Consider the following 43,853-nt stretch of genomic DNA (forward strand, 5'->3'; position numbering starts at 1 on the left):
CTCGCTCGTTAAGTACATCAGTAGCGTCAATCTTGCCCTTACCATCAGTTTCAGCAGATTCGTTGCTCGCTGACGATCTGCAACACACAACCACCGAACGATCTAAACCCCACTCTCAACTACCTCAGATTGCGAATATCGATGCTGATAAGGATGATGACAAACGACCGATTCAGCCAGTTAGAAGAAAAATGCTGCTAGGACAGGAGGAAAATGGCTAGTACTATAGAGCATTTATACGCAGTTGTAGATTACGGTAGCAGCTCGCTCAAGTTTGTCTATAGCCAAGAACTTAACGAAAATCCTCACTACTTCATGATGGAACCTGAAGCGATCGAGATCCCTGCTACTTCGATCGAGGAATGTAGGCAAAATTTTAATATCCATCCAGTCGGACATGCTTTTGTAGGAATCAGCGGTCGTTACTATGCTGTTGGCGAATTAGCTCGAACTAGATTCCATTCGACGATGGATTATCAAGAGCCAAAAACTAACAATGCTATTTGCCGCACCTTAGCAGCAATAGCAGTGGCGGTACGACTGTGTAGAATTAAGACTGGCAAAATCAGGTTATTCCTTTGCTGTGTGCTGCCTCCTGGCGAACTCCTAGACCGCGATATTCTGGAGGACGATCTCAGACAGGCGTTGACAAGCTTTGAAACGCCAATCGGCGAGCTTCGAGTCCAGCTCAAGTACTTTAACTGTCATCCTGAAGGCGGTGGATTATCGTTGTTTTACGAACACAAACGCGGCGATTTGGGAGATCGATCGCTGGGTGTAATCATGATGGGGCACAGAAATTCAAGCTGCTTTAAGCTTGCCAACAATACTTATAGCTCTTTTCGGTCTTGCGAACTAGGATTTATCTGGATGGTAAATTACATTCGATCGCGAACTTCAGGCTATAAAGATAACGATCTTACTGTTGCAGTTGCAACTTACTTACTCGGTAAAGAAGAGAATAAAGCACCTCTACTCAAACTCTTACTCAGAAATACAGAAACCGGACGGGAAAAGGAATTAGAGCGACTAATGGAAGCGATCGCCTCAGCTAAGATCGAATTTTGGCAGTCATTGAGCCAGTGGTTGCGGATTCAGCTTCCAAACATCGATGAAATTGTCTTCGGTGGCGGAGTCGGTCGAATATTTGCCCAAGAAATAGTCGCTCGCTTTGAAAATAAGTTATCTAACGTACCTGGAGAAAATCATCAGGCAATATATATCAATGGTGGATTGATTTATCCAGAAGGTACGTCGATCCCTGTAGAGCTACAAGATAGATTTGCTGACGTGCAATGCTTGTGGGAGAAAGATATATTGGTAATTGCTAATGAATACTGGAGCGACAGAGCGAGAAAAAAATAGACTCATCCAAACTGGATGAATCTTCTCAAAGCTAAGACAAATTAGCATGGCAATCCCTTCTGATTCGTACTAATATTCAGACAATAAAATTCGATCTGGCATTAGTTTTAGATAATCCTAGTCGATTGCATTTCCAGAACTCGATCTATGTGGAATTGTAATACTTCCCAATTTATTCCAATTGTAGCATCATGATTATCCATTGCCATTTGTAATACTAATCTAGCAAAATCTCGACTTAGCTGTGGATTAAGAGAAAGGACATCATCGGTATGCCAGATTTTGTAGAAAGTATCATTGCCACCTTCTAGCATTTGGATATGTTCGATTACTGTTTCGATACTAATATCTCCCCAGCATTCTCCGGCTTTGCCTTGTGTTACTTCTTGGATAACATAGCTATTATCTGCACTCGATTCAATTTGAACGAGTTTGAGATTTCTCAATTGAATCAACTTAGTGCTTCCCTCAGATCGGATGACAGCATAGTTAAGTCGATCTAGATATTCTTCAACAGTAAGTTGGTAAGTTTCAAGTTTCATGATTTTAGAAAATTTGGATGAGCTTTATAGTATTTTTTAGACTAACTTAGATAATTTTTCTTTAACTGATACGAGAGGCTGGATCTGACTGTCTAGATATTGACGATCGCCGTAGAGATGAAATAATTCATCATCAATGGATTGAATTAGACCTGCAATCTCTTTTTTATCAGAATCATTGAGATCCTGACAAAGCAGCGATAGATCGTCTAAGCTGATTTTCTTGCCTTCAATAATACATCCATGAGATTGAATGATGCGGACAATTTTCTCGACTTTTTTATTGTTTGATTCGTACATAATGCTTATTTCCTAGAGGTTGGTAATGTGATTAAGAATCCAAAAAAGCACCAGTCACATTTGAAGACTGGTGCTAAACGGATGAGAGATTGTGGTGGTAAAGCTATGGGCTAGCAGGGAAGTTCCAGAACATTTTGGCTGCGCCACCAAGAATGATGAGAACTAAACCACCAACAATAGTCCTCAATAAAATCTCTTGATTGCTAACTCTTGTTGACAGTCCATCAACTTTGGTATCGAGAGTATTGATTTTACCACTGAGTTTTTCATCAAGGTTCTTAACTTCACCTTTAAGTTCAGACACACTCAATTTCAGTTCATTCTGACCTTGCTCAATTCGATCGAGGCGTTGGTCGATCTTGATGAATATATCTTTGAGTTCTACTTCGATCGTTAGCGACATTATGTTATCCTAGTAGTGAATTTGAGCGATTTTGAGAAATCCCAGTAATCCTACTTACGGGGATTTCTCCATTTTAGCTAATTACTAGCAGTTGATATCGCGCGCCAGGTAGTTTGCGGCAAGTACAAAACGCTCGAACCCAACCGCTCGACTTCTGTTGCCCGATCGTAGCTCTGAATATCTTCAGCAGTCCGAGTAACCGCATTCAACATGCCAAAGCGAGACAAGTCACCAGAACGAATTAAGTGATTCAGAACTAAGCTGGATTCATCGCCACTCAGACCGATCGCTTTTGCCGTCACTTCGACGGCTTTGGCTGGATGACCTACGATCGTGTCATGCTTAGATGCTTGCAGATCGGCTACAGCATTGCGGAAGGTGGTGATGCTTATCGCATTTCGTACCAAGTCGCGAATCTTCAACTTGAAGGCGTTATCGATCGCTTGTACGGTATCAATCGCATACAAATCGGTGCTTTCATTCGCACGACCCGCATGATTCTTCCGCTGCTTCCCGTCCTTCAGGGCTAGACCATTGAGACAGACAAGGCGTAAGATCCAGGGTTCGACCGAGATCGCCCCATCGCCAAGCTCGGAATTGCTCAAAGTGAAACCAGCTTGCACTACATCCCCAAGTGCTATCGCAGCTTCAATTTTAGTGTTTATAACCTTGAGATACATTTTCGTATCCGTGACATTGCAGCTTACGATCCGAATCCCATCGCCCATCTCAGATAGCTCGGTCAGCACAATTGCTAGCAAATCCTGGTTGTCAACGATGCGATAGCGGCTGCTCAGGAAAGCGCGGACCTGACCTCGCAAAGTACGGATGAGCGAGGTTTCGCCTTGTTTCTCGCTCATCCAATGATTCACATTGGTAGACAACAGTGCGGGGCTGTGGGCGAGCATCCGATCGTAATAAGGTTTGGGAATCGACAACCGAGAAGCCACTTGTGCGTGAGCATAGTCCGTAGCTGGCATCTGTTCTTTTCCGCTGTTGGTATCGAGTTGAAACCGACCGTCAGTTTGCATTGACAGGCTAGAGGTAGGCGCGTGGAAGTCTCGCTTGGACTCTTGTTGAGCGGTGAGTTCTTCGGCGAGTTGAACGAGAGTCAGACCAGTCTTCATGATATAGTCCTCAAAAATAGTTATGGATACGAGAAAGCCGCCAAATCTATCTAGGTTTGGCGGCAAAATAGGTGAACTTCCAAATAACTGCGGCTATGCCGCGTCACGATTGCTGTCGCAGACGGCAAGCCGTTCGATCGATAAATCTACCTTGACTAACTCCAAAAGTTCTTTGCCTAAGTCATCTGGCGATCGTGTAGCATCCCGCAAAGCCGTCCAGTATTTGCCATTTTTGCAAGCGTACATTTGGAAGAGTGTCCCAGTCGTAGCTTCACCGACAAAGAAAGTCTCAAAGCCATTAATTTCCCGATACTTGAGCGGCGGCAGAATGTTTAGCATTTCGTCATAATCTGCTTCAGCGCATTCGATCCACTCGCCTTGTAGTTTGAGTTCGTGGGGTTTAATCCAGTTGTGGTAAAAATCATCCCATTCTAGAGCTTGAAGGTTGCCACCGTGAGCTGCGTTGTATTCATCCCAATTTAATTGGGTGTAAGCGATCTTGCCAGTGTTGGTGTCGATCGTGGTCAGGCAGGTGCCATCGAAATTATCTGGGTTGAAGATGTATCGTGTGGACATTTTTTGACCTCAAGAGTAGTTATAGATATGAGAAAGCCGCCAAACCCAGATGTATTTAGCGGCAAGGATTCGATCTGGCAGATATCAAGCAGCAATTGGGGTCTTTGCAGCTTTCTTAGTTCGAGAGGTCGTCGAGGTTTTGCGCTTGGACTTAGCTGGAGCATCATCAGGGAGGGTAACTAGCTCGACTGGGGGTGCGCTCTCACTGGAAGTTGCAACAGGTAGAGAGACAACAGCGATGACACTCTCGATCGAGATGCCCATAGTGCCAGCATCGCGACCGAGCCGAAACTTACCGCTGACGACGAGATTGGCTTCGGGTAAGAATAGCCGCTGGTTGATATCGATCGCTTCAACTGCAAACAGCACTTTGATAGCTCCATCGATCGCAGTACCAACGATCTTGTCTTCGATAACTTCAGCGGTCAGGATGATAAGGTTAGAAATAACAGAGTTCATAAGCAGCCTCCAGGATAGGATAAGTGGTGAGCAGAGAAATCGAATCGATAGCAGTAGCGGTGCTGGTTAGTAAGCAACTGGCAACTCACACAATTGCAAGTCCGAAACACAAACCACGGGCTTGAAGCGGTCGGGTTCTGACGCGATCGGCTCGAACCACAGCTCGCCAGTAACAGCAAGCGCATCGCCTTTACGCACTTGCTGAACCGATCGAATCAAAGCGGCATCTGCAAATTGCAGTGCAAACCAATCCTTACCCTCGACAGTCGGCACTGCTAGAGCAGCTTCGAGGACTGGTAAACCATCTGTGGTTTGGGATAAAGATTGAGGAGCGCGACCGATCGAGCCAGAAATTGTAATTAACACGAGCAAAATCCTCCAAAAGATGTGTGAGCAAAAAGCAATATTGCTTCAGCTAGATTCGGCTTTGCCGATGGTTCTCGTTGTCATTCCAGGACATCAAAGTCTGGCAATTGCTTCGATAACATCCTCACGATCTACAGGCAAGCCCGTACTAGTTCTCCCCCAGAGTGGCAGTCCCTTCCAGATAACAACCGATTCGTCTTGGCAGTCGAGTTTGTTATAGAGCCAGTCAGAAACCAGCCAGACTTCTAGCACTTCAATCGGATTGGGGTTGATGTTATTTGTCTGGGCACAATCGAACCAAGCCTGTCGAGCGGTTAAGAATACGGGATCTGATTCGTTGTTAAGATCTGCGGCTTTGACATCGGGTTTTAACAATACTTCGATTGAGATCGCTTCCCACCAGAAATAGTTGCCGATTGCTTCGTCGAGATCGACGTGAAATTCTCTGCCTTCTGCGCTCATGCAAGCCTCTTCATAATCGAATCGCGGTGAAAAGATTTCGGCGATTTCGGCGTTACTTAAATAGACTTGGCGGATTAGATGATTTTGGATTATTGCTTTAGGAGTCATGGCGATAAGACGGTTTTTACTTAGAGATCTATAGTTAATTGCTTGAGATCGCAGTCTTTACCAAATTGTTCTTTATGCCAGCGATTGGCACTTATTAAAGACATGATGATTTCGCTCCAAGCTGCTCGATCTCCTTCTTCAACTCCATGCTCGTCATAGTACTGGTTAAGCAGTTTGCCAGCATTAATAATCGATGTACCTGCATCAAAAACAATGCCTTCCATCTTTTTGTTGACTGCAAATTTGGTAGCACTATTGCTCCGTTTCCAAAAGATCGAACTCCAAATTCGCTGTAGAGCTTCTAGAAGTTCGTAAGCGATCGTCATTTCTAAACCCGCCAGAATTAACAACTGATTGTGTTGATAATCTGGAAATCTTCGCAATCTTTGTAAACTCGATCCGATTCCTGCTGTGGATGCGTACATAAAACCTCCAGTTAATAAAAAATACCTGCGAGCTATGGGAAGTTCGCAGGTAATCGGGGTCGATAGGAAGGTGGCTAGAACGGGATGTCCTCTGTCTCATCGTCATCGATCTGAGTGGCGACAGGTTCGGGAGCAGGCGCGATTTGGGCGACTGGCTTGGCTGCGGCGAAGACTGCGTTACTGACGGGGATATCCAGCAATTGCAGTGTTCGATTTGCTAGATCGTCATTGCGACCGAGAAAGAAGCTCTCCCAGTTATCGATCGTGGGCTTGGTATGACTGGCAACCTTACAAGCCCAGGCTTTCTGCCCGTTACCCGCTAGTTCGCGCACGACCTCGAACTCGAAGACACATAGAACGTTGAATTCCAGATTCTTCGGACGTGCCGAGATCCCGTTACTGTGAGCGTGGCACATAGTTATCTCTAGAAGAAACTGCTGATAGTGCGTTGCAAAGGTAGCCTGTGTAGAACCTTTGGCAATGTATTGGAGGGGGATTTCATGCAAGGGGCAATTATCGAGATCGAGTAGCAACACTTGAAAGATCTGGATATTGGTAATACCAGCTCGACCTTTGAAGTCGCGATAATTACCAAGCAGTTCCAGTTCCGAGTTGCCGTTTTCGGCTTTGACAGTTCGCGCCGCGAGTAGCCCCGATTTAGGTACTACCAACATTCGAGGCTGGCGGAAGATTAAGCCTCGCTCAATCGCCCCGCTAGAGAATGTATAGGTGTCCAAAATTTCAGGCATATTCAACCAGCTCGCTTTTCCCATCTGGTCGAGGCTGATAAAGAAACCACACTCGGCAGGATTTTCCCCACGGAGGCTTTGAATGAATGGCAGCTTGGCATCGGGATTGCAGTATTCGGGTGAGGCAAAGCGATCGCGGACGGGCTGAGGATTAGTCATGATAAAAATTCCTAAAGATAATGGATCGGTCGAATGGATACGGCTCTGCCGAAACCACAAAAAATAGCTCGCAGATTGAGGGATCTGCGAGCTGATAAAGGTCGATAAATTCAGGCAAAAAATTCGTAGTAGACCTCAATAATTGCTTCACTAACTGAAAATTGACGGGATTCAAACTCACCAGAACGAAGATAAATGAAGTGATGGTAGGCAGAAATTAAACGAGCGAACATGTTGGTTTCTCCTGGATGTCTAAAGATGGATACGAACGACTTAATGCTCATCTAAATTCGGCTTTGCCGATGACTTTCTCAAGATCGATCGACAATAAAAAGCTGACAGTTCCAAGTAATTACGCGGAAGTGCCAAAAACTAGAAGTATTCGGGGACGATCGAGCGATCGGCTACGATCTCATCAGGTACTTGGGACAAATAGTCAGGATGAACCAGATGCAATGCCAGCCAATAAGGATCGGGCGATCGCATACCAACTAGTCGAGCGCAATAATAGACATTCGGATCGCGCCGAAGATAGCCGATCCGTAAGTCTTGGTGGCAGACTTCGACCGCAATCTCACCGTCTTTTGCTCCTGGCGCGTCGTTACAGGCATCGAGCCAATTTAATGTCAAGTGGATACGATCGCAAACCCACTCTGGATCTAGTCCTTGGAGATCGGGCAGCGGTAGCGGCTGGAAATAACGATGAGGACGGTCGCTTAGTGCATCGTGACATTCTGCGGTGGCAGGGAAATGACCGCGAACTACTTTGGATAGGCTGTTGCCACAGGAGAATCGGTCTTCATTCAGCGGTCGTGCCATTGGGCATTCACAACAATTTTGAGGAGTAGGTAGTGCTATCATGAGATTTGTTTTTATTGAGATGTTTGAGTGCGAAGTAGCTGCCTCGCACTCAAGGTTTATTAAAATTAGTACTCGGACATCAGAGACAGAAAGACACGATCGGTAAACAGAGGAATAGGTGAACGAGCGGCAATTAATATTGAGGATCGGAGTGGTAATAGTCTTGGCGATCGTCATGAGATGACTCGCAAGTTTCGAGCATTAATTCCTCCAAGAATTGCAAGTATTCTGTGCATTCAAGCGGCTGTCCCGCGAGTAAATCGGCTTCGATGTGCATAATTCATCCAGATAAATAAACGAGGAAGCGCAAGTGAAATTGCGCTTCCTCGTTTAGATGCGGCTATGCCGCCCAATAAATTAGTTAACTCCTCTGGCAATCGGGGAGGTTCGAGCCTTAACAAACCTCGTTGGCGTAGCCGCGCCGCGATGTAATCGCCCGCTCTCAAGGCTTTGGGAAGCGAAGTCCGAGAGGAGCGACTTAAAAAAAGCAGGAACTCGGACGATCGTGTTAGACAAACTCGTAATTTTATCGTCGGTATCGTCGGTTGAGGGTCTGCTTTAGCCAGAAACTAGTCAGGGTAACGCTCTTAGGGCTGACGATATTACCGACGATATTGATACTACCGACGATATTGCCGACGATATTTCAATTGCTGACGTTCGACCAAAGGCTGACGATAAGAAGGAAAATATCGTCAGCCATCGAACGATAGAGCGGCACAGGATTTCGCGGTTGGCTGACGATAACGACGATAAAAATTCCCGCTCGACCTATTCGATCGTCCGCACTGATAAAAATTGGGGATTTAGTCAGGTATAGCGGCTCAAGTGACAATCTCCAGCAGCAACAAGCTGGAAACATTATGAGTTCGAGATTGTGGCGGTTTGAGACTGGCGATCGAAGAGCTATTTATTAGTGAAGCATCACATCGATCGACCGATATTTTCAGTTTGAGCTGGGTTTACTACGATAGAACTCTTTGTCTTACTAACGGGTACGATTACAGTCGATTCTCGCTCTGTCGATTTAGAGTGAGGTTCGGTTATTTCTCGTTCGGACACGGGAATGTCTACAGCCCAATGAGAAAAATCATCCGGTGCGCGATCGCCATCGGGGTAAATGTCATTAAGCAGCACTCCCAAGCTTTTTATCTCTGCCATCTTCGCAACATCTCCAGCCAACTCCGCAGCACCGTAGAGGTGCCGCAGCTCTCCGGCTGTTGGCAAGTAGCGTCGCTCTGATGAAGGGGCTGGAGTGTCAGACTTCAGAGGCATAGATTGCTGCGGCAGTGGGATGAGTTCCCCACGATCGATCCTAGCAACAGGCTGATGGTCGATGAGATGTTGGACTTGAATTTCAAGAATTTTCTCATTCGAGCCACGAGATAGAGTGCCTTTAAGTAAATTGCTGGCATTTTTGAGGTTGGCTTTTGAATCCTTGTTGATTAACTCTCGCCCCAGTATTCCGATCGGTATGCGCCGTCCCCCAGAACCAATGTAATCGACTGAAATCTCTTGGTTCCGACGCTCGAATGCAAACTTCCCTGCGAAGTCTTCGATCTGAATCTTGCTAATAGCGGGGGCGGGATTGACGACAAATTCGCCTAGCTCGGTGCGGATGTGAATTTTCGGGTCGAGGGGTCGAACGATTTTAGCAGCTACCACCGTGCCAGGGGTAAGCAGCGGTGAATCCCCGTAAGTACTCAAGCCCAGGTCGATCGTGCTGCCATCTGGGGCGATCGCACTAATCCGCAAGTCGCGCTCGAATCTAATTGCCAGTTCCGCGCCATCTCTTAACTCCAACGCGGCTGCCGTAGGACGATTGAGCGCGATTGGCGGTACATTATCTAGATGTTGGCTAATTTCATTAGCAAAGATTTTAGTCGCCATGCCCATACCTGCGCTGGAATGCCATGCAGCGGACGCATACTGCATCCGTTTGTCGTTAGGGATCGAGTTTTCCAATTCGCTAAGTACGCGATCGGCACTGGCAAATACGGCATCCACATCGTTTTCTAGGGCATAGGGCGGATGAAATTCGATTGTTGAGTTTGATATGAATAATTTTTTTGTACTCCCAATTTGCTCGATCGGATACTTGTCTAAGTTATGCTCTTGGGCTGACTTTGGTGAGACATATCCGATCGGGATTTTATCTGCTGCATTTACTAGATAGACCGCATAATTCTCTTTGCCATTATTCTCCCCATTGCGATAAATCTCGAATCTTGCATTACTCTCACCATCACCTAAATCCCAGACTGGTGAATTTCCGTTCGCATCTGCATCGCATAGTCGTTGAACTACAAGGCTTTTACCGTTACTGGAGAGAATTGTAAGCGTCGGTTGCTGGTCTTCCGAGAACTCTTGGTATAGCCGCTCTTTCACCTGCCCGATCGCCTGAGTACAATTACGATATCGACGAGCGAAATCATCTACAACTGCTTTTTGAGCGTCATTGTGAGTAATCGGCACCAGCGAACGAAACCGCTTGTTTAAATTATCTGACTCGATTTCCTGTAATTCTTGCTGCTGTTGCCCACCACTATAAAATCGATTTGCAGTTTCCACCGCCCAGCCGATCGGTTCTTGAGTATTAGTGGGGAGGTCGCGAGTAAGGTAAATATCGGGCTTTTTGACATTCTGGCGAAGCTGATGAGACTTGTACTGAAGGCGTTCGCCGAATTCGTGAATAGTGTCATCGATCCCAACGCTGCTTTTGGCTGTATCGACGGCAGTTTGCAGATTTTTTGCTACTGCACTGTCACAGTAGTTTTTGAGAAGCCGATTGACATTACCTAAATTCATCTCGGCAAACGCCAATCGCTCTGCTGCTGGTAATTTATCGAGCTGTTTACTCGCCTGGACGATATTCTCGATCTTCGCGGCTAACTGCATCGGCGGCAACCCACGATCGATTAAATACTCATTGTTGGGAATCTCTTCGATTGGAATCTCACTGTATGCTGTGCCTATTTGCTTGAGCAAACCGATCTTCCGCTGCTGTTCGATGTAAACTGTCTCGGATGCGAGGGATTGCAAGATTATCGACTGGTTGGCAACTTTTCCAGTCGGATTGTTGGCAGTAATATCCCAGGCTCGCCAAATAGCTTGAGTTAGTGACTCGCCTTCATGCCAGGGGTGGTCGGCTTTTTTAGCTTTAGCAATCGGTAACGGCTTACGATCGGGGGCATTAGCTTTGATAAATTCTCTGACTGCCAGCGGGAATTTCCCGCGTTCTAAATCTGGCTGAAGGATTATTTGGGCGATAACTTCCCTACCCGCTTCATACCGCTCGCCACCCACAAGGGGTAAATGGCTCAGTTGCTCGCGCAGTTGGTGAGGAAGATTGTCGTTTGCTAGATAACCAACGAAGAAGCCATTGCGATCGCCATCGAAATCGGTAATGGCGATATGTTTTGCCGTCCAGGGATTTAGATAGACTACGCCCTGTTTGGTGAATGCTTCGCGGTCGAGATCGCGTAATACTTCTAAATTATTAATTGCGATTGCCGCAGCACCGACGTTGGGAAAGGGCGATCGATAGTAAGCGACGATCGCCCCGTGCGGTAGGTCGCGGTTACAGATCTCCCACTGCTCTAATTTACTATGGTGCTGGGCGATCGCAGCGGGGACGACGATCCCACTGGTAGCTACATCTAACCTGTCGCGTCTGAGCGATTTGTTAAGCTGGCGGCTGATATTGGGCAGTTGGGTAAGCTGTCCGTACTTGTCGGCTTTAAGAAGTTCGGAAAGTGTTGCTCGATTGTTACGTGGTTCGTCATCGTCCACACCATCAATGTCTTCGGGTGTATCGATAACTAGCTCACGCTCTCGCCTTGCTTCTTCTTTGGCTACGAAGTTAGCTGCTACCTGCCAATTGTCGATCGCCACATCGGCAAGTTCGGCGGCTTTGGCTGCCATCATTGGATTGAGTTCGTTGAGAGTTGCCGCTGGGATCGTGCCCTTAACTTGGGCACCCACTGATTGATTGGAATATTCGGCTTTAATCTTCCGGTTGACCCACCAAAAACTCTCTAGTTCTAAGATCCCTGCTTCATTGAGTCTGCCATCGTCGCCCTTAAAGTCATTTGTAGAGACGATCGCATCTACTCCCAATCGCTCGCACCATGAACTGGTAGCTACCGTCCCTTTAGCGATTCCAGGAAAATCCGGCGTGGCTGCACGGAACTGTAAGACAGCACTCCGCGCAAGCTTGTCGATCTTTTTCTCGATCGCTTGGGCGGTTTGGAGGTCAACAGAATAATTAGAGATCCTTCCGGTACACTTGAATTCCTCCAACAACTTTCCGGCTAAGTCTGGAGCGTAACTCTCGCCAAATGCTGTATCGATCCACTCGCCTAAGTTACCTAACTCCTCATCGACATTATCTTCACTGTGTTGCAAGCCGCGATCTATGGCGAGTAGCACTTCCTTATCCAACAACAGTCCGCGTAAGAGTTTGGGCGATGCCAACATCGTGCCATCGCCCATCTTGTCGTAAAGGTGGGCTAATTCTTTGATTGGTACTTTCCGTCCTTCTCGGTCTATGAGTGGAACTGCACCACTCGACCTTTGCTCATCATCGATAATTAAGATCTTTGAATTACCCGATTTTGTCTGTGTGGTTGACTTACCATCGCTGACAACCAGTGAGCCATAAGCAACCGCATTATGGGCACTGCGCTTACCATCTGCGTAAATCGCTTGGATGTTACGGCTCTTGTCCCCTTTGGCAATCAGATCCGCAGTCGTCCGATCTGTAAAGTACCCAGATTTACCACTGGTACAGATGAGATATCTCCCTTGAGCTTCCAACCGTAGGCGATCCGAGTCATTTACTCCGTTGTAGAAGCTAGCTACGTGCAAACTCTGTGGCTCGATCCGATGTGTCTGGAGCCACTTTTCTAAGTAACAATTCTCCACCAATTTTACCCTTGGCGTTCGATTGCCTTCTGGTGCAAAATCGGTGAGGTCTTTACCAGTCTTTAAATCAAATTCTTGAAACTGGAGCATGACGAGCGTGGAAAATTACCAGCGGATGATGTCTTCTTCTACATCAGGGAAGGTTTGAGTAAATATAGTAAGCGGTTTAAAATCTCGTTTGGGTTTATTCCCCTTTGTATAGTAGGACTCAGGAATATCGTCAATGTCGATGCCGTCAGCGAGCATATCGCCCAAATCGTTATAATCTTCAGAGCGATAAGAACGCTCGTATGCCCATCCTTCCATGTCAACTTCAGCCATTAGTTTCTCATCCTCAATATTTTGGGCTTCTTCTTCCTCGGTGTAGGTGCGCGGCGGCGGGGGGATGATATCGCCTTCCTTATAGAAAATGTCTTCGATGGAATTTATTTTAACCACGATCTATTCATAATCTAAGATTGATGCTCTTAGGATAACAAACTTCTTAATTGTTTCATGTGCAGCGGAGCTAGCTGGTGACGTTGCCAAGATCGAACAGGTTAAAAACTTAGGAACTCTGCTCGACGAAGTTTACTCCGATGGGTCGAAAGCACCGGATGATTTCTCTCATTGGGTTGTGGAATTGCAACGCCCAGAAGTACAAGTTTCAGTTGAAATTTCGATATCCAAAGATCTCTATTACCTAAGTGCGGGAGAATTGCGATCGGCTTATGCCGTCAAATCTATCTCAGGGAAAACGAAAGATCTAGACAGAATTATCGAGCTGGGAAATGTGTTAAATCGCGCTTATCCTGATTGAGATCGCGCACCGGATGACTTTATAACTTTAGGGGTGAGTATGAGTATGATTGAGATGAAGGACTTGGGGATCGATGCGACAGAACCTACAGTAATTATACGTGCTCCCAAATCTAAGAATCCGACATCTCTAGATCGATTGCAAGTTGACGATCTTGACATATTACTGTGACAAGTTTGGCATCACCGTCGCTTCCAGATTTTAAAGCAATCGAACGATATATCGATGGATTCGATCGCGATCTAGACTAGTCGTCGATAATGTTTACAGTCTCGCTGGATATCGACTGCCGTTCGCGAAGCGTCTCGTAGCATTGCCTTTGTCATTGCAATTGCAAATACCGCGAATCAGTATTTCCGTAAATACTTAGAAAATGCTAGTTGGTTCTCGATTCTCTTACACAGAGGCTATTGCAAAGGCAAACACTCCGCTACCGCCAACGAGACGAGTGTTGACAGGAAGTTAACGATTTAGATCCGTCAGAAACTCAGAAGCTGGGTCGATGCCGCTAATGAGTAAGAAATCCCGCGCGCGAGTGCAAGCTACATAGAGTAAGTGCCGTTCGGTATTATAGACTTCCTCCAGATCTGATTCGTCGGCAATATCTTCGATTCGCGATTGGAGGGGTAAAACCTCATCGTCACAAGCCATTACCACCACAGCCCGAAACTCTAGTCCTTTAGCTAAGTGCATCGTACTGACGGCAATACAACCTCGCGTGAAAACAATTTGGGAGTTTAATTCGACTGGAGTTGCTCCAGATTTGGTAATAGCCGCGATCGCGCGATCCAATTGAGCGGGATCGCGCACGAACACACCGATTTCATCGGGTTGGAGTCCGGCTTGCAATCGCTCGACAATCCATTGACTGACTAGCTGGATTTCTCGCTCCACATCAGCACAAATCTCGATTGTCGGCGATAGTCCATTGAACACCGATACTGTATTGCGTCGATCCTCGACATTCCCATCGACATCGGCTAGAGATGAGGGTAGAAGTCGATCGGCTGCGGTGCGAATTTGATGGGATGTCCGGTAGTTGATGGTCAGATTTTGCGATCGCCCGCGCAGATCTACACCGACAGCTTTCCAGGAGAAGGGTTGTTGGAAGATGCGTTGTCCCAAATCGCCTGTGAAAAACAGGCAATCTGGCTGCTGAGTGTTGACGATCTCCGTTAGCATCAGCAGTTCGGCGATGCCCATGTCTTGCGCTTCATCTACTACAGCAAAGTCAAAGGGGCGATTTTGAGTAAGTGCTAAAGATTGGGCGACGCGGCGCAACAGCCCCGACTCAGTAATCAGCTCTCGCCGCTCTAGCTCTTGCCAAACTCGCTCGAAAATCGACCACAGCATTTCTCGTTGCGCTCCACCGATGCGGGTTTTGCGTCCCAACCGTTGTACGTCACGATATGTTTCCCAGGTGTCTAAGTCCCAAGCATCGACCACATCGCGCCATTCTCCCAGGAGGAAAGATAAGCTAAAGCGAGCGGGTACCGTGGCTGCGACCGATCGGACGATCGATCTCAAATCCTCCGGTGTAGCTAGTTTGGGCGGTGCAAATGCCTGGGTATAGAGTTCGCTGGCAATAGTACCGATCGCACAAACGCGAATTCGCGCCATTAGAGCGGGTTCGTTCCCGATTAAGCGATCGAGCTTGAGCGATAGCGCGTTAGCTAAAGCATCGGAAAAGGTGGTCAGTAGCAGCCGCGCCTGGGGCTGTTGGCGGGCGAGAAATACGGCTCGATGGAGGGCGACGATGGTTTTGCCCGTACCAGCAGAGCCAGAAATCCGCGCTGGCCCTGTATATTGACGTTCGACGAGGGCGCGTTGGGCGGGATGGAGGAAGACCGTCCATTTTTCCCAAGGGAAATCTAGGGCTTTTTCTAGTGCCGCTCGATCGGTCATCACGCGGAAGCGACGTTGAGCGTCGGGATGGCTGAAGGGATCGGGGAGGGTCGGGAGAGCTTTTGGTAGCGATGGTTTGCCGCCTGTGGCTAGTTCTAGGAGGACTTCGATCGCTTCTTGAGGTAGATGGTCGGCTAGGTCGAATAGCGAGTCCTCGGTGGCTTGGCGCACGTCTGGGAGCCATTCGCGGGGAATACCGTAGCTCAAGAGATCGTCTTCGGCATATGCGGCAAATAGGAGCGGTTTGTGCTGGGTGGGCCGTGTTGTGGGTAGGGGTTGATAGGTGGCTTCCTCGACTCGCTCGCGTACTTCGACTAATTGGGCGGCACCCGTTTTGGGATGTTGCTCGATTTTGCGGCGATTTGCCCAGGCATAGGCATCGTCATGATGGGCGACATAGCACAAGAGCAAACTGCGATCGGTTTTGTGGATAATCAAGCGCAGATCCATATTGATGCTAACCGAACAGAAGTTCGGGTCTTTGCCGCGATCGAGTTTATGAAACCGCATCCCTGGTGTGGCGGGGTTGAGTTGGAGGTCGAATGCGGTGGTTTTGACGGCTTTTTGCTCTTGCCCAGTGAGTTTGCTCAGGCTGTCGGCAAAGGTATCGGCGATGCGAAATTCCACAGTTTTGGCTTACTCCACTCTAAATAGCGTCAGTTTGGGATAAGAACAGCTCTGAGACTGGAAGTCTCGGCTAATGATGCAAAGTCCGCCTACGCGGACTGATTAACTAGTCCGCGTAGGCGGACTTCGTATTATTAGCCCCGATTTCAATCGGCGGCTAGAGCGAAGCCAATATTCTTAACTCGAACTCACGCTAAACACTTTCATCACTTCATCGCCCAGGTGATTGATGACCTTGACGGCGATCCGTCCCGACTTGGGTTTGGTAAAGGGGCGAGAAGTGTCACTATATAAGCTTTCCCAAGCAGCTTCATCGATCTCTGCTTTGAGGGTAGTTTTTAATGATTTGTAAGGGTCGCTGGCTCCGAGGAAGTAGGCATGACGGACGAAGAAGCTTTCTTCGTTGTAGTCGGTATCGATGAACCAACAGGCGATGCCGTCGGCTCCGCTGGATTCGACTTCGCCGGATTGAGGACGGAATACGTCTACACCGTTGATTTTGACTTGAATTTGACGATCGCCCACATCGGTGATATCGATATCGGGTTCGCCGAAGATGACGAAGAGGTTGCCCGCACCAGTATTTTTGAGATCGTCAGCCATGTGTAAATCAGCGTTCATCCGGGCTTTGAGGACGGGAATGCGTCCGAGCTTGGTAAAGTCGGCGGAGTGGGCATCAAAGCTAAATGCACAGGCAATTAGGACATCAAATCCGGCATCGCCAGCTTCGCGGGTGGCGGCGACGAGATCGGGGCGGGAGACGGTACCAAATTCGGGGCCGATGAAGATGCCCGCGCGTTTTTCTGTTTCGCCTTCGAGATAGCGTCCTTCGGCACAGATGTACTGTCCTGGCCAGCAGGTGAGGGTGGTAAAGACGATTTTGTCTTCCTTGTGGGCTTGTTGCACGCCTGCGGTGCGGAGGTTTTCGAGGATGACGGTGGCGAAGTCGGCTGCGGCGGAACTGGTGGGGTTTTTACTGGGGTCGATCAGTTCGTCATTTTCGTCTACGGCGAGAACGCGATGGGGGGAGAGGCTTTCGACGGTGAAGGGGCCAGCCACACGGACGATCGATTTATTCTCGTAGGGTTTATCGTAGAGAAATTCTTGGTCGGCTTTAGCAGCTATGGAAGCATCGATTTCTTTTTGTCTGGCGATCCGGTGTCGCCACCACTGGGTATGCAGTTCTGTCACCGATTTCGACCAGTTTAGATCGGCTTCGCGCGGGATTTCCCATTCTTCCCAAGTAGTGCCGAGTTCAGCGTTGATGGCTTGGCGCAGGGGTTCGAGAGTGGTTTGAAATTTCTCCCAAATGACATCGATTTCGGCGTTATTAGCGATCGATTTGAGGGTGATGTGGGGGACGCGATCGTACACGAAGCCCTGGCGAATGTTGCCGTAGGTGGTGTGGGTGGCGGGAATAGTGCGGGTAATTTCGGCTTCTTTTTGCTGTCCGGCGTGGCTATCGGCGAGGAGGTAGTAGGGGTAGCGGGCACCCATAATGCGGGCGCGAGCGAGGGCGAGGGCGACGCGGGAGGTGTCGATGGTAATCCAGCGGCGACCCCATTGTTCGGCGACGTAGGCGGTAGTACCGGAGCCACAGGTGGGATCTAAGACTAGATCGCCTGGATCTGTGGTCATGAGGATGCAGCGTTGAACAACCCCTGAATTAGTTTCAACAACATAATTTTTGTCTTGTGCGGGTGCTGTATCACGCCAGGGATGAGTCAGCTTTCTATAGCAAAAGTCTTGGTGAAAACTGACAAATCTAGGAAAAGTTCCCTCCACAAATAGTCGTCTTGCTCTTGTTAACCTTTCCATTTTGTCTTCAGAAGTTATCCAACAACGTCCGGCAGTTGGATTGTATATAGTACCTTCAAAAGTAAAAGGGAAAACTGCCTTTTCTGAAAATGATGGTGCCCACTGAGATACAGTCCCAAATATTTTGGCATCTTCAGGAATTTTATTGAAATCTGTCCGCTCATCCTTTCCCAGTCGCCGAAGATGTCCTGCAAAATCTTGAACCCCAGTCCAACGACCAGAAGGATCTGGGTCAGTCCCAACATAAAGTTGTCGATATTTTATATTTGAAATATTACGGCTATACCAGATAAGATAATCTGCCATACCTTCTAGAGTTTTCCCTCCAAGAGGCATTAATTTTTTGCGGAATGAAATAAGCGCAACGAAATTATCCTCGCCAAAAACTTCATCCATCAATGTTCTAATGCGATGAACATTCTCTTCTCCAATCTGCAAAAAGATCGATCCACTATCAGTTAATAAATCTCGCGCCACTGTTAATCGATCGCGTAAATAGGTCAAATATGAATGAATCCCATCTCGCCAAGTATCCCGAAACGCCTTTACCTGCTCCGGTTCGCGGGTAATCTGATCCACCTTGCCATCCTTCACATCCCGACTCGTCGTTGACCACTGAAAATTAGAATTGAACTTAATCCCATAAGGCGGATCGAGGTAGATACACTGTACCTTCCCCCGCAAACCTTCTCGCTCTGCCAAACTTGCCATCACTTGCAGACTATCGCCTAAGATCATCCGGTTCGTCCAGTTGGCATCGTGGTGATAAAACTCCGTCCCCGTCGCATCTTTTGGTAAGCCATTAAAATCCGCAAACAAGTCGAGTTGACGTTCGTTACTCGGTACTTGGAGATCGTCCGTTTGTCGCCGCAAATCTTCGATAATCGCCTGCGGTTGGATCTTCTCCTGGATATACAACGGCGGCGCACTCACTACCAAATCCGACCAATCTTGCTCGTCTTTCCCCCGCCATACCAATTGCGGATCGAGATCCCGATTGCGGAGTTGGTAGGCAATCCGAATCGGGCTTTTTTCATCCTCCGCCATCACCGATTGAAATTCAGCCGTGGGGATGTGTTTGCGTTGTTCTTCATTGTGTTTGAAGGACTCGATCTTCTGGGAAGTTTGGGGTTTTGGTTGACGGGGTGGCATAGAGCGTACTGTGATGGCTAGGACAAAGGATGAGGAGATCGGGGAATCGGTGCGTTATGCTTTGCAGTAAAACTACGGTCTATTTCATTAAATGAGAATCAAGTTCGGGATAGCGAGCAAATAAACTATCTACACTTGCTAGCTTTGCGCCATATTCTAGGGCTGTCGCGATTATCAATCGATCGAATGGATCTTTATGAACTGGGGATAAATTGACAGCGTGGTAAGCAATATCGGGCGTTATCGGCAAAATCGTAATTCCGGCTGGCTCCAATGCCTCTTGAAACCATTCATTTGCCGAGCAAGGTAACTCCAATCGCCCTCGCTGTTGCGCCAGAGCGATTTCAAAACAAGAGATTGCCGACACGCCAACTCGCTCTGCTGTGGCGATCGTATCCTGCCAATGTGATGGAAATCGATCGAATTCAGATGTCATCAACCAGAACCAAATATGGGTATCGAGCACAATCACTTGAGACATTCCCAATCCCCTTCATCGACGATCGGACTGACAATATCACCTAATGTTTTACCCTTGCCAGCGATCGATGCTGGTGGAGATCGGCGTTTTACTGGTGGAACTGTTTCTTCTAGAACTGTTACGATCAATCGAGCAGATTGTACGGTAGGCTGTTCTCCTAGCCACTTAACTTGTCCATTTTCATAAATTGCTTCATAACTTTTTAGCATCATATTAATCTCCTAAAACTCAATATTTTTATAAAGTTCTGAGCTGACTATTACAGTAAATTTTATTGAGATCGCGCTCCATTAAATAGCTTGGATCGAACGTTCGATCGTATCTTTAAATTCAGCCTCGATTTCAAATACCCTGGTAAACTCCACAAACGCCCACCTTCCCATGCTACCCAAATTATTTACCCCTGGAATCCAATAAGTCTTCATCGTACTGGCTTTATCCTTGGCATCTTCGCCCCGATAGCCTTTAATTTCGACAATTAAATTGAGCAAATCCGATTTGCCATCATCGATTTTGACGATAAAATCTGGCAGATATTTCCGTTGAATCGAGCCAGATAAATAGGGCACTTCCAACCCCAAGTTATGATTTTTCACATACGCCCGCACGCGGGGATGTGCCTCCGCCACCCGACAAAATTCCGCTTCCCAATCGCTATCGCAGACTACCCAGTTAATCTGACAGCGACGAGGATCGGTTTGCCAGCGGGTTTCCTTCGAGGTGGTAAAACTGACATTTACCGTCGAACCAGTGGGGTTATAAGCATCCAAGATGGCTTTAATCGGACGTTCGCCGACGTTCGCTTCGGTAATTGCGGTCTTAATTCGATCGCACGCCATCTCTTTGATCTCTTGATACTGTAACTGCGCTGGTGAGGTACCACCAGTACAACGTAGATACCCACCATCTAGCCACTGGCGGACGATTCGCTTCAGTTGTCCAAACAAATATAGTTTCGGCTCTTCATTGGGATCGCGGTAGTAATTGTACAAAAGATGCTTAGTCAGATCGAACATAATCGTCGATTGACGAATATCATTCATGTGCAGCATATTCAATTCGACACTTTCGCCCAAAATCCCCTGATTTTGCGTCACCGATGGCCCGACTAGCTCCGGGGTTAGCTCCAATACCGAATCTTTAGTAAAAACAGCCGCCAGCTTATCTTCCGGCAGTTCTACTCGATACCCCTCGACGCGCGGAAACGTAATTTCCAAGGCATCGCGATCGGGTTTAATTGCTTTAACTTGTACCGTCTCCCTGGGCGGCTTGGGCGGTGCGACGACAGGTTTGGAAGTAAAGTCAAACGGAATCCCCAGGACATCGGCATACTCGACATCAAAAAGCCCTTCCTCATTCAAATCGTAGGAATATCGCCGCAACGCTCGCCCGATCACCTGTTCGCACAGTAACTGCGTGCCAAATGCCCGCACCCCTAAAATATGCGTCACCGAGTTTACGTCCCAGCCTTCGGTCAGCATCGAAACCGATACCACACACCGGATCGACTCACCCAGCTTGCCTTCTTTCCCGACCGTATTCATCACCTCGCGCAGCAAATCCTGGTCGGCGATCGCTTGTCCCGCTGCATTATCGCCGCTGCGTTGGACTAAATCGCGCCGAAACCGTTCGATCTCGTCTGCCGCCAGCTCCCGAAAACTGCCATCCAACGCCTCACCCGACTCTAACTGTTCGCTATCGATTAACAAAGTACGCGGACGCGCCAAGCGATTACCGTGTTCGTCATAGTTGCGAAATAGCTTCAGTCTGCCCGCATGGGGCGTAATACTGCCATCCTCCTGCACGCGATCGAACCCCGAAATAAAGTCGTACACTAGCTTAGAAGTAGAAGTATTGTTACACACCACGATAAACACTGGCGGCACCCGAATCCCCACACCTTCCCACAGCTCGTAAGTTTTCTCATAGTGACCGTAGAGAGCTTCTAGTGCCGTTTGCAGTTCCGCTGGTAAACTCAAAGGATCGAGCATTTGACCGGATTTACCCCGCCCCTTTTTCGGCATTTTCGTCCCAATGTGTTCCCATAAGTTACGGAACTTAGGCATCTCGCCCCCAGGGACATTATCCGCGACAGGGACGCGCGGTAATTTGACAATGCCACACTCGATCGCATCTATCAACGAGAAATCACACACCGTCCAAGGAAACAGCGTTCCTTCGACATAGCCCGAACCCCGCAAGAAAAATGGCGTTGCCGATAGGTCGTATACCGTCTCCACACCGAGTTTCCGCTTGACGATCTCCAACCCAGAGATCCACAACCGCGCCGCTTCGTTATTTTTCTTGGCTTCCTCCTTTTCCTCGCCCTTCAAGTCCACCAGCTCTTCATGCTGCGGCTTCTCCCGATAGCAATGGTGCGCCTCATCATTAATTACCATCACATTCTTCATCCCCATCAACTCCGGCATCACCCGTTGGAGCATTTGCCCCTCGGTTTCCAGGGTTTGCAACTCCTCCCCCCGCCCTTGCAGCAGCAACCGTCCGACTTTAGAAATCTCTAGCCGCTCGCGCAGCTTGAAGGCATGATAGTTGACGATCTTAATCTTGGCGCGATCGATATCGCCCAACATATCGTTAGGCACCAATTCACGACTGGCATAGTAGCTATCGGGGTCATTCGGTTGGAGTACCCGCAACCTGTCGCGAATCGTAATCCCTGGGGTCACGATCAAAAATCCACGGGTAAACCGTTTACTCTGAGGATGACGCACCGCATTGACCGTTTGCCAAGCGATGAGCATGGCCATCACGGTGGTTTTCCCTGCTCCTGTTGCCAGTTTCAGAGCTACACGCAGTAAGTCGGGATTCGCCGCCTCATTCGCATTATCGATATGGTCGAGGAATCTCTTCCCCACTTTGCCAAGATTCGGTGCGACTTCCGCCAACCAAATCGCCGTCTCTACAGCTTCCACCTGGCAAAAGAACGGCCGAATCGCTTGAAACGAATGATGTCGCCAGTGTTGCAACAATCTAGCTGTTTCCGGCGTAACTCTCCACGAATCTGGATTTGGCAACTGTCGCCAAGCCGCCACCTGATCGCGAATACTATTAATAATCGACGTTGGATCGTACTGTTGTGCTGCTGTAGACAAGCCATCGGCACCAAACAAGATCAGTTCCTTCTGAATGTCCCCCTGTCGCCGTTTTTTCGGTTTGGGAATCGGCGTGATAAATTCCGCACGCCGCCGAGTAGAGAGAATCTGGTTAGTAGGTAGCCCGTCCGCATCTAATTCCCAATGTTGCGCTGGATATTCATAGGGCGAGTTGAGAATCGGTCGCTCGAAGAATCGATCGGACATGAGATCTATTGCTGTTCGATATTCAATGCCCCTCATCATAACAGTTGAGTACCTGTCCAACCCAGGGAAATCCGCATCATTTGGTGATGTTCGATCGATTATCAAGCGACAGATGTATGGGCGTGCCGGACTAGAGTTACTCACCAAACGTTTTATTCTGACTCTGTAGCCGATCTTATCCCGCAGATCGTTGGCGCAGCCTCGCCTCTGGCGAATCGTCCACTTTCACCAAAAGCTCGGAAAAACACAATGTCGCTGTTGTCTGATAAGTGTGTAACGATCGAGCAAAAATTCCAGTTCCACATCGCACTTTTCCTCTTTATCAAGGCATAATAGCGATGCCGATCGCATCAACCCATCATCGATCTGATATCTTTGAGCAACTTATACATAGTCAGTGGCGATGCTGGAAATGGCTCGAACCCAAAATGACCATAAAACTTGCCCGCAGTCTCATCTTTAGCATGAACGAGAATCGCCCTAATTCCAGCAATGTCAGCGGCATTTACGGTTCGTCGCAAAGCATCCAACAATAAACCCTGTCCGAGCTTCTGCCCTTGAAAACGATTATCTACAGCCAACCGCGCCAAAATCATCACTGGGATCGGGTAACGTGCCAACCCTTTACTCAACCCTTCCGGTGACTCAGAATGCGTAACTTCTCCCACCGTGAGGGTGTAATAACCAACCACCCGTTCGCCAATTAATGCCAGCCAAGTTTGGGCACTATCTTTCTTTTGATTTTGGGATGCGTATCGGTGCAAAAACTGATTTAGTGCCTCTACTCCACAATCAAATTCGGCGATCGGTTGCCCAGATGTAAGTTTTTCAATCCTTGGCTGAGAATCGTCTGTGGCTATGGACATCGATCGAACACACTGGGCGTATTTAGCAGTTGTAAAAGACGAGGATGAGTGCTCGGCGGAGCATCAAGAGCTGCCTGGAAAGCATCCCATTCTTCATCGTTGAGGCTAAATTGCCGCCGTTCGGCTAGGGTACTTTCTGCCTCTGTCAGAGCTGTATCCAGTACGAACTCACTGAGGGTTTTATGACGAGATTGTGCCGCAGCCTGCAACAACCTCTTCGCAGTTGGGGAAAGGCGAATATCTAGCCTTTCTGCCCGTAAGTTAGAAGACATACTCAATACCTTGGCAATTTAATCTTATTTTACCATAACGTGTGTACGTTGGCGACACAAGCACGATCGGTGTGCAAGCTTACAACTATGCCCTCACGAGCATAAAAGCGATTCGACAGCGGATGGAATCGCGCTGAGGCTCCCTCAGCGTGCGTTCCACCAAGCAGAGCCGACGCTACGCGAACGAAATAACGAAGCTTAATAATGAAAACAAGGGTGAAGTTGACTGAGTGCTAATAAAAGATCGGCAACTTTAGCATTTGTATATCGATCGGAACGGGGATAAATCAGACAACTGCGTATCTGTCGATTACGATCCGTATAATTGAGTTTTTGAAGATCGATATTGGGTAGGCTAAATAGGATATTTTTTTGTCCAATCGTTTTTAGCGTCAAAGAATCGACCCTAGTAAAAATCGTCTTCCATACATCTGCTTCATAAGCTTGACTCAGTAAAAAACTATATTTTAAGTGCCGATATTTAGTAGTAAATCCTGCTACTAAAGAAACAATCTTTTGTAACTCCCGATGATATGGTGGTAAAATCTGCCACCAGTGAGCGCGAGTATCGATCTGGAGAGGAAGACGATCGAGATAGAGACTAAATTGTAGAGGATCGCACTCAGACACGATCGCGTGAACTCGATCGTCGCACAACAGCTCGTCTAGTTGCCAATCTGGGAGCGAGGGAAACATGTGCCGTTGATAAGAGGCTCCATAACACGTCAACAAAGTTTGCAGAGCGCGATTCGGCAGAGCCGACGCTTCGCGAACGACTAACTCTCCCCCCGATGAAACATAATTAATCAAGGCAAATACCCCGTATTCCTAAACGATTGCCAATTAGCCTCCAACCATTTATCTATTTTCAGTTTCACGATCGGATTGAGTTGTTTTTGGTGATATCCATTTTTGACAATTTCATATAACGGAGTACCGAGATCTACTGCTTCAAGAATTGCCGGATCTGCGAGCCAAGGGAGGATATTTGCAATCTTAACTTTTCCATCTTGAGAGAGTTTGTCTAGTGTTGGCAGCGGATCGAATCTATCCCAGTTAGGAACTGCGCTAGTTATGCCTAAATTAAATACGCAAACATGATACAGATTGGGATATTTGGTAACAAAATCGACGAACATCTGCTGCGATGTGCCGCTCCCAAAGCTACACCACCAGTTTACAACTTTGAATGGTGGCGATCCGTTCTCCATCAGTCCATTGATATTATTACTGTCGAGCCAAAGATCGATGCCATCGTTTGCAGGAAGTGAAACAATCAGATCCCGCTTGACACTGTAGATAATATCTAATAAGCGATCGCCTAAATAGCTAAACTTAACATCCTTAGAGAAGATAATTTGTTCGCTCAACAGGTTTGACTCTACTTTAGGGTCAGTGTCCACTTTATCTGCTAACGATCGACCGAATCGACTGCCAATAGAGCTGACGGAAGACTTAACATCCTTGTGCTGCCAAAGAGCCACGGTTTCTCGATCGTAAGCACGAGCCACATTATAATTAGGATCGGCATCAACTAAGGTAAACGATCGATCGAGCTTAATAAATCTTTCGCAGAATAGACGTGCCAAAGTAGATTTGCCTACTCCTCCTAAAAATCCATTGCAAAGATGTAGCATCGGGATATTTGAATTTTCATCCGTTAATCGATCGGAATGCTCTTCTTTTTGGGTACTCCCCATATTACTTAATCTCCAGCATACAAACAGTTTTACCAGTCTTTTTCAGCCCTTTGCGGATACACTCTTCTACCGATCTATTGCCAGACACAAACGCACGACGAAGAATCTTGCCGTCAGTTGTACTCAACCATTCCAGCATCGCACCATCAGAACCTCTGGCTAATCTTAATTGTTGAGGAAAGACTACAAAATATGCCAGCAATGACGTAGCTACCATGCCGAGCGAGAATCCACCCAGACTCCAACATAAACTCAGGAGTCTAGTGTTAATATTCCTGCCGCTACGATCGATTGCTTGTTTGGTTAAGTCTCGATAAGTTTCGCGATCTCGATCGAGTTTTGCAAATAGTTGTTCTTGCCGAACATCAATTTCTGAAGATTCGAGCTGACGTTGTTGCCGTTCCTCCTCAAGTAACACCTGAATTGCTTGAGGCACTGCCGAAGTAACCACATGTAGATACTCGCTAATTTTCTCGATTTGGGCAATCGTCCCTGTGATGTGATAGATCTCATCATCGGTAGATAATTCGCGACTATTAACGAGCTTGTCGATATTAGCTAATGCTTCTTTTCGATCGATCGCATCGAGATAACTAGTAAATGGAGATTTGCTAGAATCGCCACCATTTTTATTTTTAACTGTAACCATTTTATTATTAATATATTAGATCGTTTTTTAATTTGATGATGTTACTTTTGCAGGTCGGTAAGGATCGAAATTCCGAGGTGCTAGAATACTTTGTTTTTTTGAATGAGAAGGCTTGGCTAATTCGCGGATTGAGTTTCTGATCGTGACAATTTGTTTGGAGTTACGCTCGAACATGCAACTAAACTGCATTGCTTCTTCGAGTAAATCTCTTGCTGTGACCTCATCACTAGGATTAGACTCTTTAATTCTGGCAATTGTATCGATGACAATTTGTTCGATTTCTGCACCGACGAACTCAATCGTCTCATCGAGAATGCCTTGCCATTCATATTTATCAAAAACTAGATCGTCTTTGAATCTAGGGTCGAATCGCTTCAGAAACAGTAAGAATAAATTCAGTCGAGATTCGGCATCGGGAGAATCGACCTCCCATACAGCATCAAATCTGCCAGCACGAGTAGCTTCAATGGGCAAGTCTTCAATCCGATTGAGAGTACCGATGACAAAAACTGGAAAGGTTTTATCTTGAAGCCAAGTCAATAGTAGAGATAGGAGGGGTTTATCATCCCTGGTGAATAGTTTCTCGATTTCATCCATGTAAAATATACAGGGAGCGCAAACACGAGCGATTTCTAGTACTCTTGCCATTGCTGTGAGTCCGCCAACCTTAATTTTGTCGATCTCTAGAGATAACATCGGGAAGCCCAAGGCGGAAGCAATCGATCTAGCTGAGTAAGTCTTACCCGTCCCTGGGATGCCAACTAAGAGCCAACCCTTTGGGTAGGGCAGCCCAAGATCGATCGCCTGTTGACTGAATCTAAATTTCAGCTTATCGATCGCCAGAACCAATTCATCCAATCCAGCAATTTCTTTGTATGCTGGAGGCGGATCGTACTTAACCCCCATCAGCGATAGACGAGCGTTGCGATATGTTTCTAAATATAGTTCTGGTTCTGGATGGTCGATCGATTGTTGCAGTGCGAGCTTGAGATCTTGGTAAGATAGCCCCGATGCTAGTCGGAGATTGCGATCGGTTGGCTCAAAGTTGTATTCACCAAATAACTCAGTAATTTCCGCAGCAGTCGGCAGTTTCCAAGTATATTCATAGATAAATCGTGCCAATTCGATCGGCAACTCTGTATCGTCTGTTTGTAATAGCACCAGCCGATACCGATCCTGGCACAGGGAGTAAAGATCGGCGAACTGCTCGTAGATGAGTTGCCGCTCCCACGACGCGAGCGTAGCGACGAAGGTTAAGTAATTATCGAAGATGAAGTTGCCCTCGCTCACGTTACGGATGGCATCGAGTAGCAGCCCAAATGGGGACGCGATCGCATCATTACCGACTGCCACATTCAATCGCCACCGCTGGCAGTCGCTCAAGTGAGTGCTGACAATCCATTCGCGATCGAGTGGATTGCAGCGCACCAAGACGATCCGGTGCTGGGTCATTAGTTGGGTAAGATCTTGTGACATTATCGGCTTTGGGATACTTCGGGTTCTGGGCGCGAGCGTTCGGGAGTGCCGCTACTAGTCGGCACTCGCACGGCTTCTTTCTCGCCACGAGTCGGAACGCTAACGCCTAGAGAGTTAGCAGGGTCAGAAGCTAATTCAGGCGAATCGTTACCGATATTCGGAGTGGAGTTGGACTTGTTAACACTTAGAGCGTTACCCGCAGTAGCAGCTAATTCAGGTGTGTTAACTTTGGTCTTCGACTTGGGCTTGGGTGTACTAACACCTGGAGCGTTACCAGCAGGGGCAGCTAATTCAGGGGAGTTGCCAATATTCGGCATGGGGTTGGGCGCGTTTTCCTGGGTGAGTGGGAGGTATTGAGGATCTTGCGATCGAGCTGCTACTTCAAGTTGTTGGGCTTCTTTAACTAATTGAGAATCGATTCCTCGTGCCGCTAGGACTCGATCGAGTGCTTTAGTCACATTCGGATCGTTAAGTTTGGGATCTGGCATAAAGTTACCGTCTTTATCGAGTTCGCCAACCCGAATGGGTTTGCCACCTTCACTTGGGGTAACAGAGATAGAGCGGGTTCCTTTAGTCGTTTGACGGTTGAGTTTGAATGTTGTCCCCTCAATAGCGATGCTTTTGGAGCTTTTTGGTTTGACTTTCGCAAATTCCGACTTTAACACTCGATCGTAAGTAACACTGGCTATCTGACTGGAATCTACTTCTGTTGTCGGCTCGGCACGATCGAGGGTTTTGGCGATTGCTGACGCAGACGGCAAGCCGTTCGAGGATTGGGGTGAGACTGTAGTAGCCGACCGAGGTGGCTGTGGTACTAATTCAGGTTTGGGATCGGTTCTGGAAACTTTAGCCTCAACATCTGGACTTGCCGCCATGCGTTTAGCATAATTTGTGAGGTCAGTCAGTCCCTTCTCGTCCTTGAGTTTAATACTGCTGAGGAGTTCAGGATCGCGGTCGTAAGCACTGTAAGTTACCACCCCTCGCTCGTCGGTTTCAAAGAGCTTTTTCCCGTCATATTCAATTAGTAGACTCTCTCCTCCTGCAATAGTCGTGCCCTCTTTACCCTCCATCAAATTTAGGATAGCTTGAGCATCTTTTTGGGAGAGAGTCTTTTCAATGAAATTATTATTTGAGTCGTAACCGTATAAAACCTCAGTGCGATTATTTATCTGCTTTGGTCGTTCTAAATCCAATTCGCGCTCCATCCGCGCCACGATATCTGGGAGATCTTTAATTAATCTCGATTCATCTCCTGCAAATCTAATCTTTTCCTGTTTGGCGTACAGTTTAGAATCTTGGGATTGAATACTTATCGCACCGCCTCGATATTTCTCGAAATTATATTTAGTTCCATTTACATCTAGATCGCGCTGCAAGTATTTTCGATCTGGCAGGAGGCTATTTAACCGCTCGATCGATTGTTCTGCCTGTTGCTTAGGGCTGAGATCGGGATTATTAGAATCTTTTCGGGTAACTTTAAATCCAGAATCCATAGTTGCTTCGGGTGAATTTGTACGAGATACTGTAACCGATCCGACAGAAGGGTTTTCGCGAGTTACTTGTAGCGATTTAGCTTTGTTCTTCTCCCGATTAGATAATCGAACTAATGCTGCCATCATATTAGCGAGTGCGCTAGCTCCTACCTGGTTGAGCTGCTGAGATAATCGTTCTGACTGACTATAAATTTCCTGCATCTATTTTCGTGATTTAGAAAGGAGCTTGATGGGGAGTATTTGTCTTGTTATATGCAACCAGAGCGCAAATATCATCAGTTTTAAATGCTCTCGATCGTCCGTCGAGCATTAAATTCGTGGGAATATAATATTTTTTATTGCCTTCAATATCGAAATCGATACTAAAACCTGCTGCATCTAAAGACTGCTCGATATCGCTACCAAAAACACAAAGACGATCGGCACCAGTTATCGGATCTGGTTCGATAAATATATTGCCAATATCTACACTACTATTCCAATCGACAATAGCCTGAACTACTGACGGTGACAAATCGACAAGTTCATCTTTGACAAAATGTGGTGGGATAAAATATAGCTTCTCTGGATCGAACGGCAGACATAAATATTCAGCTAGAGGGTAGTCATAAAAGTAAGAATATCCAGCTCGTTCGACAATATCGATCGCGTATTGTCCCTTTACATACAAAGGTTGTCCGTCATACTTGCCATCATGTACGATCTCTTGTCCGTCGCCATCGCACAGCCAGCCAAAAAATACCTCACATCGCTCGTTAAACTCACTTAGTTCGTTCGTATCCTCAAGTTGTTTGATGTGACTATTGTAAATAGCCATACCGATCGGACATTCTATTAAAGTGCGACTGGCAACTAAATCATGAAAATAGATAGGTCGATCGTTCAAATGGATCGAGATATATGTTTGTGACAATAGCGGATCGCGATCGATATAAAAAGTACTGCCACAATCGAGGGCAAATAGACATTGCTTGTCGGTTCTAACGTAAATTCGATCGTAAGTTGATGCAGCAGTTAGCATAAATTTAAGGTAAGTAAAAATCAGACAGCCGTAAGCCTAATCCCCGCCAACAGCTAAAAATAGTATCTAGAAATTCGCGCCCGTAGCGGCGGGGATGGGCGGCGGCGGTTTCTCGTGCGACGCTTTGTTGTAATCTAAGAGTCTACCGAGATCGGCATAAGTTAGTGTTTTGAGTTCGTCTTTGAGCATTAAATCTGCGGGGATAAGGTATTTTTTCTCCTCTTTAATTTCATACTCAGTTATATCGAAACCAGAAGCTTGAAAACAATTGATGAGATCGCTACCAACAACATGTAATGGATCGAGGTTAGATATCGAATCTTCTGTTAATGCTTCGTTACTTAATGGCAATAGCCGCTCTAAAATTTGCGTGTACCGTAGCAATTCTTGCCTAAAATCGACCTGCGAAGAACAATTGCGTTCGTTAATTATGAATTCTCTAATAGAGTTATAATCTTCGAGCGATCTGTCTTTAAAAGCTTTGCTCTGCTTTGGATCGTAACTAAACTGATGGACAAAAGGGACGCTGACGTTATCTTTGTCTCCCGTCCCTGGAGATTGAATGATACATTTACCTTTTGGAAATTGACCGATAACGTGAGCTTCGATCAGTGGCTTTTTATGTAACTGCTCGTTCTCCGACCGACTGTTACCGCTATTTTTACCAAAGTTATAAGACTTTGAATTCGATTTTAACTCCAGTTCTTCCTCGCCAAAGGCTTGAGAGAGAGCGCGTTCGGTATCGGGGTCGCCTGGGTTAAACCATGCTTTAGTATTGCAATTAGTTAAAAAGCCTCTAGCTCGATCTTTACCGTAGATTGCATCTAATTGACTGAGATATTGTGTCCCGATAATAATCGAAGATCCGTTGTAACGATCGACAGCCAACCATTTTAGAACGATGGGTAAATTCAGTAAATGGAATTCATCAAAACTGATTACCATTGGTTCTTCCCTTCCAGCTCTGAGGTTGTAAGAGACGACTTGGTGAATTGCCATTGCAATCAATGGCACTGTGCTAGCTACATTGTCGGGATCGAGCATAAAGACGACCATCTGCTTGCCATCAACCTTGAGCGGATCTAGAGGATCGAAGCCTGGAAAGGTGGTTTTACCGCAAAATGTCGAGAGATAATTCGGTATCACCAGTGGAGCTAGCATTTTAATGGCTGTGGCTAAAATACTGCCTTCAGGACTATTTTGGCCGTCTTTTTTACCAGTTGCAGTTAAGATTCCAAATTCAGAGTAGATCCAGGGATCGATGGTGTCGCGACCAGCTATCAATCGCTTGGATAGGTTTGATAATTTGAGGATCTGGTTCACCATTAAGATATTGGCAAGCAGCGGATCTCCTTCAATTTTGGCGACCCATTTAGCCAGTAAAAAGGCACCAGATAAAACCGAAGCTCCCGCAGGATCGAAGAATGAGTCCTTCTTCGCGTCTTTTTCGCTGGTATTGTCGATTAGTACTGCTACTCGCTCCCGCGCCCCAGCAACATCTCGCTCGTCTTTAATCGAATCAAAAGTATTGAAAGTGTTGGAAATTCTATCGCCTGGAGCTAGCACCCTGACTTCGTAACCATGTCTGAGAGCCAGCGGAATTAACGTCTCAGATTGACCGCCACGACCTTTGCCATCGAATAGCGCGATCGACATTCCTTGAGCGATTGCCGAATGTAGGCAAGGATTGATGATATTGTCAGTCTTGCCACAACCAGTACCTCCGCAAGTAAATAGCCCGCGATTGATTTCTGGAAACATGATATTCGTACCAGACTTTCGCCCCAAAACCCGATCTGGGGGGCTTACTGGGGCACCAATCGGTTCGGTAATATAGTAAGCAGCATTATCGAACTTCCGTTTGCGGATTGCGCTTTTCGCCAGCTTGCGGCACCGTTGGATCTCGCCTGGGGTCGCCCACCTTGCGGTAGCAGTTTTGCCTTTTTTCCCGTTTCTGCTCTGAATTATACTGAGGATAATAAATAGCAATCCCAGACCAAAAATAGCCAATGTTGAGGGGTCTAACTTCGTCTCCTTGGGCAGTGGCGGGGGAATGAAACTAACTTGGCTTGCAGATTTCATAATCATCGATCGAGTCGTTCAATGGTTGTCGGACATTAAAGCAGCCTTTCTTATTAACAGATGAAAATGGGAACGATTTGTCTGGTAGGTCGATTAACTGCAAAGAATTGGCATATCGATCGCGCTCGTCTACCACCACATGCAGGCAACCCGCTTTCCCACAAGTTTGCGGAAAATTAAACCGATAAATCGTGAACGTGGTTCCGCCGCTTTCGATCTGCGCTGCGAGAATCTTCTTAGCTATTTGTGAGGCAACAAAGCTTTTAGAAGTGTAAACACTGCGATCGATAACTCTCTCTATCTCTTGGGTAGAAGAAATATCCGTTGCGATCGAATAAACACCCTTGGGGGCATGAATTTTATCGCCGATCCAATTTGCTGTGCGAATTGCGATAAAAGACCCACTTATGGCCAGCAGAGACGCTAGTATAAATGTCGATCTGACTCTAACCGAACTTTTCATGAATATCGATCGCAGGTAGTTTTGCTGATGCTCCCCCGTCAGAATATACGTTCAAAGTCGGACTATAGGAGTTCTTAGTAGCACTTCCAAATAGGGCTACTTTGTCAATTCCAACAGCGGATGGAATGGTGGGCGAAATCCTTGGTGATGGTGAAACTGAAGCTATTGAGGGAGTCGAAGGAATTGATGGAACTGATGGAATTGTTGGCGATGGAAACAATTTATTTGCAACGGGCTTAACCTTCATTGGCAGTAGCAGATTAGCTTGCTTCTCATTAGCTGGGAGTGGTAGCGGCAGAGCGAGAAAATAGGGGGTGGCTTGGAATCCGAGAAATGGTAGGGTATAACAATAGCGAAAACTAAGTGTTTGTTGAAACGTCCCAGCTTGGACATTAGGCGATCTAGCAGACCATTTCGAGCCGCAGTCTCCAAAACCGATATATGGGACTTCAAACCCTGAATCCTCTCGAACCCCAGCAGCAGTAAACAAATCTCCGAGCAATCCTTCGCCACCTTTTAGCCGCAATCCAATCGGCGAGATCGTCCCGTTGTAAGGGTTTAAATTGCTATTGGCGGCTACGGCACTTAGCAGTTCGACTGCATCGCAATTTTTACAGGGAGCATTCGGCTCTTTATTACTTCCTGCGGCAACTTTATCGCTATTAGCAACGCTCAATTCTTTTTGCCCAGAGTGAAGGAGATCGAATTTTAATAGCGTTAATCCTGAAGGAATAGCACCAATTTTCACGAATTTATCCCAGGATAATTTAGAAACACCAGGCATATCGGCAACATAGACCGTCTCACCTGGATTGGTGGGATCGAGCGGTGGTTTGCCGATACCAGGATAGTCGCCGTATGGAGTATCGGTAACGCCAAGAAGGTTTGATGTTGGGGTAGAGGCTAGAACTTCAGGGGGTAATGGAGTTTTCCCCAGAGGGCTATTAGCTACATCCGCGACCGATTTGGATGGATCGGCTGCACCCCAACTTGGAAAAACATCACCAACCTTTAACTCAGCGAGCTGGGGATTTGCCGCAACAACTGAGGCAAAGGGCAATTTGCCAAAAAAGGGTAAGGACGTTAATTTTGTGTTGGCAAAGGCATTGGGATCGCCACCTGCATCGGTAGTTGCCGATTGTGGCGAATACTTACTCGCCCCCATCATCGATGCCATCGCACCAGGAACGGCTTTAGGCAACGGCGTACCCTCAGCATACGAAAAGCTAGGAATTTGCGGTATGCGGGGATCGGCAACATAAGTCGCGGCTGTAGTCGTCGGCGGACTATTCGCAAATGTAGCTGTAGACAGAGCCTTTTTAACTGTGCCTAGTTGTTCTTGGCTAAGTTGAGGTACTGTTGTGTCGGCGCGAACTGGCAGCGATAGATAACCGATACTAAATAAAACAGATAGAAAGACATTGCGATAAATCATGTTATATTACCTCCTGAAAAACAGGGAAAATATTGTTTTCTAAAAACAGGTAAACACTCCAACTGCCAGTAATAACGTTGTAAGCAGCCATCAAAATAGTTGAATAAACCGCTACTCTCATCGTGGCTTTGAAAATGGTTTTACGATTTTTGTAAAACCATTGCCCGAAAGATTCCGAGCGATGTTGTCTAAAAGTACGACTTAGCATTTATTTAACTTGTTGTTGATAATTAGGTTTGAAGTAACGCAGCCCCCCGTACAGCCCAGTCATAACTCCAAACAAGGCACCTAAGAAGGTAATTATTACGATCGCTCTCAGAGTGAAGAGTTGGATCTCTTGCCAATTTCTTCGGTTCATTTGGATGAGAATTTATTACTACTTTTACGCTCGGAGATGGGATAGAAAACTCGATTGCCGTTATAAAATTCTGTCATTGGCGCAGCCCCTCCAACGGAGGATCGATAGTTTGGTCGGCTGAGTATCGCGACCGGAGAAAACGTCATCACGCTATCGTCAACCTGTTTGACTTTGACCACATTCACTGTCAGAACGCGCTTTCTGCCCGACCGATCGTTAAGGATGACTTTCAGGGAACCTTCAGGGTAACGACCGCCAGAACGGGCACTAATATTTAGTAGAGAAGCATTGACACATTTATTGTTAGTGCAACCATCTGTAGTAATTACAAATGAATCGCGGAAACGTTCGGGATTGTCAAAAAATATCCGCTCGATTCGGCGATCGGTTGCCGACCAATCGAGTAGCTGTCCGGTGTTTTCCGATACATTGGCAATTACACTTTCTCTTTGTAGCGACACCGTACCAGCCCTAGCCGGAAGACTAGAAAGTAGAAATGAAAGTAGTACTAAAAGTGGAATTTTATTTAATAACATAATCACCTTGGGTAGTCTGTACTGTCATGGGTTGAGCTGGCGCGGACGGATAATTGGGGTTGAGAATTGGGGGTTGTGAAATTACTGCCTGACTTGGAGTTCCTGGGGGTTGAGTTGGAGTAGTCGTAAAATCGGGACTAGTGCTTGGAGGTTGAACTGGAGCGGTGGTGTAATTAAGGTTGGTGAGGGCTGGAGGCTGAGGGGTTGCTGGCTGAGTCGGAGCAGAATAGAAAGGATTGGGCGGAATGACATCCAATCCGCTGGAATTAATGACAGATTGAGTAGACATCGGATTTGGTGGTGTTTCTACAATTAATGAAGTAGCTGAAGCGTCCAAACGAGCGACTTTTGGTGCTGGGGTGGGTGGATAATTTTGGGTCGAACTCGAAGTTTGAGGCGTGTTGTTGTTATCGATTGGGATTTGGAATGTCGCAGCCTGAGCGACATATACACGCATTGGCGTACCAGGCAGCAAGTAGCCGACTTTGCTCATTTTCTGTAATTTGCTAGCGAGACTGTTAGCACGACTGACTTCAGCTTGAGCTTGCGGACTAAAAGCACCCTTAAATACAGCACCTAAAATATTGGGACTGCCGTTATTTTGGGTGGCAATCGTCGTGCCAACTCCGACGCTCACAGAACTGCTATTGCCGCTGTTAATTAGGACATTACCAATTTCAGCCGCGCCACCGAAGATTGCAGCGCGGGTATCCGCTGCCGCAAGTTGCGAACCATTAACTTCTTTGATTTGAGCGAATAGAGGCTGGTTGTCGTTGCCAGTAATGGCAAAGGCTCCAGCGGGAATATCGATCTGAGTATTGCCATAAGTAACTTTTTTCGATACTGCCTGAATCATTCCGTTATCGGCAATCTGCAACTCAAATTCGATCGCGGTGCCGACGGGTAGATGCCAGCCACTACCGACCTCGATCGCTTTGTCGATCGTCACTGTTGCTAAAGCTTTGGAACTTTGAGATATCCCTTCCCCATTGCCGATCGATGTGTAAAACGGTGTTACCAGCTTGCCAGAAACTACCTGACCGACTGGTAAGCGCAGAATGGGTGACATTGCGTTGCCTCCAGCAAGAGTGAGTAGTCGATCGGTGGGCTTGGTCGGAGTTGTATCGTTAGGAATACCACCATAATTAGCTAGGGCTGATGCTTGTTCCCAATCTAGTCTTGGTTGTTGGGCGATTGGCTGGGTGGAAGCGATTGCAGGTTTTGGTTGGGCAATCGGCTGGGTTGAAGCGTTGGCGAAGCCTCTCCGGTGGAGAATCGCAGATTTTGGTTGGGTGACTCGTGCGGGTTGCGGGATAACAGTCCGCGTGGAATTAGCGTTGCTTTGACTGCGAAGCGATGCAAGTCTTTGTTGCTCTTTGACTACTCCATTGCGAGCTTCGAGTAGTTCTGAATTCTCCCGTTGGCGAGACTGTCGCAGTGATGCTAGTTGAGTTGTTTCCTGTTGTCGCGACTGGCGTAGGGATGCTAGTTGAGTTAATTCCTGCTGTTTCTGTTGTTGCAGAGAAGCTAATAGAACCTTATCTCGGTCTGAAGACTGCATTTTGTCGATCGGTTTAGTTGCTGTGGTCGCAGCCGGAGGAGTTGCCGATGGAGGAGAGCTGGGGGTTGGGGTTGGACTTGGGGATGAAGCCTTCGCTCGCTCTCCAGCAACTCGTGCTGCATCGGCTTTTTGCTGTTCCATCACCAGCTTAGTTTTCAAATCGGCAACTTCTTTTTGCTGTTCGAGAGTAGATTTAACAGCTTGTTCGCTACTATCTAGAGAATCCGGTTTTTTAGTGACTTGCTGATTTGTGGCACTGCCCAGACCCCATAGCAAGAGCATGGTTCCAACACCTAGAGTACTGAATAGTGCCAATCCTATTAATAAAATCTGAAGTTTTGGATTTTTTTCTGGCGGCTGCGAGTCTTCTTCTAGATCTGCCGCACTAGCAGGTTTAGGTTGCGATTCTTGGGATAAATCGCCAACTTTCGGCAGCTCGATTCCCATTCTTTGAGATACTTCTTCAAGTACTAACTTTTGGTTTGACATATAAATATTCCTGGATTTTGTGAGATTAATCTTATTTAATATTTGTAATTGAGATAACTTCTAGCCCCTCAGCACGAGCGATTTGAGCGGCTTTCGCAATTCCGATATCTTCATATTTGCGAGTGACTTCCGATAATAGTGGTGGTGGTATAGCCCTAACGGTCATCTCGACGTTAATGTTTAATTTTGTCGGCTGCTCGTTGCTACTATTGACAATTAGTTGAGTGCCAGCAACTTTGACCTTCCATTTCCCAGAGCCTAAAGATTCTGGTTCGCTAACTTGCTCGATAATGTATGCAGTTTGCACCGAACTATTACCACTTCCTCGCACGATCGATTGGAGTTCTCCCAATTGTTTGCGATAACTATTCGCAAATTCTGGTTCTAAGGCGAGAGTATAGCGATATGCAGTAGTTGGAATTTTTCTTCCGCCTTCGACAGATATACCAGGATCGGGAATATTCCCTTTTTCTGGTAACGTGTTTCGCCAAGTGTAAATACCGCTCATGGTTTTTTGAGCGAAGAACTTAATCAGCGTTGGCGATCGATCGATTCCTGTAAAAAATTCAAGTGTTTCTGTCTCTCCATTACCACGAGTAATGAAAGTTGGCATCGATCGCGAGATGGCCGCAAATAACATGCCGACAATAGCTACTCCGAAAAAAATATTGACAAAGAGTAAGCCGATTGTGGCAATCTTCCACCCAGTAATAATATTTTTTGAGCGGATTGTTTCCGAGTTATCTACAATATATTCCTCTTGCGTATCATCTCTCGAATCGTGGAGAACTAGCACCGATGAAGATTCATCTTTTTGTGGAGTAAAATTTGATATTTGTCTGACTTTCATTGTTTTACAATAGAGTGACAATCCGACGGCAGAAACTATAATTATTTTTTAGGAATCATCTTGGATGGTGCTACAAGTCCGATGAGATCGGTTGTAAGTTGAGCCATTAGCGCGTAGATACCCGCGCCTCCACCCTTGGCAATTACTCCAGCAATTATCGGTGCGCCGATCGCATAGCCAAGTTGCAAGCTATAGGCTGGCTGGCTTCCTGATGTATTTGCATTGATAAAACCCATCATTGCACCCAAGATAGTTAATGAGAACTTGAAAATACCTAATCCCCACAATGAAGCAAACCAAATTTCAAGTGGTTTGGTATTCATAAAAGAGAATGCAAGTGGAATCGGCAAAGCCAAAATTGACAGGATGAAACCTTCATCAGCTATTTCACCAATCATCACAGACCAGCCATCTAAGATTGCCCCAACCAACCAATCGCGCAACCATTTATCTGGATCATTTGCAAATTTAACAAATTGATTCCAGACGCTGTTATAGTCATACGAATCGACGAGACTATTCATTTTGGCTTCTGTATCGGCTAATTCTGTGACAAGTTCGGGATTCGCTACCGATAGTTTAGCTGCGACAACCATCGTCTTTACATCTTTAGTACACTGGACGTATGCTGGATTTGGAATTACATTTCCTGGCTTGGCGGGATCTGGATCGGCGATAGTCTTGGGTAACTTGATGCAGACTTGCATTTGATTACTGATCGCCTTAACAGTTTCATTATCGGTTTTGATCCCCGCAAGTTCGGCATTGACACTACCTAGCAATTTTGTATTGGTGGCGATCGAACTATCGATACCTCTAATCAGGGCATAGTTACCGATCGCAAATACACGCGCTCCATAAGCATTTCCTACGAACATAAATGTGATGAGCAGGAGCGTTAAAATCCTCAGTAGATGATTTTTAAGGTTGTCGAAAGATAAATCGGGGATAATTGGCACTAGCCAAAACAAGACCCCAACTCCGGCAATAACTTTGCATGGTTCTACTATTGCCATCCAGAAAGTATCGGTGAAAGATGCTGCATTACCAGTAATGAGAATGCTAATTATTTTAAATAGTGCCTGTTCGTACTCACTCGCAATTACAGCAGGATCGGTTGAGGCTAGGATTGTAGTGTGAAGAATATCGGCAAACAAAATAGCTCTGCTCCCTGTAATAAAAGACTGTCTATCGATTTAAGATATTTGCATTTGCTACGTGCAAATATCTCAAAAATCGAACACTATGAATTAGATCCAACAAATATTACTTGAAGCGCACAACCGAGCGCGAGCTTTGATTTTGTTAGCTTCAAGATAAGTCGCTCTCAGCGAATCCATGTCTGCTTCAACTCGTTTTTGCTCGTCCTCAGCAATACTCCGTTGTTGTACCAGAGCGTTGTGCTTGGCTTGATTTTCTCCTTGGGATAGGCTGGCAAGCCCAAGGGTGTTAGCTGTGGCACCCATGATTAGACTTTGGGAGAGCATATTGTTCATCGCGCCCATCCGGTTAAAACTGCTTCCTGCTTTAGCACTAAGATCGGCTTGAGCGGCACCTGTCGCCAATGTTGAATTATTGGCATCGCCAGTCGCACTCATAATCGAGGAAACTGCTTTGTTGGTGTTTTGGCGATTAGCTTCGGCAACACTAGCTCCAGATTTAGATTTAGCTAAATCCAATTGAGCGATAACGGCTTTGGTGTCGAGTCCTTTTCCGTTGAGGATGTTACTCGCCTGATAAGCAATCATTTTGCCTGTGGGATCGTCGGTTTTGACGCTGCCATCGGGATTTAATGGTTGGATTTGACCTGCGGAATCTAGTCCCCAAGCACCAAAATTAATCCCGATCCCAGTACCACCATTCATCCCCGTTGCAACTTGTCCGATTTGTGCCAAGGTAGGTTGCTGACCTGCTAGTACGCTTTGAGCGATCGGTGCGTATTTCGACGCAGTTGTTAGAGCTGAGGCGATATTTGGATCTAGCCCTGGAAAGGCACTAACGATCCCACTAAAGACGTTAGAAAGATTGCCAGGATTGGATAAGATCGACTGAATACCTTGGGGATTGAATGTGGGATTTGCTGTTGGGTCGGTGGGATTTGCCGTGGGTGTATCGCCTGGAGCGACCGAGGATGGAAGTGGATTGGCTGTTCCACCAAGAGTTGCTGCCTCAGCTCCGAGTGGGAGTAAGCTCATCAGAAAGCCGGACATGAATGCGATCGTCAGTAATAAGGGATATTTTTTCATAATCTTCCTCTCAATGAGTAATAAGGGTTAGTTCGTCGATCCGACCGTTAGTGGCTGCGGCGCGAGCTTTGCGCTCTTGCTGCTCGTCGATATTGTTGGCTGTCAGAGCCACCAACGAGGGCGGGAGGTAAATCCGCGCGGGAGTAAACAGATCGTCTATTTTGAGCAGCCACTGGCTTGAGCAAGTGGCTTTATCAGGCTCAAAATCTTTTCTGGCATTATTCGATGCCAATGCTTCGGGGACTCCGAGCAAGTCGGGATTGCAATATTCAGAGAGACTGTCACCAATTCTGCCGATGAGATGGTATGAAAGTGCGTCCTTAATTTTCTTCCCACCCGCGCTATTAAAGACGCTACTTGGCTCCTGTGCGGCAATCATCAAGCGCATTCCGGCTTTGAGTCCGTTTGCTGCTACCCGCCCGACGCAGAGTGAGAGCGGAGCGAGATCGAAGGTAATCGAGGCTTCGTCGATGAATAACAGAGAACCTTTGGCACTTGCAGCAGCAATCGCTCGCCGCATCGCTGCTGCGTACATAATCGTGCCGAAGACAGCAGCATCATCGTTGTTACTAACCCCACGCATAGCGATCGTCATTAACGGACTATCGAGCTTGACGGAACTGGGTGAATCGATCGTTTTGCCATAAGAGCCATCGATCCAGCGTTGTAATTGCAATTGGATCGTGCCGAGGGTCTGAATGTCATCGGCTGTTGCCTCCTTGGGATTTATCCGCTCGATCGTGCAAAACCTCTTGAAGTCTGAGAGGATGGGATAATCTTGCCAAGCTGTAGAGCCAATCCCCCCGTTGATAGCTCGTTCGTACCGGATTAAGATCCGCTCGTCTTTGAAGAAGTTTTTCAGAGCGGTTGTCAGCATCGAAATTACCTTACTGCTACTTACGCCCTTTAGTTCGCCCTTCCATCCCAAAACCATTGAAGTCAGAATTTGGAGAATGAACTCTTCATTCTGCCTTTTCATGTCCTCGCGAGTCTCTGGATCGATATCTTCAGCGATGAGAGGAGTCTCGAAGAAATTAATGGAGTCGTTAAAGACATCGATATACGCCCCGTTCATGTGTTCGGTAAAAGCCTTGAACGAACTCGCCTCTTTTGTCGGCGGTTGGTCTAAGATCGTGACTGGAATTTCTTGACTCAGTGCTTTGTGAATGTTAAACGCTGCGAGTAAGGTTTTACCAGATCGCGTTTTACCCCAAATGGCGGTGTGTCCCATGTGGGTGAAGGGATCGAAATAGACGGGCGAACCTCCTTTGTTAGCAATAAATTCAATGCCAGATTTATGAGCGTTAACTGTCGTTACCAATGGAAAATAGGCAGCCACGATTTCGGGGCGTTCGCGATCGCGCCTGTCGCGGACATCCACCAGCATCGACTTGGCATAAAATGGAAGTGACGATACCCACAGCGAATCAGCAGTATCTACTTCGAGTAATACAATTGCTGGCGATCGAAAATGCGAGCAAAAGTCACGGGCGGCAAAGTGCATCTGCTCTAAAGTTTCTCTGTAAACAAACATACAGAGCGAAAATTCGACACTCGTATCGCCACCGATTAACATCCGCTCGGTTTCAAGGGCTTCTTTCAGCTCCTCGTCTGCCAAAACGTCAACTTGTCCTTTTTCCTCTGTTTCTCTCTTGCGGTAGTGATTCTGGCGGATGAGTTGTTGGTTGTTGTAGCGAACGCCGAACTCTTCGGGACGCGATAGCTCTAGCACGATTCGATAATCGTAAGCCGAGCTAACTGCCATTAAATTTGATAGATAATGCAGTTGAACTTCTTGATACGACTCATTACCCGCTTCTTCAAAGACTTTGGGTTGGAGTTTCAGCAGCAGACTACCGACGTATCGACGATCGACTTTGATGTGGTCGCGATTGGAAGATGGTACCGCAGAGGGATAGCGCATCATTACGGTAGTTGGATGCAGTTGCGTCCGCACGTTTTCGCCAATCGTGCCTTTTTGGAGATTGAATTCGATTAGTTGTGGTGCTGGTTCTGGTTTGAGTCCTTCTACCCGATCGTTAAACCGATTTAGTTCCTTCCAGCAATGCTGCCAAACTTCCTCACCAGACAGGGGAGTGGCTTTTAGTTGAAGTTTATCTCTAAATAAATTAGACCACTCAAAAAAGCCCTGATCGTAAGCATTTAGGAGAATCGCATCGATCGTTTGTTGGCGAACTTCCTCGATCGAACCCGATAGTCTTTGATACCAAAGAGTGCTAAATTTGATAACTTTCTCGATAAGCTTTTGCTCTCGCGCTCCTAAGTTCGGGGTAAAAGTGCCCATCAAAAATACTTTGTGGGGGCGACGTTGACCGCTAGTGTCGAGATTTTGTAAAATTAGCATTTCCTCAGCGATTAAGGGCTGAGATTGAGGCGATGCCGTTTCAAATTGAGCGATTAATTCATTCAGGCGGTTAGTACGATCTGAGAATGATTGAAATTCAACCCGCAACTTCTCGCCGATCGGTAATTCGTGCCCTAGAGATGCGATCGAGTTAACGATCGATCTAGCCGCCACTTCGCCAAAATCATCATGAATGCCTGGGCATTCCCAAATAAATCGCAATTTATATTCTGGAAAGTCTACTTTATCACTGGCGTTCATTAATAAAGCACCAACTTGAGTACCATTTGGCAAGGTATAGTTGATGATACTTTGTAAATGTGTTGAGGTTTCCAGCGGGTAGAGCAGCTTCTTTTTTTTGCCCAAACCTTCATGCTTTATTTTTCTGAGTTCTCGCTTTGGTTTTTGGGATTTACTGCTTTCCTTATTTTTCATAACCGATAAATAAATTAAAGGATTTAAAACAGACGAAAACCTAACACTGAGATTAATTTATAGTCGTTACTTTTTTTTAATTAAACGAGCTATCAACTGAGGAGTTAAGTCTGAGAGTGGCGATTTCCCCAAGGGAACGCTAGGCGAACGATAATTCAGGCATCCTCTAGTGTAATTTTTTGGTTCCCTGTTTCTGGCTAGTACGTCTGCCATTCCGTCTTTTAGGGAAAGTATGGCTGTGAAAAATAAAGTAACGAAAATTGCTGTAACGATATTACCAGGAACCTTCAAGTAGCCTAGAAATAGACAGAAAACAACGATTAATGCCAAAACTATTGCGACATCGCGAGGAATGCCCATCATCTTCGCTCTGCGTCTTAATGCTCTATTGACTTCGATTCGCGTTTTTCTTTCCATATAATTATGTAAAACCGTTACAGCTCTTAGATATTTAATTGAATTAAGCACCAGTAAATATAAAGTTGATAATTCTATCTGTCGCAATGACGAGAATTACCAGGACGATGATATTTAACATCGGTTTAACTATCCCAGAAAAGTTTTCTCGATCGTATTCCTGGTATCCCAGATAAGCTTGCCAGATGACAATACCACCGACCATCAGC

General features: G+C 46.6%; 41 protein-coding genes. 3 read left to right on the forward strand and 38 right to left on the reverse strand.

Annotation, left to right across the window (positions count from 1 at the left end; translation table 11 throughout):
* On the forward strand, positions 1–221 hold a 221-nt coding region (locus tag ACEW9I_RS06415; RefSeq protein ID WP_373539521.1), incomplete at its 5' end, for a hypothetical protein.
* Positions 214–1,365 carry a hypothetical protein gene (locus tag ACEW9I_RS06420; protein ID WP_373539522.1) on the forward strand — a complete coding sequence of 384 codons (1,152 nt, stop codon included), beginning with the start codon at positions 214–216 and terminating at the stop codon, positions 1,363–1,365. The genes ACEW9I_RS06415 and ACEW9I_RS06420, both read left to right, overlap by 8 nt.
* 107 nt (positions 1,366–1,472) lie before the next feature.
* Here ACEW9I_RS06420 and ACEW9I_RS06425 read toward each other — a convergent pair whose 3' ends face one another.
* The 20 genes from ACEW9I_RS06425 to ACEW9I_RS06520 form a co-directional block, all read right to left on the reverse strand.
* Positions 1,473–1,907: a hypothetical protein gene (locus tag ACEW9I_RS06425; RefSeq protein ID WP_373539523.1), complete on the reverse strand. Its 435-nt coding sequence runs from the start codon at positions 1,905–1,907 to the stop codon at positions 1,473–1,475.
* A gap of 36 nt (positions 1,908–1,943) precedes the next feature.
* Complete coding sequence (locus ACEW9I_RS06430) at positions 1,944–2,207, reverse strand: hypothetical protein (protein ID WP_373539524.1); 264 nt, start codon at positions 2,205–2,207, stop codon at positions 1,944–1,946.
* Positions 2,208–2,310: 103 nt separating this feature from the next.
* Positions 2,311–2,610 carry a hypothetical protein gene (locus tag ACEW9I_RS06435; RefSeq protein WP_373539525.1) on the reverse strand — a complete coding sequence of 100 codons (300 nt, stop codon included), beginning with the start codon at positions 2,608–2,610 and terminating at the stop codon, positions 2,311–2,313.
* A gap of 77 nt (positions 2,611–2,687) precedes the next feature.
* Complete coding sequence (locus tag ACEW9I_RS06440; protein WP_373539526.1) at positions 2,688–3,737, reverse strand: DUF932 domain-containing protein; 1,050 nt, start codon at positions 3,735–3,737, stop codon at positions 2,688–2,690.
* 93 nt (positions 3,738–3,830) lie between these two features.
* Entirely contained in the window at positions 3,831–4,313 is a 483-nt protein-coding gene (locus ACEW9I_RS06445; protein WP_373539527.1) for a DUF1419 domain-containing protein, read from the reverse strand.
* Positions 4,314–4,397: 84 nt separating this feature from the next.
* On the reverse strand, positions 4,398–4,772 hold the full coding sequence (locus tag ACEW9I_RS06450) for a hypothetical protein (protein WP_373539528.1): 375 nt from the start codon (positions 4,770–4,772) through the stop codon (positions 4,398–4,400).
* Between the two features lie 66 nt (positions 4,773–4,838).
* A complete protein-coding gene (locus ACEW9I_RS06455; RefSeq protein ID WP_373539529.1) occupies positions 4,839–5,138 on the reverse strand; it encodes a single-stranded DNA-binding protein in 300 nt (99 codons plus the stop codon).
* 93 nt (positions 5,139–5,231) lie between these two features.
* Entirely contained in the window at positions 5,232–5,708 is a 477-nt protein-coding gene (locus ACEW9I_RS06460; protein WP_373539530.1) for a hypothetical protein, read from the reverse strand.
* Between the two features lie 20 nt (positions 5,709–5,728).
* On the reverse strand, positions 5,729–6,133 hold the full coding sequence (locus tag ACEW9I_RS06465; protein ID WP_373539531.1) for a hypothetical protein: 405 nt from the start codon (positions 6,131–6,133) through the stop codon (positions 5,729–5,731).
* A gap of 74 nt (positions 6,134–6,207) precedes the next feature.
* Complete coding sequence (locus tag ACEW9I_RS06470; RefSeq protein WP_373539532.1) at positions 6,208–7,041, reverse strand: DUF5895 domain-containing protein; 834 nt, start codon at positions 7,039–7,041, stop codon at positions 6,208–6,210.
* A 110-nt stretch (positions 7,042–7,151) separates the two neighbouring features.
* Positions 7,152–7,274 (reverse strand): hypothetical protein, encoded by a 123-nt coding sequence (locus tag ACEW9I_RS06475; RefSeq protein ID WP_373539533.1) that lies wholly within the window; start codon positions 7,272–7,274, stop codon positions 7,152–7,154.
* A 139-nt stretch (positions 7,275–7,413) separates the two neighbouring features.
* On the reverse strand, positions 7,414–7,860 hold the full coding sequence (locus ACEW9I_RS06480; protein ID WP_373539534.1) for a hypothetical protein: 447 nt from the start codon (positions 7,858–7,860) through the stop codon (positions 7,414–7,416).
* Between the two features lie 175 nt (positions 7,861–8,035).
* The gene (locus ACEW9I_RS06485; protein ID WP_373539535.1) at positions 8,036–8,179 is read right to left on the reverse strand and encodes a hypothetical protein; all 144 of its coding nucleotides are present in this window, start codon (positions 8,177–8,179) and stop codon (positions 8,036–8,038) included.
* 647 nt (positions 8,180–8,826) lie between these two features.
* A complete protein-coding gene (locus ACEW9I_RS06490; RefSeq protein ID WP_373539536.1) occupies positions 8,827–12,918 on the reverse strand; it encodes a hypothetical protein in 4,092 nt (1,363 codons plus the stop codon).
* Positions 12,919–12,933: 15 nt separating this feature from the next.
* Positions 12,934–13,266 (reverse strand): hypothetical protein, encoded by a 333-nt coding sequence (locus ACEW9I_RS06495; protein WP_373539537.1) that lies wholly within the window; start codon positions 13,264–13,266, stop codon positions 12,934–12,936.
* A gap of 823 nt (positions 13,267–14,089) precedes the next feature.
* Positions 14,090–16,159 carry a 3'-5' exonuclease gene (locus tag ACEW9I_RS06500; protein WP_373539538.1) on the reverse strand — a complete coding sequence of 690 codons (2,070 nt, stop codon included), beginning with the start codon at positions 16,157–16,159 and terminating at the stop codon, positions 14,090–14,092.
* 177 nt (positions 16,160–16,336) lie between these two features.
* Entirely contained in the window at positions 16,337–19,129 is a 2,793-nt protein-coding gene (locus ACEW9I_RS06505) for a site-specific DNA-methyltransferase (RefSeq protein ID WP_373539539.1), read from the reverse strand.
* 79 nt (positions 19,130–19,208) lie between these two features.
* On the reverse strand, positions 19,209–19,610 hold the full coding sequence (locus tag ACEW9I_RS06510; RefSeq protein WP_373539540.1) for a type II toxin-antitoxin system VapC family toxin: 402 nt from the start codon (positions 19,608–19,610) through the stop codon (positions 19,209–19,211).
* Entirely contained in the window at positions 19,598–19,819 is a 222-nt protein-coding gene (locus ACEW9I_RS06515; RefSeq protein WP_373539561.1) for a hypothetical protein, read from the reverse strand. Before ACEW9I_RS06515 ends, ACEW9I_RS06510 begins: the two co-directional genes overlap by 13 nt.
* 81 nt (positions 19,820–19,900) lie before the next feature.
* On the reverse strand, positions 19,901–22,930 hold the full coding sequence (locus tag ACEW9I_RS06520; protein WP_373539541.1) for a BPTD_3080 family restriction endonuclease: 3,030 nt from the start codon (positions 22,928–22,930) through the stop codon (positions 19,901–19,903).
* Positions 22,931–22,955: 25 nt separating this feature from the next.
* On the opposite strand from ACEW9I_RS06520, the gene ACEW9I_RS06525 reads away from it, so the two are divergent.
* Positions 22,956–23,099, forward strand: coding sequence for a hypothetical protein (locus ACEW9I_RS06525; RefSeq protein ID WP_373539542.1), 144 nt, complete (start codon positions 22,956–22,958; stop codon positions 23,097–23,099).
* 181 nt (positions 23,100–23,280) lie between these two features.
* On the opposite strand, the gene ACEW9I_RS06530 is transcribed toward ACEW9I_RS06525, so the two are convergent.
* The 18 genes from ACEW9I_RS06530 to ACEW9I_RS06615 all read right to left on the reverse strand — a co-directional run bounded on the left by ACEW9I_RS06530 (position 23,281) and on the right by ACEW9I_RS06615 (position 43,227).
* A complete protein-coding gene (locus ACEW9I_RS06530; RefSeq protein WP_373539543.1) occupies positions 23,281–23,796 on the reverse strand; it encodes a GNAT family N-acetyltransferase in 516 nt (171 codons plus the stop codon).
* Entirely contained in the window at positions 23,787–24,068 is a 282-nt protein-coding gene (locus ACEW9I_RS06535; RefSeq protein ID WP_373539544.1) for a DUF1778 domain-containing protein, read from the reverse strand. Before ACEW9I_RS06535 ends, ACEW9I_RS06530 begins: the two co-directional genes overlap by 10 nt.
* Before the next feature lie 198 nt (positions 24,069–24,266).
* Positions 24,267–24,878 carry a hypothetical protein gene (locus ACEW9I_RS06540; protein WP_373539545.1) on the reverse strand — a complete coding sequence of 204 codons (612 nt, stop codon included), beginning with the start codon at positions 24,876–24,878 and terminating at the stop codon, positions 24,267–24,269.
* The gene (locus tag ACEW9I_RS06545) at positions 24,875–25,768 is read right to left on the reverse strand and encodes a carbon monoxide dehydrogenase maturation protein (protein ID WP_373539546.1); all 894 of its coding nucleotides are present in this window, start codon (positions 25,766–25,768) and stop codon (positions 24,875–24,877) included. The genes ACEW9I_RS06540 and ACEW9I_RS06545 overlap by 4 nt, the downstream gene beginning before the upstream one ends.
* Position 25,769: 1 nt before the next feature.
* Entirely contained in the window at positions 25,770–26,417 is a 648-nt protein-coding gene (locus ACEW9I_RS06550; RefSeq protein WP_373539547.1) for a hypothetical protein, read from the reverse strand.
* A gap of 27 nt (positions 26,418–26,444) precedes the next feature.
* Entirely contained in the window at positions 26,445–27,893 is a 1,449-nt protein-coding gene (locus tag ACEW9I_RS06555; protein ID WP_373539548.1) for an ATP-binding protein, read from the reverse strand.
* Positions 27,893–29,587 carry a hypothetical protein gene (locus ACEW9I_RS06560; RefSeq protein ID WP_373539549.1) on the reverse strand — a complete coding sequence of 565 codons (1,695 nt, stop codon included), beginning with the start codon at positions 29,585–29,587 and terminating at the stop codon, positions 27,893–27,895. The genes ACEW9I_RS06555 and ACEW9I_RS06560 overlap by 1 nt, the downstream gene beginning before the upstream one ends.
* Before the next feature lie 13 nt (positions 29,588–29,600).
* Complete coding sequence (locus tag ACEW9I_RS06565) at positions 29,601–30,407, reverse strand: hypothetical protein (RefSeq protein ID WP_373539550.1); 807 nt, start codon at positions 30,405–30,407, stop codon at positions 29,601–29,603.
* Between the two features lie 66 nt (positions 30,408–30,473).
* Positions 30,474–32,489 (reverse strand): type IV secretory system conjugative DNA transfer family protein, encoded by a 2,016-nt coding sequence (locus ACEW9I_RS06570; protein WP_373539551.1) that lies wholly within the window; start codon positions 32,487–32,489, stop codon positions 30,474–30,476.
* Positions 32,467–32,952 carry a hypothetical protein gene (locus tag ACEW9I_RS06575; protein WP_373539552.1) on the reverse strand — a complete coding sequence of 162 codons (486 nt, stop codon included), beginning with the start codon at positions 32,950–32,952 and terminating at the stop codon, positions 32,467–32,469. The genes ACEW9I_RS06570 and ACEW9I_RS06575 overlap by 23 nt, the downstream gene beginning before the upstream one ends.
* On the reverse strand, positions 32,936–34,387 hold the full coding sequence (locus ACEW9I_RS06580) for a hypothetical protein (protein WP_373539553.1): 1,452 nt from the start codon (positions 34,385–34,387) through the stop codon (positions 32,936–32,938). Before ACEW9I_RS06580 ends, ACEW9I_RS06575 begins: the two co-directional genes overlap by 17 nt.
* Before the next feature lie 208 nt (positions 34,388–34,595).
* Positions 34,596–34,745, reverse strand: coding sequence for a hypothetical protein (locus ACEW9I_RS06585; protein ID WP_373539554.1), 150 nt, complete (start codon positions 34,743–34,745; stop codon positions 34,596–34,598).
* A complete protein-coding gene (locus ACEW9I_RS06590) occupies positions 34,742–35,281 on the reverse strand; it encodes a hypothetical protein (protein WP_373539555.1) in 540 nt (179 codons plus the stop codon). The genes ACEW9I_RS06585 and ACEW9I_RS06590 overlap by 4 nt, the downstream gene beginning before the upstream one ends.
* Complete coding sequence (locus ACEW9I_RS06595) at positions 35,268–37,331, reverse strand: hypothetical protein (RefSeq protein WP_373539556.1); 2,064 nt, start codon at positions 37,329–37,331, stop codon at positions 35,268–35,270. Before ACEW9I_RS06595 ends, ACEW9I_RS06590 begins: the two co-directional genes overlap by 14 nt.
* Positions 37,332–37,362: 31 nt before the next feature.
* A complete protein-coding gene (locus ACEW9I_RS06600; RefSeq protein ID WP_373539557.1) occupies positions 37,363–37,944 on the reverse strand; it encodes a hypothetical protein in 582 nt (193 codons plus the stop codon).
* Positions 37,945–38,222: 278 nt separating this feature from the next.
* Entirely contained in the window at positions 38,223–39,338 is a 1,116-nt protein-coding gene (locus ACEW9I_RS06605; protein ID WP_373539558.1) for a hypothetical protein, read from the reverse strand.
* A gap of 93 nt (positions 39,339–39,431) precedes the next feature.
* Complete coding sequence (locus ACEW9I_RS06610) at positions 39,432–40,427, reverse strand: hypothetical protein (protein ID WP_373539559.1); 996 nt, start codon at positions 40,425–40,427, stop codon at positions 39,432–39,434.
* A 10-nt stretch (positions 40,428–40,437) separates the two neighbouring features.
* Entirely contained in the window at positions 40,438–43,227 is a 2,790-nt protein-coding gene (locus tag ACEW9I_RS06615) for a hypothetical protein (RefSeq protein WP_373539560.1), read from the reverse strand.
* Positions 43,228–43,853 lie beyond the last annotated feature (626 nt).

Origin of the sequence: Chamaesiphon sp. (assembly GCF_041738855.1) — a bacterium.
In the GTDB taxonomy this organism is placed as follows: domain Bacteria; phylum Cyanobacteriota; class Cyanobacteriia; order Cyanobacteriales; family Chamaesiphonaceae; genus Chamaesiphon.

What these genes read in the sequence shown, in the direction of transcription:
- ACEW9I_RS06420 (WP_373539522.1), top strand. Translation starts at nt 214, where the DNA reads ATGGCTAGTACTATAGAGCATTTATACGCAGTTGTAGATTACGGTAGC.
- ACEW9I_RS06425 (WP_373539523.1), bottom strand. Translation starts at nt 1,907, where the DNA reads ATGAAACTTGAAACTTACCAACTTACTGTTGAAGAATATCTAGATCGA.
- ACEW9I_RS06430 (WP_373539524.1), bottom strand. Translation starts at nt 2,207, where the DNA reads ATGTACGAATCAAACAATAAAAAAGTCGAGAAAATTGTCCGCATCATT.
- ACEW9I_RS06435 (WP_373539525.1), bottom strand. Translation starts at nt 2,610, where the DNA reads ATGTCGCTAACGATCGAAGTAGAACTCAAAGATATATTCATCAAGATC.
- ACEW9I_RS06440 (WP_373539526.1), bottom strand. Translation starts at nt 3,737, where the DNA reads ATGAAGACTGGTCTGACTCTCGTTCAACTCGCCGAAGAACTCACCGCT.
- ACEW9I_RS06445 (WP_373539527.1), bottom strand. Translation starts at nt 4,313, where the DNA reads ATGTCCACACGATACATCTTCAACCCAGATAATTTCGATGGCACCTGC.
- ACEW9I_RS06450 (WP_373539528.1), bottom strand. Translation starts at nt 4,772, where the DNA reads ATGAACTCTGTTATTTCTAACCTTATCATCCTGACCGCTGAAGTTATC.
- ACEW9I_RS06460 (WP_373539530.1), bottom strand. Translation starts at nt 5,708, where the DNA reads ATGACTCCTAAAGCAATAATCCAAAATCATCTAATCCGCCAAGTCTAT.
- ACEW9I_RS06465 (WP_373539531.1), bottom strand. Translation starts at nt 6,133, where the DNA reads ATGTACGCATCCACAGCAGGAATCGGATCGAGTTTACAAAGATTGCGA.
- ACEW9I_RS06470 (WP_373539532.1), bottom strand. Translation starts at nt 7,041, where the DNA reads ATGACTAATCCTCAGCCCGTCCGCGATCGCTTTGCCTCACCCGAATAC.
- ACEW9I_RS06475 (WP_373539533.1), bottom strand. Translation starts at nt 7,274, where the DNA reads ATGTTCGCTCGTTTAATTTCTGCCTACCATCACTTCATTTATCTTCGT.
- ACEW9I_RS06480 (WP_373539534.1), bottom strand. Translation starts at nt 7,860, where the DNA reads ATGGCACGACCGCTGAATGAAGACCGATTCTCCTGTGGCAACAGCCTA.
- ACEW9I_RS06485 (WP_373539535.1), bottom strand. Translation starts at nt 8,179, where the DNA reads ATGCACATCGAAGCCGATTTACTCGCGGGACAGCCGCTTGAATGCACA.
- ACEW9I_RS06490 (WP_373539536.1), bottom strand. Translation starts at nt 12,918, where the DNA reads ATGCTCCAGTTTCAAGAATTTGATTTAAAGACTGGTAAAGACCTCACC.
- ACEW9I_RS06505 (WP_373539539.1), bottom strand. Translation starts at nt 19,129, where the DNA reads ATGCCACCCCGTCAACCAAAACCCCAAACTTCCCAGAAGATCGAGTCC.
- ACEW9I_RS06510 (WP_373539540.1), bottom strand. Translation starts at nt 19,610, where the DNA reads ATGTCTCAAGTGATTGTGCTCGATACCCATATTTGGTTCTGGTTGATG.
- ACEW9I_RS06515 (WP_373539561.1), bottom strand. Translation starts at nt 19,819, where the DNA reads ATGCTAAAAAGTTATGAAGCAATTTATGAAAATGGACAAGTTAAGTGG.
- ACEW9I_RS06520 (WP_373539541.1), bottom strand. Translation starts at nt 22,930, where the DNA reads ATGTCCGATCGATTCTTCGAGCGACCGATTCTCAACTCGCCCTATGAA.
- ACEW9I_RS06525 (WP_373539542.1), top strand. Translation starts at nt 22,956, where the DNA reads ATGCCCCTCATCATAACAGTTGAGTACCTGTCCAACCCAGGGAAATCC.
- ACEW9I_RS06530 (WP_373539543.1), bottom strand. Translation starts at nt 23,796, where the DNA reads ATGTCCATAGCCACAGACGATTCTCAGCCAAGGATTGAAAAACTTACA.
- ACEW9I_RS06535 (WP_373539544.1), bottom strand. Translation starts at nt 24,068, where the DNA reads ATGTCTTCTAACTTACGGGCAGAAAGGCTAGATATTCGCCTTTCCCCA.
- ACEW9I_RS06545 (WP_373539546.1), bottom strand. Translation starts at nt 25,768, where the DNA reads ATGGGGAGTACCCAAAAAGAAGAGCATTCCGATCGATTAACGGATGAA.
- ACEW9I_RS06550 (WP_373539547.1), bottom strand. Translation starts at nt 26,417, where the DNA reads ATGGTTACAGTTAAAAATAAAAATGGTGGCGATTCTAGCAAATCTCCA.
- ACEW9I_RS06555 (WP_373539548.1), bottom strand. Translation starts at nt 27,893, where the DNA reads ATGTCACAAGATCTTACCCAACTAATGACCCAGCACCGGATCGTCTTG.
- ACEW9I_RS06560 (WP_373539549.1), bottom strand. Translation starts at nt 29,587, where the DNA reads ATGCAGGAAATTTATAGTCAGTCAGAACGATTATCTCAGCAGCTCAAC.
- ACEW9I_RS06565 (WP_373539550.1), bottom strand. Translation starts at nt 30,407, where the DNA reads ATGCTAACTGCTGCATCAACTTACGATCGAATTTACGTTAGAACCGAC.
- ACEW9I_RS06570 (WP_373539551.1), bottom strand. Translation starts at nt 32,489, where the DNA reads ATGAAATCTGCAAGCCAAGTTAGTTTCATTCCCCCGCCACTGCCCAAG.
- ACEW9I_RS06575 (WP_373539552.1), bottom strand. Translation starts at nt 32,952, where the DNA reads ATGAAAAGTTCGGTTAGAGTCAGATCGACATTTATACTAGCGTCTCTG.
- ACEW9I_RS06580 (WP_373539553.1), bottom strand. Translation starts at nt 34,387, where the DNA reads ATGATTTATCGCAATGTCTTTCTATCTGTTTTATTTAGTATCGGTTAT.
- ACEW9I_RS06585 (WP_373539554.1), bottom strand. Translation starts at nt 34,745, where the DNA reads ATGAACCGAAGAAATTGGCAAGAGATCCAACTCTTCACTCTGAGAGCG.
- ACEW9I_RS06590 (WP_373539555.1), bottom strand. Translation starts at nt 35,281, where the DNA reads ATGTTATTAAATAAAATTCCACTTTTAGTACTACTTTCATTTCTACTT.
- ACEW9I_RS06595 (WP_373539556.1), bottom strand. Translation starts at nt 37,331, where the DNA reads ATGTCAAACCAAAAGTTAGTACTTGAAGAAGTATCTCAAAGAATGGGA.
- ACEW9I_RS06600 (WP_373539557.1), bottom strand. Translation starts at nt 37,944, where the DNA reads ATGCCAACTTTCATTACTCGTGGTAATGGAGAGACAGAAACACTTGAA.
- ACEW9I_RS06610 (WP_373539559.1), bottom strand. Translation starts at nt 40,427, where the DNA reads ATGAAAAAATATCCCTTATTACTGACGATCGCATTCATGTCCGGCTTT.
- ACEW9I_RS06615 (WP_373539560.1), bottom strand. Translation starts at nt 43,227, where the DNA reads ATGAAAAATAAGGAAAGCAGTAAATCCCAAAAACCAAAGCGAGAACTC.